Raw genomic sequence first — 57671 nt, forward strand, 5'->3', positions numbered from 1 at the left:
TGGAATGAAATATCTGAAGAGTCAACTTCGTGGTATGAACCATCGAAGAGTGTAACTCTGACATCGACGACAGGGTAAGCCGCCAATACACCTTTCTTCATAGCTTCTCTAATACCTTTTTCAACGGATGGAATAAAGTTTCTTGGTATAACTCCACCAACGATCTTATCAACAAATTCAAAACCGGTTCCTCTTTCAGCTGGTTCGAGCAATATTTTTACGTGTCCGTATTGACCATGTCCACCAGATTGTTTTTTGTGTTTGTGTTCGGATTCCGCTCTACCTAAAATTGTTTCTCTGTATGCTATCTTTGGTTTACCAACTTCGACATCGACACCAAATATGTTCTTCAATCTTTCAACCATTACGTCAAGGTGCATTCCACCGATACCTGAAATAACAGTTTCGGATGTTTCTGGGTCAAATTCCCATGCAAACGTTGGGTCTGAATCGGCAAGTCTGCTAAGACCGTTACTGATTTTATCTATATCTGACTTTGATTTTGGATTGACACTCTTTGAAATCATTGGTTCTGGATATTCTGGAGAAATTATCGTAAGTTTTCTATCTTTGTGTGTTATTGTGTCTTTAACTCCGCTATCCTTTAATTTTGGAAGAACAACGATATCACCACATGAGACTTCTTCTATTTCATATGTTTCCTTACCTTTTGCAAAGTATAAGTGGCCTGCTTTTTCTTGAGTCCCTCTTGTAACGTTGTTGAATGCATCTCCAGGTTTCATATTTCCAGATATTATTTTAATAAAACTCAACTTACCAACAAATGGGTCAACAACCGCTTTAAATGTGTATCCTACAAGCGGATCTGTTTCCGATGGAATTATTTCTACTTCATCGCCACTTTCCAATTTCGCTTTGTAAGGTTTGACTTCAAGAGGTGATGCACCTAGTGCGTTAATCGCTTTAAGTAAGAAATCAACTCCTATGTTTTTCTCAGCTGAACCTGCGAAGATAGGTACAATTTGTCTTTCAATAAAACCTTTTCTCAAAGCATTCCAAAGCTCTTCCGCAGATATTGGTTCTTCTGCAAAATATTTTTCCATCAACGCATCGTCAAGAGAGACAATGTCTTCCATTATTGACATTTTAACTTCTTCTACTTTGTCTTTCAAATCTGCAGGGATATCTGTTTCTTTGGCCTTTCCATTTTCATATATATAGGCTTTTCCTGATAGTAAGTCAACGATACCTTTAAAACTTGCTTCTTGACCTATTGGGTAAACAACTGGAACTATTTTAGCTTCAAATCTTTCTTTCAATGAAGCAATGGAATTATCAAAGCTTGCTCTTTCTTTATCCATTTGGTTGACAAAAACCATAATGGGCTTTTCCATTTCATTTGCTAGAGCCCATGTTCTTTCTGTTTGAATTTCAACGCCAGCTGTTGCGTTTACAACACTTAGAACGTTTTCTGAAACAAATACCGCGCTTATAACTTCACCTATAAAATCACTGAAACCCGGTGTATCAATCAATGTAATTTGTTTGCCTTCGTATTTAAATGTTCCAACATGCGAGTTAATACTTGCTCCTCTTTGGACTTCAATAGGATCTGAATCGATATCTTTTTTTGTTACGTTAAAACCTCCGAGGTTTAACGCGCTAACCATTAAAGCAGATTTACCGGAACCGTTATGCCCTACAAGCACTACTGTGCGTTTATCCTTCGCAACCATTTCCCCACCTCCAACAGTTTATATAGTTAGAATTAAAAATAAAATGTTAATAACTATCTTATGTATTTTACCAGATTATTTATCTTTTTTCAAACATCCGTTTAATTTTTCAGAATGAAGGATAAAGATTAAGTTCAGTATTTTATAATGTAATGTATGTTTATTGTCCCAACATCGTTCAATTTCCTTATATTTTGTAGAATTAAATCGAATTTTCTTGTGATTTCATTGGAAAATAAGTAAAAATTGCCGGGTAAAATTACAGGTTCAATGGTAAGATGGATGTCAGTAACTATACCTTCATTTAGAAATTGAGTGAAAACACTTTGACCACCAATAACGCAAATATCATTATATCCCATCTTATTTAATGTTTCAACCGCCTCACGAGAACTACAAGATAGTATTAAATCAGGTTTATAATCTAAATTTTCAAAATATTCAATTGTTTTTTTAGTCAACACAACATTAAATCTATTAGGGAGTTTTTTTCCAATGCTTTCAAATGTCTTTCGCCCCATAACTACAACGCCAGAACTTGTGGTAATTTCTTTAAATAAAGCCTTATCTTCTCTACTCCCCCAACTAATGTCATCGCTTTCCATTGTAGCTATAACACCGTGGATATCTGTGACAGCTAAAAGCCTTACGCGCATAGCTTCACCTACTTTTTGAAAATATATTCCAATTAATTTTACCATAAAGAATGAAAAAGCGCCGAGGAACATTTCCTCGACGCTGTTATTATTAATATTTTTTAAGTATTTAGTATTAATATTCTGGCATTTCAGGTGCTGCTGGTTTCTTTTCTTCTGGTTTTTCAACTACGAGCACTTCTGTTGTAAGGAGCATACCCGCAATTGATGCTGCGTTTTGTAGAGCGCTTCTTGTAACCTTTGCTGGGTCGATAATTCCACGTTCGTACATGTTACAGTATTCACCTTTAAGGGCATCAAAACCGTATGCTACATCATCTTTTGAAAGTACGTTGTGGATAATTATTGCACCATCGTAACCTGCGTTGAGAGCGATTTGTCTAATTGGTGCTTCGAGAGCATTGTAGACTATTTGAGCACCGAGTTTTTCGTCACCGGTAAGTTCATTGAGAACTGGTTCAAGAACTTTTCTTGCTCTAAGTAATGTAATTCCACCGCCAGGGACGATACCTTCTTCAACAGCTGCTCTTGTTGCGCTGAGTGCGTCTTCAATTCTGTGTTTCTTTTCTTTAAGTTCTGTTTCTGTTGCTGCACCAACCTTAATTACTGCGACACCACCAGCTAATTTTGCCATTCTTTCTTGGAGTGTTTCTTTTTCGTATTCGCTTGTTGTTTGCTCGATTTGTGCTTTGATTTGTGCAACTCTCTTCTTGATTTCTTCTGGCTTGCCTTTTCCGCCGACAATTATTGTTTCGTCTTTCTTAACTCTTACAACGTCTGCTCTACCAAGGTCTTGGAGTGTGAGGTCTTCGAGGTTAATTCCAACTTCTTCGCTTGCTACAATACCACCTGTGAGAATTGCTATATCTTGTAACATTGCTTTTCTTCTGTCACCGAAGCCAGGAGCTTTAACTGCTACGGTGTTAAGTGTTCCCTTGAGTTTGTTGAGAACTAACGTTGTGAGAACTTCACCTTCAACATCTTCTGCGATAATTACAAGTGGTCTTCCTGTTTGAGCTACTTTTTCAAGAATAGGGATGAGCGGTTTAACGTTTGAAAGTTTTCTATCTGTGATGAGTATGAATGGTTCATTGTAAACGACTTCCATCTTTTCTGGGTCTGTTACAAAGTATGGTGAGATGTAACCTCTGTCGAATTGCATACCTTCTGTAAATTCAACGTAAGTATCAATTGTTTTGCTATCTTCGACTGTGATAACTCCATCTTCGCCAACTTTTTCCATTGCTTCTGCGATTAATTTACCAATTTCTTCACTATTTGCACTGATTGATGCGACGTGTGCGATATCCTCTGTGCTTGAAAGTTTCTTTGAAATTTTCTTAATCTCTTCAACAACCTTTGATGTTGCTTTGTCGATACCTTTTTTAATCAATATCGGATTTGCGCCAGCTGCTACCATCTTGAGTCCTTCTTTAATCATCGCTTGAGCAAGAACTGTAGCCGTTGTTGTACCGTCACCAGCAACATCATTAGTCTTGCTTGCAACTTCTTTAACAAGTTGTGCACCAAGATTTGCAAATTTGTCTTCTAATTCAATTTCTTTTGCTATAGAGACACCATCATTTGTAATTGTTGGGCTGCCCCATGATTTTTCAATAACAACATTTCTACCTTTTGGACCCAATGTAATCTTAACTGCATTAGCGACTGCATCTACACCTGCTTCTAATGACCTTCTTGCTTCTTCACTGTATCTTAATAACTTTGCCATATCTCACACCTCCTTGAATTTTTACTCTTCTATTTTTGCTAAAATATCGCTTACATCAATGATGATGTAATCTTCATCATCTATCTTTATTTCCGTGCCAGAGTACTTGTTGTAAATTACCTTATCTCCAACTTTGAGTTGGCAATCCTCAGGAAGTTTACCAACTTCAACAATCTCTGCTTTCATGGGTTTTTCTTTTGCGGCATCTGGAAGGACAATTCCACCTGCTGTCTTTTTTTCTTCAATGATGGGCTTAATAAGTAACCTTTCACCGAGTGGTTTCACTTTCATACTCTTACCCCCTCCTGTCTAAGATTTGGTTTGATTATCACTCTAATATTCCGTTTGTTAATTTTAGTATAACAAAAAAGGGCAGTTTGTGAATTGCCGTTTTGACTGAATATAGCTTAATGTTAAAATCTAAACAGAAATATTTGCACATTTCTTCTTTTTTCTTATTCTTTCTTTGGATAAAATTTTCAGATGTTCATCGTGCAGATAAATTCATGACATTTTGAGAAACTCAACAACATATTTGTACCTTAGTTTCTTAATACTCGATATATGAGTCACATCATCATTCAAATACGTCTTTGATATTTTCATGAAACTCCTCAAAATCTTCAACTTGCTTCTCAACAAAGTCCTTCCACCTTTCAAAATCGCTTACAGCCAACTCTATACGTTTTTTCCAATCAACTAAGTGACTAACAAGCTGTTTCATGTTCGATAACGATTGGACATCAACCTCATTTTGAAGTTTACTGACGGTCAAAAACATCTCTACAACTTTATTGTTTCCAGTTTTTACAAGTTCCATCAACTGAGAAAACTGTTTCTCCCAGGTTTCAAATACACTTACAACTTTTTCAGCTGTTTCTTCAAAATCGTACTCTTCATTATCATCTTCATCGTACTCACCGATTTGGTCTATTGAATTCTGTGCCATATCTATAAATTGATCAACCATGTCGTAGAACTCCTCGAGCCAGTCGTCCATGTTGTCGGCTAAATCAGATACGTAATCAAGCCAGTCTTCTACCTTCTCAGAAACTTCTGAAACCATATCTGAAAGTTCGTCTAAGACCTCATTCAAAGAAGAGAGATAGTTGTTTTTTTGATTAACAACGAAGAGCTTTTTCTCAAGCTCGGTATGTTTGTTAATAATTTCTGAAATACGCTCATTAATAGCTTCAAAATCCATATACGTCCCCCCTTGTAGCTGTTAAATATAGGCTCAAATGAAAGTGTTCAACTGTCTTAAGCAGTACCTGTAAATTTCTTCGCTTTATTATATCACAAATCTAAGAGGTCACATTTAATCTTGCTTCTAATCGACAAATTAATAAACAAAAAGCCCTGAGAAGAATTCAGGGCTTTTTCACGATCTATTGAAATTTGGTGGAGCCGATGGGACTTGAACCCACGACCTCTACCGTGCCATGGTAGCGCTCTCCCACCTGAGCTACGGCCCCACTGGATATACCAATTGTTTGACGCTAATCATTTTACCATATTTATACAAAAAATCAAGATATTTTGTCAATTTTAAGCATGATTAATGAAGCAAATATATTTTTACATAGGATTTTAGATAATATATGTAGAAATAAGATTTGGTGAATTTTATGGATAACTGGAGGTGTCAAGCATGAAGAGAATTCATGCAAGTGGCTTTTTTGGAATATTTATTACCGTTATTTTAATAGTTTCATTAGCCTCTTGTGTTGCAAAAAAACTTGATGATTCTAATAGTCAAAAAATATCTATTTCAATTCCTTCTGTTGCTGTTATTGGAACACCGATAAATATCAATGTGGAGCCAAGAGAACCGGGTATATCGAATATAAAGGTAATTATTAGTAACAACAGTTATAACGAATTGATGTTGTTAAGCGCTTACCCTTATAGCAAAACCTGGTCACCTAAAATGCCAGGTGTGTATACGGTAAAAGCCGAAGGGTATTCTATAACTGAAGGTAAATGGTATACTGCATCCTCGACTTTGACAGTATATGATTTGGTCCCACCTTACTTAAAAGATATAAAGCTTATTCCAGAGGTGCCATATGTTGGTGACGAGGTACTTTTACAACTGAAATTAGATGGTGAAAATCCTTTTGTAGATATCAATGTTAATGGAATTTTGAGTTCGAGCACGTCGTGGTTTAGTTCTTCGACAAAGACTTCTGATAAATACGTTTATCTAAGATTGCCAAGGATAACAGAACCCGGAAAGACTGAATTGTTTTTACGTTCGGTTGCTTACAAAAGTGAAGATGCGACAAAACTAATTTTTGATGTAAGGCCAAGAGATTTAACACCGCCTAATATAAGTGTTTATGCGGATACTTTTTATTCTGAAAACTCCAATGTCTCAGTTAGGATAGAGCTTACAGACGATATAAACTTGAAAAAGTACATGCTTACGTTTGATGATAAAGTTATATCTGAGGAGAATATATCCGGTAAGAAATTTGTGAAAGAAGTCATGATAGGTAAAAGCGAGATTGGAACGCATGCGATAAATGTAGTAGCGTATGATGCAGAAGGTAATATGAATACATATGCAAAAAGGATATACATTGGTGGCACGGCGCTTAGCTTTAACGTTCAAGTTAGCCCATCTGAACCAACCGCAAACGCTTCCGCAGTTATTGCTATGGTGCCGAATGAGAAAAATGTTATCTATACGAGAATCGTTTTTCTTGTTGATGGTCATGAGATTGCTGATTTTAGCAGTAATGGGGATACATCGGCTCAGAGTTTTGCAATATGGTCAGTTGAAGAAGGTACACACTTTATAACGATATACGCAGAATCCAAAGATGGAAGGGCTGGAATCGCCGAGACATGGGTAAGTGTAAAAGATTACAATGGGCCAAGGTTTGTTTCTTTAAAGGCAAACGGAATAGAACTTAAAAAAACTGAGGATAACTATGTTTTCCCTGGTTTAGTAACTTTCTCGCTTACAGTAGAAGATCCAGGCGGAATTAGTTTAACTGCTTTGCCACGCTTGTTAGTTAAAGAAGATGAATTTGCTACTTACTATAGAGATTTACAAATGGAAGTAGAGGAAGTTTCACCCAATGGTAGAGTAGTAACTTTCTCTGTGACAACACCTATGTCTTTAGGGCAATATTACATATCTGTCATGAACGTTCAAGATAAAAGTGGTAATTTGATGAGAGATATAGGTAGATTCTTATTGTATGTACAATGAGAATTGAAAAGATAAAATTTATTCCAATAAAAAATACTCAATTGGTTCCGATAATATGTATGAATATATTATAAATAGTATCTGTTTTTAACATGGAGGTGGGTTTATGAATAAAAGAAAACAGTTCTCTTTCTTGTTTTTTGTCCTTATTTCAGCATTTTTCGTACAAACTTTTGCTGCACTTAACACTTCAGGTTTATGGTCAACTACGAAGTACAGTTGGGTTCTTCCTGGAAAATACGGTCCGGGGGTTATAGCAAAGAACGGCGGCAACTTATTGGTACTTTCCAAGGATGGAGCGGTTTACGAACTTCAAATGTCTGGTGCTATGGTTGCTTTAGGTCAAGTTAGTGGTATAAACAACGTTGTTGCACCACCAACGTATGTAGAAAATGGTTCTAATAAGTATCTTATATGGGTAACAGCTCAGGAAACAGCACAAAATAAACTGAATGTTTTAAAAATAAATGGTTCATTTGGAACGCCAGAATCTTTTAATATTGATGGTTCTGCTTACGGGCTTGTCGCTTACGCTAATGGAGCAAATTTAGTTATAATTACCGCAACGATGAAAGGAACGGTTTACAAAGTAACGTTTGATGGTACTAACTTTACTCCTAGTTCCGTTACTGTTGGTGGACCTGTAAAAGTTCCGCCACTTATGAGTCCTTCCAAAGATAAAGTTTATATTTTAACGCAAAATGGAAAATTTTACAGTATTAATGTCGCAGCATTCAGTACTCCTAATCTTATTCTTTCTATCGGTGATGAATTTTCAACACCTATGGCTATGGACGAAAGCGGTTTCATATATGCTCTAAGTACGGCAGGATATCTTTATAAGATTGATCCTTCTGGGTCGGAAAATCACGTACGTTTCTTATCAGCTTCGAACAGTTCAGGCCCTCTTATAGATGGTGAAGGATATATCTACATATTTGGTGATAATGGTAAAGTTGCTGCGCTAAACAAAAATTTGCTTAAACTTGGTGAATACTCCATCGGTCAGCAGATAACAACGACGCCAGCTATAGTGAAAGGGCGTGATGGGATAACTTACCTGATAATTCCCTCTTCTTCGACAGGTGGTACTGGAAAAATAACTATACTTAGTTTTAATCCTACAAGGGGTGTATTTTCCAAAGAATGGGAGGTAACTACAACAAGTACATTCCCAATAAGCGCTGCTGTTAACGTTGCACCACTTGGAGCTCTTCACAATGATAATTACTATTTTGCAACGGCAACGAACGATGGAACAATTTACGCATGGCAGTTTGATGCAATAGGGCCATACGGTGTTTGGGCAATGTACGGTCAGAATATAAACCACACAGGTTTTGTTGACTCAGCTTCTGGGTCATTTAAAAAGAGAATATTCATAACCGCCAAAGAAGGATTTTATGGAAAAGAATTGAGTGGAGCGTTATTCAATAATACAGGTACTTATGGACTACTTTACGATGCAAAATTAATAAATCCAGATAATACAATTGCTGTAACTCTTTCTAATTTAAGAACGAATGAAACAAACTTAGCTAAAATTCCAGAAGGAATACCAGGATCTCAAAAACTCGAAGTAAAGTTCGCTACGCCAACCGGTGGATTATTATTATTTACTCCATCGTTTAGTGTTCAAGGAGGTTCTAAACCAACCGTTGACTCGACTTTTACTTTCAGATTTTGGAAAACGGGACAAAATGAATATGAAGGTTCTGAGGGAGATAATCCAGCCATATTAACTTACATGTTCAACGATAGGTATTTAACTGTTTTTACGGATGCTACTTACACCTTCTATATTTATAATAAATATCCATTGCAAACAAATAGTGAGGCTACAGATTCTATTGATGTTAAATTTGATTATAACACTTATCGTTCAAATCCAAATAGTGCAGTACACACTGTTGACGCTAACACAAATTATCAAGGTCAACAGTGGTATGCGTACAAATGGGTTGTCTATCAGTGGAACCCAGATGACCCAAGAGGTTTTGAGAAGAATACTTATTACGACAAAGATAGTATCCGGTTACCTATAAAAGGTCCTGCTTACATTGAGATTTATTACGCGCAACTCAGTGCAACAGTTACTTTGTTATTGCCTGAGTTCGCAATCGGGAAAACTCGCGCTTATCTGTTCTTGGATGCTGCAACTAACTCTATAGCATACAACATTGATTTAAAACCGTTATCTGGTATAACAATAGATAGTGTATTATCTGAGGAATTTGCGAACAATGTATCCAAAGTGAATTCACTAAGTTTTGTTAGGCCAACAGAATTGAAATACACTTTGAATAGTATGGAAAATCCGCTTCCTGGAACAACAAGGGTAGCAACTATCGTTGTCAACTTAAACTTCCCGGAGAAAACAACATTTGAATCAAATGGTGATAGCTTATTTTTGCAGAAATTTGACTTATATGGTTACGCACAAATTCAAGGTCAGTTGGTTGATCCAGAAAACTTAAGGGCAAAACGTGTATTTAAAACTAACAAATACCTTTATGTTGTTGGCGATTTCAACGGTGATTTTGTAGTGGATATAAATGACTGGAACTTATTTGTGAATGTGCTAGGTACTACGGTGTCTGGAAACGATTTGATTTATAACATAGGACCGAGAGAAGATTTCAACCCGCCATATCCAAATTATACGAATTACAGGGCAGGTTACTTGACAGATACGACAAATGATATAACGGAATCTGATTTGTACTATTTCACAACAATGTTTGGTTTTGCTGTTCCTGAAAGTGAAAGGGTTAAATAATTGGTGGAAAGGTGGTGAAAAATATGAAGAGAAATATGAATAAGATAATGTTTATAGCTTTACTGTCTTTGCTGTTTGTCTTTTCAAGTTGTGGCATTATTAAAAATAATAACTCAAATAGTAACTCAAGTACTGTGAAGACAACAATCAATATCTACGATCCATATGGCAACAAGTTATTTATAGATGGAACAATAAATGGTTACAAGATTCAAGCTGATAAAGATGGTGTTTTCGTCGCAGCTAAGATAGAAAACGTTTCAAGTTACAAATTCAACGAAGAATTGACTTTGTTTAAAGTAAAAAGTGTTGACGTTGTGTCAGGTAAAGAAGTTAATATTGTTCTTGAAAGAAATGATAAAAATGGAATTAATATTTTAAGGACGGCTGATGGAAAGTTAATGTTCTATGCTATAGGATATGGTGATAAACCGTACTTCCAAGTTTGGCTCAAAGATAGATTAGCTGGATTTACTCAAATAAACTTGAATAAAGGCCAAACACTCTTAGCAGGTAACTGGCTAATTGGTGTTGGAAAAGGAATGGGGAAAGTTGGATTGGATATGAATCCTAACGAAATTGTTGTGAAACTAAATATACCAGCAACAAATGCTCCAAGGATAGCTAAGATTGAGGAAATTAAGTGATAATGTGAATTAGAAACAACAAAATAGCCTCTGCGTTAAGCAGAGGCTATTTTGTTAATTGCATAAATTTTGCGCGCATTTTCTACTTAAAATAAAGATAATTAAAACGATTGTTAGTGGTATCAACCAAGCTATGAAGATACTTTTATCGAGTACTATTCCCATCGTTGTGCTTACTATATTTCCACCTAAAGATGTGAATGCGTACGTTGCACCGTTGAATATGGGAATGTATTTTTGGTTTATAGATTTTATCCCATTACTTTGAACGTATGGAAAGATTGGACCAAGAAATAGGCCAGAAAGTACAAATAATACGGGGTGTTTAGTTAGAATAAATAATATTATTATAATCGCAAGAGTAAATGTGTTGATTCTTACTAAATTCCCAACGAATTTTGCGATTAAGTTGACTGTAAACCTTCCAATCGTAAATAAAGACCAAAATAATGTGTAAGCCATGAAAGAGTTTATAAATTCTTGTTTCATCGACGTGCCAGCCCAAGTGATTGTGCCTATTTCTGCGGAAGAATATAGAATAAGCAAAGTAAGGAAAAATGCAAATGATTTGTCGTTGAACGCAAATTTTATATCGGTAAGCTTGAATGTATCGGTCTTTATATCCGGGAACGTTCTAAAAAATGCGTATATTGAAAATAATATGAACATTGCAGAATAAACAAAGTAGACATTTTTAAAGTTACCTGTGCTTTTTTCAACTAAAATTATTACGAACGGTGCAATTACTCCACCAAGTCCATACGCGCCATGAAAAAAACCGAAATTTGCTTTTTTACTTGTCGAAAGTAAAGTTGTTCCTCCTGTGAAGCCAAAACCCGTTGAAAGTCCAAATACAAACATTCCAAGGAGTGTTATATAGTAATTACTTCCGAATGCAACTGTGATTGTTCCGATAATTGTAAGAATGCTCCCAATTATCAATGAACATTTGAGACCTAATTTATTTATGTATAGCCCTACTAAAATATTTGATAACACCGTTCCTGTTAGTGAAAAAAATGGTAATAGTGAAGATGCAAAAGTTGATATCTCAAATAATTCTTTAAAAGATTTCAAAAGTGGAGCCATCGAGTTCAAAACTAATGAGTATGAGAAGATAATAAACATAGGTAAGAGATTTTCCATTTATGCACCTCCTAATTTGTTTATTTCTATAATTTTTTTACTTTTTTCCTAGATTTATGAGTTTGTAACTTGGCAATCCATTTTCAAATGGTGGATAGAACTCACCAGATATGAGTGGCAGCGCGTATTCAAAGAATTTATCGGTTACAGTATAGCCTTCGTAGAAATCTTTTGGTAACATCTTTGTTTGATCGGCAACTAAATTCAGTGGGACACTGCTATATTTAATTTGATAGGGATTATTTGACACTCGTTCCATAGTTACCATAACACCATAATTGTCTTCAAGTGCGTATCTTACAGCCATACGTCCACACATCTCTGCTTCTTCTATATCTGTCTTACTCGCTATATGTCTGCCACTCCTTTGTAGGTAATCTGGAATGGCTACGTGTGTTTTAAGACCCAGTTCTGACCTTACCATACCGGCTATTGTAAACCCAACGCCTCCAAGTTGTCTATTTCCAAAGCTATCTGTGAAGCCCATATCGGAGACAAAAAATCCATCAGGGTATTTTAAACCTTCGGCTACGGCAATTGCACAGTATCCCTTTTCCGAGATAATTTTGTTCACAGTGCTTAGAAATTCATCTTTATTGAACGGTTTTTCGGGAAGGAGTATCACATCTGCACCTATTCCGTTAATCCATCCAAGACCAGCAGCAGCAGCAAGCCAACCTGCATGCCTTCCCATTATTTCCATTACAAAAACTTGCGTTGAGTCGACGTACATGCTTCTTAAATCGAGGGCGGCTTCCATCATCGATATCGCTATATATTTTGCGGCGGAGCCATAGCCAGGGCAATGGTCTGTATGGGGTAAATCATTATCGATAGTTTTGGGGACACCAACTACCTTGAGTTCATATCCTCTTTTTTGAGCTTCCATTTGAACACGCCAAGCTGTATCCATTGAATCGTTACCACCGTTATAGAAGAAATATCTTATTTCATTTTTTCTAAAAATCTCAAACAACTTTTCTATATCAGAATCATTTTTCATCTTTTTCCTGCAAGAACCAAAGGCACCCGCGGGAGTGTATCTGAGAAATTCAATATCAAGATCACTAGCGTCCAAAAAGTTTTCTTTCAATATGCCAGTAACACCGTTGATTCCAACTAGTATCTCTAATCCGTTCTTTCTAGCTTCATCAATTACACCGTATGCACTTGCGTTGATTACGCTTGTAACTCCCCCAGACTGTGCGTATAAAGCTTTCATAAATACAATCCCCTCCTCTTTTGCTTCAATTATTTTCAATATCAATAACTTATAAAATATTTTACCATATTTTTCATTTTTCATCTCTAAAAGTTTTAGGTACTTGAAATTTCATAGTATTTATGATAAAATAACCACGCATAGGAAAATAAAAAATGCCGAGGTGGCGGAACTGGCAGACGCGGTTGACTCAAAATCAACAGGAGCTAGGCTCCGTGCGGGTTCAAGTCCCGCCCTCGGCACCAGTTAAAGAAGAAACGCGGTGGAATTTTCCACCGCGTTTTTTGTTTTACTTTCTAATAGTTTTTCAACTTATCCAAGCAATCTTAGTACATTAGAACTGTTAACGTTTGATTGTGACAGCACACCTATCGTGGCTCGTGATTGTAACTGAGTTCTTATCCATTCCATAGTCGTACGAGCCATATCTGTTCCTGTTAAAATACTTACAGAGGAGGTGAGATTTATCATTGTTTCACTAAGATTTCTTGCAGCGCTTTCTAATCTGTTATTTACGGAACCTATGTAGTTACGTGTTGTAGAAACGTTAGATATAGCTTGATCAATAGCTTTTAATGCATTTTGAGCATTTTCTGTGCTGTTAAGATTTACACTTTCAAGCCCGAGAGACTTAATGTCCATGCTTGGGAGGGTGACCTTCATATTCTGACCTTCATTTGGTCCAAGTTGCACTTGCATATTTCTAATTTCACCACCAAGTACTCTTTGGTTATTATATTTTGTTTGTTCAACAACTTTGTTTATACCTTGTGATAGTTGCGTGAATTCTTTCTGCAAAGCACTTCTTTCCGAATCAGAAAGTGTGCCATTAGATGCCTGAATCGCTAATTCACGCATTCTTTGTAAATTTGAACTAATACTTTGTAAACCGCCTTCTGCGGTGTTCATCATGCCTATTGTATTGTACGTACTTACCATAGCTTCGCGATAGCCATTAACTTGCGAACGTATCCTCTCAGCTATGACGTTGGAAGATATATTTTGATTTAAAGGTATAGTTGATTGTGCTAAGCTTTGTTGTTGTGTGTTTTGTTGGGTTTGTAAATTTTGAAGATATCGAATTGCCCACATTCCAACGTTGTTATTAATACGCATAGGTCACACCTCCCAAAAACATGGACAGAAAGAACTAAAGAACTATTGAAAATTTTTTTAATCGGCGCATTATTTGTATTATTTTCTTGACTATTGATTTAGACAACATTAAGTCCAAAATCGTTCAATAATTTAAAAAAGAAAGTGGCCCTTTTTAAAGGGCCACTTTCAGAGATTGGAAAAGATCATTTGATTTTCAAAATTAATATGTCACTACCACCTAAGTTAGTTGTTATATCATTATTTTTCGAGAACGTTGTTCCTAAAACAACTATCGATTTATCTTCTTCCACATATACGCTGTAAGAATAGTCTGCCAATGTTCCACCGTATGTTTTACTCCATCTGAGATTTCCATCGTTGTCGATATCAAGCACTAATATATCTACTCCACCTTTGTAATCATCGAACTTAGAGAGTGTATGACCAACTATTGCAAATCCACCATCTGGGAACTCTGCTACATTGTAAGCTATATCTTCTTCACTTCCACCGTATGTTTTTTGCCAAATTATGTTACCAAGCATATCAACCTTTACAACCCATACATCCCAATATCCAGCGTTCTTTTGTACATCTCCATCGACAGATGTTGTGTAACCAACGATTAACAAGTTCCCATCTTTTGTCTTGAGTATTTTTGCTACTTCATCTTGGTCACTACCACCATAAGCTTTGTTGAGAGTTATTTCTTTTAAGTCTTTCGTTACTTTGAACAACCAGATATCGGAACTACCATGGTTGTATGGTATATTTCCTTCGAGAGAGTATGTAACATTAGCAACAATATAGCCATCTTCGACTTCGATAATGTCTACGCCTTTATCTCTATCAAGACCACCGAATGTTTTACTTGCAAGCATTTCACCATCTTTATTGATTTTTAAAATCCATGTATCCCAAGTTCCGATATTTCCACCAGTGTCACCATTTACTGAATTTGTTGTTCCCACAACTAAGAAGTTACCATCGGATGTAGCTAAACCTTTTTGTGCTATATCATTACCAGTGCCACCGAAAAGTTTTGCCCATATTACGTTGCCTTGTTTATCAAGTTTTACAACGAGATAATCCCAACCACCTTTGTTCTTTTGATTATCTATTTCAGAGGAAAGTGTGTAACCAACTACAATGTATCCTTCATCGTATTCAAATACATCTGTTCCTTCATCCCAACCAGTTCCACCTAAGACTTTCTTCCATTCAACCTCTAAATCTTTATTTAGTTTTACTACTAATATATCAGATTCACCTTTGAAACCTTCAACATCAGGTGATTGAGTGTTTCCAACAAGTATGTAACCACCATCAGATGTTTTTATCAGCTTCTTACCTGCATCTGACTTTGTTCCACCGATAGATAACTGCTTTTCAACTTTTGGTAAAATTGTCATAAATTTGAATTCACTTTCAGTTTCTCCAAAGACATTTCTTGCAACAACTTTCCATTTGTACCACGTTCCGAAGTGTAATTCTGGTAGTTTATATTCATTTTCATTCAAAGTTGCAATCTTTTCAAAAGTTGTTGTACCAAAGAATAGGTCAAACTCTTCCGCTCTTTCGCTCTGCCACTTCAGTGTAACATCTATAGGTACAATGCTTCCATCTTCTGGATAAATTGCGATTGGTTTTTCTGGAATTTGCCCAGTTGTAAATTTCCATATAGGCCCTTCTGTATTTCCAAATCTGTTTTTCGCGACAACTTTCCAATAGTATGTTGTGCCAAATAGTAAGTCGTATAATTCAACAGCGCTCTCTTTAATGTCTGCTTGATAGAGCTCAAGTTTGTCTTCAGCAAATCCTATGTAAAGGTCATAACTGTCCGCTTTTGAACTTTCCCATCTGAGGACAAGATTATTGAATTGATCAAGGGCACCATCGGTTGGTTCCGGGTTAAATGGTACAGCGGGCACATTACCAACTGTAAACTTCCATACAGGACTTTCGGTTTCACCGAATCTATTCTTTCCAACGACTTTCCAATAGTATGTTTTACCAAGTTCAAGGTCTTTAAGTTCTAAGGTATTTGGTGTTGCATCTTGAGCGATGAGGTCTAATTCTTCCGATGAAGTACCGAGGTACACATCGTATTTATCTGCGCATTCGAATTCCCATTCAAGAATTGGCGATTTCCAAACGTCTTCTTCACCATCGAGAGGTTGAACAACACCTATAAATATAGGTGCTTTTCCTGTTTTGAACATCTCGACATCGCTTACATTTTCGCCGAAGTCATTTTTAGCAACAACTTTCCAGAAGAACGTTGTATCCATTGGCAAATCGTATGGTATTGTGTATTCTGCATCTGTTGTCGTGGCAACAAGTTCTAAACTATCGTACTCTTGGCCAAGGTATAATTCATATTCGTTGGCATCTTCGCTTTCCCATCTGAATGTTGGTTGTATCCAAACTTTTTCGCCAGTTGGTTCTTTAAGCATGGGTTTTGTCGGTACATCACCTGTTGTGAATATCCATACTGGTCCCTCTGTTTCACCATATGCATTCTTTGCAATAACTTTCCAATAATATGTTGTACCTAACTTTAGATTTTGTAAATCGTATTTTGGTTCTGATACGTTAGCTACAAATTCTAACTGATCTGGCCTTTCACTTATAAAAATATCAAAACTTGCGGCTTTTTCAGATTCCCACATTAAGGTTGGTTGTATCCAAACTTTGGCAGCACCATCGTATGGCACAGGAGTCGCTGGGGCAGTTGGGGCGTCACCTATTCTGAAACTGAAGACAGGGCTTTCCACTTCGCCAAATGCATTTTTAGCAACAATTTTCCATTGATAAGTTGTACTTGGCTTAAGTCCTTCTATTGTGTATTCCTTGTCAAAGTAATTCTTTTCTTTAATTTCCAAATTGCCTTCTTCACCGAAATAGATATCGTAAGCTTTTGCGCGGAGCGAATCCCACTTGAGGGTTACAGTTGGTAAAACATCTTTTTCACCATCAGATGGCTCGATTGACCCAATATCTCCAGGAATAAATTCTGAATTTTGAAAATCGAGTAAAGCGTTTACAAGCACGCCTCCTGTTCCAATTATTACTTTAAGTGGTATGCTAGCCAGAGATATTTTATCTCTAACCACTTCAACACCATCTTCTCTTCCATACGCTACTATTCTTTCATTCTTGTTGTCAACAAGTCCAAGAACTTTAACTATTACATTGTATTTTCCAGCTTTTAATTTTGTAATTAAACCTGTAGCTTGACCGGTTTCACGATCGTAGTTAAGTTCAAATGGTCCTTCAACAATTTCCTGATTAAAAATCTCGACTGTTGCTCGCGTGATCCAAATGCCCATTTCCTTTAACTCTTTATCTAACTGAGACATAGAAAGTGAATATTCTTCATATTCATCCGGAGGTAGTATTGGTTCAACTATAGGTGCGTACTTTTGTAAGATTTGGTTAATTGCGTCTGATAGATTAGCATCAGGTTTCTCTAAAAGAGCTTTTAACTCGTAATATAACTTTGCTAATGGTGTTGTTTGAATTGTTTGACTAAAAGATAAAGCCGCGAAGTTTATTAGCATCAAAACTACCAAAAAAAATACGGAAAATCTCTTCATAAATGTTCCCCCCCTCCTAATAGATAGATGTATTATACTTAATACACATTAAATCTTATCATTAGACTTAATTATCAAACTCAAAATCTAATTAATACATATTAATACTTAACCAAACTTACAAATAACCAATTTTATTATACCACATTAAATGTTAAATAATGCAACATATTTTTAAAGAAGATAGAAAATTTTCCAAAATTCAGTTCTGGTGAACTTTTCGATTTTCACGGCATTTTTTTTGAATTTTATAAAAAAAGTTCTGGAATTTGGTATTTTTATGAAGATGGAATGTAAATATTTTCATAAATATAATTATGTCAGCCCTATGGGCAATACATTGGCAAAAGGAGGGGATTTTATGAAAAAGGTTTTCATGACATTGTTATTGGTAGCAGTTTTCTCGACTTTGGTACTTTCTGACGTAGTTTACAAAAGAGATGAGACGTTGTACGCTGGAGGAGGTATGTGGGCACCACCATCAAACTGGAACCCTATTACTCCTTGGAATGCTGTTACTGGTACTGTTGGGCTAATCTATGAAACTCTTTACGGTTACGACCCACTGAAAGACGAAATGATTCCATGGCTTGCTGAAAGCGGAAAGTGGACATCAAAGAACACTTACGAGATTAAACTAAGAAAAGGAGTTACATGGCACGATGGTAAACCATTTACATCAAAAGATGTAAAATTTACATTTGAGATTGCAAAACAAATACCAGAGATTTCCTACAGCCCAGTTTGGACATGGCTTGCGAAGGTTGATACTCCAGATGATTACACTGTTGTTTTCACATTCTCATCTCCAAGATACCACGAATGGGCATACCAACTTTACCAGCTTCCAATTATCCCAGAACACATTTGGTCAAAGCGCTCAAAAGATGAAATATTAAGTGGAGCAAATGAAAAAGCGATAGGAACAGGGCCTTATATGTTTGAAACTTACAGTGACGACAGAATGGTTTACCTCAGAAATGATAATTGGTGGGGTAACAAAGTTTTTGGGCAACCAAAGCCAAAGAGAGTTGTTTATTTGAGAGTTCTTAGTAACAACGTTGCACTTGGAATGATAATGAAAGGTGAACTTGATATATCGAACTTCTTCCTTCCTGGTGTGCCGACACTTAAGAAAACTTACAGTGATATTCATACATGGTTTGACAAAGAACCTTACATGTTGTCAGACAACACAGCTTACTTGTTCATTAATACAACAAAGAAACCTCTGAATGATCCAAACTTCAGAAGAGCAATAGCATTTGCAATTGATCCAACAGTTATAGCGAAAACAGTATTTGAAGGTCAGGTCCTTCCATCTAATTCTATTGGTTTCTTACCAATTAAGGGTTGGATGAAATATTACCCAGAAAATGCCGTAAAACAATACGGATTTAGATACGACACAAAGACGGCAAAAGATCTTCTTGATAAGGCAGGGTACAAAGATGTTAACAAAGACGGATATAGAGAGGCACCAGATGGTAGCAAATTCAAAGTTGAAATAATTGTTCCATATGGTTGGACAGATTGGATGGAATCAATCAAAATAATTGCTTCTCAGCTTAGGATGGTTGGAATTAATGCAGAAGCAAAATTCCCAGATTACAGCAAATACTGGGAAGATTTGACAACAGGAAAGTTTGATATGGCAATCAACAACTTCAACAGTCAGATGACGGTTTCACCATGGACAATGTTTAATTGGTTATTCAATTCTAACATAAGTGACAATATGTACAATGGAAACTTCGGTAAATATAAAAATCAAAAACTCTTCGATTTGATTACACAACTTAACTCAACACCAATGGAAGATATAGCTGCAAACAAGAAAGTATTGGAGCAAATCGCTGAAATTTTCTTAAAAGAAATGCCTGCTATTCCTCTTTGGTACAACGGTATGTGGTTCCAAGCAAGTACGCAAGTATGGAAGAACTGGCCAAGTGAGAAAAAACCATATGCATATCCAGTTACATGGGGTGGAAGATGGCAGACTGGTGGAGTGTTAATGCTTATAGGAATTACCAATAAATAATATTACGGCATAATTTACAATCAATCTAAGAGGTGTAAGAGATGAAAAAGTATTTAAGAACAAAAATATTAGTCTACATTCTTACTTTTATTTTCGCAGTTACTATAGATTGGTTGATTCCCAGGCTCATGCCTGGGAATCCCATTCTTGTTTTAGTTTCGAGGTTCTCAGGTTTGCCAGAATCTGCAAGAGTAATGTACAGTTATTTAACTAAAGCGTTTGGTTTAGATTTGCCGATGTGGAAACAATACATAAATTTCTGGGTGGCTCTATTTAAAGGAGACCTTGGAATAAGTATATACCTTTATCCGAAACCAGTTTTGGATATCCTCAAAAGTGCGCTTCCTTATTCTTTAAGTATCCTAATTCCAGCTATTTTGCTGAGTTGGTTTGTAGGTAACAATCTTGGTGCTATTGCTGCCAGACGAAAAAAATTAGACTCGATTATGCTCCCTATAATGTACTTTTTAACTGGTGCACCTTATTTATGGTTTGGTATTTTACTCGCTTACTTTTTAGGCTTCTTATTAGGATGGTTTCCAATATCTGGTGCTTATAGTTTTTCCTTGAGACCACATCTTTCTTGGCTTTTCATAGGAGATTATTTAAGACATTGGTTTCTTCCATTTTTCTCACTTTTTATAGTACAACTTGGTGGTTGGGCAATAGGAATGAGAAACATGGTTATTTATGAACTTGAGAATAATTATGTACGATACTTAGAAACTTTAGGTGTTAAGAGAAATTTGATAAGGAAGTATGCTTTTAGGAACGCAATACTTCCGCAAGTTACAGGTTTGGCATTGCAACTTGGAACCGTTATAGCTGGTCAAGTTACCACAGAAGTTGTTTTTTCATATCCTGGAATAGGGTACGTGCTAACGCAGGGAATACTCAATCAAGATTATTTTCTTATACAAGGTTGTTTCCTTTTCATAATAATAGGAGTTTTAGTTGCCAATTTTACCGTTGACTTGGTATACATGATTCTTGATCCGAGAGTTAGATATTCTTACGGTGGTGAGATTTGATGAGAGAAATATTGTTTTTCGCATTTAGAAATAATAAACTCAGAATAGGTCTTTCAATTGTTTTGCTTTTCTTGCTCCTTGGACTTTTTGGGCCTTACATATCAAAATATAAAGATCCTCTTGATTACGTTGGGATGGGTTCACAACCTCCCAGTAAAGAACATTGGCTCGGTACAACAACTTTTGGCCAAGATGTGTTTACACAGTTAGTTTATGGCCTTAGGTCTTCTTTTTTTGTTGGGCTTGTTGGTGGTGGGTTAGCGACGTTGATAGGGATAATTATAGGTTTTTTTGCAGGTTATGAAGGTGGAATAATAGATGAACTTTTGATGATGCTAACAAATATATTACTTGTTGTCCCAACCCTTGCTCTATTGATAATAGTCGCGTCATATCTTCCATACAGAGGTATTTTAATACAGAGCATAATCATAGGCTTTACAGCATGGCCTTGGACTGCTCGGGCGGTTAGAGCTCAAACACTTTCATTAAGAACTCGTGAATTTGTAAACCTTGCCAGGATCACTGGGAGGTCTCATTTAAAGATAATTTTATTTGAGATAATGCCTAATATGCTCTCGTACATCTTTATGGTATTTATTTTACAGTTCGGCGGTGCGATACTTGCAGCTGTTGGTCTGGACTTTATTGGTTTAGGACCAACAAGGGGTATTTCACTTGGCTTAATGATGCAAAATGCTGTTTTGTGGAATGCGATTCAACTTGGAATGTGGTGGTGGGCAATTCCTCCTGGATTAGTTATAACACTTGTTGTAGGTGCACTTTACTTTATGAACACAGGGCTTGATGAGGTATTTAATCCTAAGCTGAGAGAAATGTAATAAATAAAGAGATTTACCGAATCTTAAGGAGTTGATAAATAAGATGTTAGAGGTTAAAAATTTAAAGATATACTATAAAACTCTTAAGGGTTATGTGAAAGCTCTCGATGATGTGACTTTCGATGTTAAAGATGGGGAACTATTAGGAGTTGCAGGTGAATCGGGATGTGGAAAATCAACGCTTGTCAATAGCTTAACACTGTTGAAACCACCTATGAATTATTTTGGTGGAAATGTGTACTTAGACTCCGAGCTTCTACCAATAAATGATTTTGAAAAGATGAATGATTTTAGATTTAAAAAAATCTCTATAATCCCGCAGTACGCTATGGACGCCCTTAACCCAACAAGGAAGATAGGTGTTTACATCAGGGAAATTCTTGAGAGCAGAAATGTTAATTACGAAAGTATTGAAGATACTCTGATGGAACGGTTGAGGTATGTTAAACTTCCAGAAAGAATCTTAAAAATGTATCCAATCGAACTTTCTGGAGGAATGAAACAGAGACTTGTTATGGTAATTAGCACCCTACTTAATCCTTCTTTGCTTATCGCTGATGAAATCACATCCGCATTGGACGTATCTACTCAAAAGTCTGTTTGTTTAATGATTAAAGGTTTCAAAGATCAGCAAATTGTTAAATCCCTTATATTCGTTACTCACGATTTGTCAGTGCTTTATCAAATAGCTGATAGGATTATGGTCATGTACGCAGGAAAAGTTGCTGAAATTGGAACGACACAACAACTCATAGAAAATCCGGTACATCCGTATACAAAAATGCTCTTATTGTCTCTTCCCGAGGTTGGAGTAAGATATACTGAAACCAAACTAAAGGGTATACCAGGTCAACCACCTCAATTGTTGAATCCGCCAGAGGGTTGTAGGTTCAAAGACAGATGTCCACTTCGCACAAAAGAGTGTGATGAAGAACCACCTATGGTGGAAATTGAAGAAGGGCATGTAGCTTATTGTTGGAAGGTGAAATCTAATGCTTGAAGTAATCAATTTGACAAAAGCTTACAATATAGGAGCATTTGGCAAAGAAAAGCTTTACGCAGTTGATAATGTGTCTTTTAAAATTGAAGATAACGAAATAGTTTCGTTAATAGGTGAAAGTGGCAGTGGGAAGACTACCATTGGAAAGCTTATATTACGCCTTACAAAACCGACTTCCGGGAAAATTATTTACAATGGTACCGATATTTCAACATTTAAAAATATTAAGGAATACTATAGGTATGTTCAAGGAATTTTTCAAGATCCATTTAGCTCGTACAATCCAATTTTTAAAATTGATAGAATATTTGAAATGGTAAGGGAAGAATTTTATCCATCTGAAAATCATGATAAATGGATGGGAAAAGTTGAAAGCACTATAAAAGATATTGGATTGAACCCAAAAGAGATAATTGGAAAGTTCCCACATCAACTGAGTGGTGGACAACTCCAAAGGTTACTTATCGCTCGTGCATTACTTATGAACGCAAAATTTTTGGTTGCTGATGAGATTATAAGTATGTTAGATGCTTCAACACGGATAGATATCTTAAACCTTTTGATAAGTCTAAAGGAGAAGGGATTGTCTGTTTTATTTATTACCCACGACCTTTCGTTGGGTTACTATACAAGCGACAAGACAATAATATTATACCGTGGATCGATAATGGAGTATGGAGACACAGTAAAAGTTTTCAATAATCCATTGCATCCTTACACCAAAATGCTACTTGAGTCCGTTCCAACAACACATAAGAAATGGACAAGGGAAGAATTAATAGCTGAAAGCAGAAGAACTCCGCCAGGATATTGTAAATACTATGATAGATGTCCTTTGGGCGACAGCAATTGTAAAAATGTAGAACTACGTCAAGTTGAAGATAATCATTTTGTTGCATGTGCCAAGGTTTAAAAAGTTTAAGTAGTAAATTAAACAATTTTTTCAAAAAACTGTGAAAGAGGTGGTTGATGATGTTTCCGAAAGATTTTTTATTTGGTGTTTCGATGTCTGGGTTTCAGTTTGAGATGGGAAATCCTCAAGATGCAGAAGAGGTTGATCTAAATACAGATTGGTATGTATGGGTTAGGGATATTGGAAATATTGTAAATGGAGTCGTAAGTGGGGACTTGCCTGAAAATGGTTCATGGTACTGGAAGCAGTACGGCAAAGTCCACCAATTAGCTGCCGATTTTGGGATGGATGTAATACGAATTGGAACCGAATGGTCTAGGATTTTCCCAGTTAGTACGCAAAGTGTTGAGTACGGCTCACCGGATATGCTCGAAAAATTGGATAAATTAGCAAACCAAAAAGCGGTAAGTCATTACAGGAAAATAATGGAGGATATAAAAGCAAAGGGGTTAAAATTGTTCGTTAACCTTTACCACTTTACTTTACCTATTTGGTTGCACGACCCTATAGCTGTTCACAAAGGTGAGAAGACAGATAAAATTGGTTGGATTTCTGATGCTACACCTATTGAGTTTGCGAAGTATGCAGAGTACATGGCGTGGAAATTTGCCGATATAGTTGATATGTGGGCTTCTATGAACGAACCACACGTTGTAAGTCAGCTTGGATATTTTGCAATAAATGCGGGATTTCCACCAAGTTATTTTAATCCTTCATGGTATATCAAAAGTTTAGAAAACGAAGCGAAAGCACATAACTTATCTTATGATGCTATAAAAAAGTATACAAATAATCCTGTTGGAGTTATATACTCTTTTACATGGTACGATACTGTTAATAAAGATGACAAGGAATCTTTTGAAAATGCTATGGATCTCACAAATTGGCGATTTATAGATATGGTAAAAGATAAAACTGATTACATAGGTGTAAATTATTACACAAGAGCGGTTATCGATAGACTTCCCACCACTATTGACTTTGGCGAATTTAAAATGAATTGGTATACTTTGAGAGGTTACGGTTATTCTTGCGAAGAAGGAGGATTCTCACTCTCCGGAAGGCCGGCAAGCGAATTTGGATGGGAAATATACCCTGAAGGGCTGTACAATATTTTGATACATGTTTATAATAGATACAAAAAAGATATTTATGTTACGGAGAACGGTATAGCTGATTCGAAGGATAAATACAGAAGTCTTTTTATCATATCGCATCTTTATGCTATAGAAAAAGCATTAAACGAAGGAATACCAATAAAAGGTTATTTGCACTGGTCGATTATAGACAATTTCGAATGGGCGAAGGGCTACAGTAAAAGATTTGGACTTGCTTACACAGATTTGTCAACCAAAAAATATATACCTAGACCTTCTATGTACATTTTTAGAGAGATAATAAAGGATAAATCAATCGACAAATTCAAAGGTTACGATCCATATAACTTGATGAAATTCTGAGGAGAGAATATAAAAGAGGTGGAATGTCCATATGGTAACAATCAAAGACGTAGCAAGAGAAGCAGGAGTTTCTATAGCAACGGTTTCGAGGGTCATAAATGGCTTCAGTAACGTAAATGAAGAGACAAGAAAGAAAGTCTTGCGGGCGATAAAATCACTTGGTTACAAGCCGATGCCTTCACTTAGGAAGGCATCGGAACTTCTTTATACTATAGGGGTTTTATTACCAAATTTAAAGGGCGATCATTACAACGAAATACTTATGGCTATAGAAGATTACGCAAAGAGAAATGATTTCGAAGTGATGGTCTCGGTTCCTAATATGCTTCCAGAAGAGGAAAAGCATGTTTTGGATCAGTACTTTAAAAGAAAGATCGATGGGATAATTTTGTGTGAATTATTTGGAGGTGTTGAGTATCTTAAACCTTTCATAAACAGTGGAGTGCCAATTGTGGCCCTCGATTACTATATAGAAGAGGTTGTTTGCGATTCCGTAAATATAGATAATTTAACAGGTGCGATGAATGCTATGAAATATCTGTACAAAATGGGGCACAGAAAGATACTTTACGTAAAGGGACCACAGTATTCACCAGCCTCGAGAAATAGAGAAAAAGGTATTAAAAAGTTCTTAGACAGACATAAAGATGTTGAGGTATTTTTTAGCGAACATGAAGGGTTTAATCCTGAAGATGGATATCAATCCGTAAGTGAATTTTTGAAAAAAAGAGGGAAGTTATTTACAGCTGTTTTTTCTGTAAATGATTGGTCAGCGATAGGAGCGATTAGAGCGTTAAAGGAAAATGGGTTAGAGATACCAGAAGATGTTTCAATTATTGGTTACGATGATGCACCGTATTCTGAATATCTTTACCCACCGTTGACAACTATCCGACAACCGCGTTGGGAAATGGGACAAATGGCAGCTCAGTTACTAATCGACAGGATTCTTGGAAAGGGACCAAAGATTGCAAGAAATGTACTTTTACCTACTCAATTGATTGAAAGACAGTCTGTCAAGAAAATTGGATAAAGAAGGTGGAATTATGAAGAAAAAAATATTGAATGTTTTGCTTGGTTTTGCTTTAATTTTTCTTATGAATGGTAATTGCAAAGCTGACCAAAGTGTGAGTAATGTTGATAAAAGTAGTGCTTTTGAATATAATAAAATGATTGGACATGGGATAAACATGGGGAATGCTTTAGAAGCCCCTGTAGAAGGTTCTTGGGGAGTTTATATTGAGGATGAATATTTTAAAATAATAAAAGAAAGAGGCTTTGATTCTGTAAGGATTCCTATCAGATGGTCTGCACACATTTCTGAGAAGTATCCTTACGAAATTGATAAATTCTTTTTAGACAGAGTGAAACACGTTGTCGATGTCGCGTTGAAGAATGATTTGGTTGTAATAATCAATTGTCATCATTTCGAGGAATTATATCAAGCCCCTGATAAATATGGTCCTGTATTAGTTGAAATTTGGAAACAAGTTGCCCAAGCTTTTAAAGATTATCCAGACAAATTGTTCTTTGAAATATTTAACGAACCAGCTCAAAATTTGACTCCGACTAAGTGGAATGAGCTTTATCCAAAAGTTTTAGGTGAAATTCGAAAAACGAATCCATCAAGAATTGTAATTATAGACGTTCCAAATTGGTCGAACTACAGCTACGTAAGAGAGTTAAAGCTTGTTGATGATAAAAATATAATTGTTTCATTCCATTATTACGAACCTTTTAATTTTACTCACCAAGGTGCTGAATGGGTTAGTCCAACGCTTCCAATTGGCGTTAAATGGGAAGGAAAAGATTGGGAAGTGGAACAGATTAGAAATCATTTCAAATATGTTAGTGAGTGGGCAAAGAAAAACAATGTTCCGATATTTTTAGGTGAGTTTGGCGCATATTCAAAAGCAGATATGGAATCACGGGTGAAATGGACCAAAACTGTTAGGAGAATCGCTGAAGAATTCGGATTTTCGCTTGCATATTGGGAATTTTGTGCGGGGTTCGGGTTGTACGATAGATGGACAAAAACATGGATAGAACCTCTTACTACCTCTGCACTTGGAAAATAAATTTCCAATACTAGAAAATGAGAGTAAAATAAAAGTGGCGGTTAAAAACCGCCACTTTTTTGTTTGTTTGATTGTTTATTTCTCGTTATTTTATCCTAATGCCCTTGGGTCAAAAGCGTCTCTTAAACCGTCACCAACGAAGTTAAATGCAAGAACCACTATGAATATGAATGCACCTGGAATAAGTAGCCACGGGGCTTTTTCTAGTATGTATACATCTTGAGCAGCTGTAAGCATATTACCCCATGAAGCAGAAGGTTCTCTTATACCAAGTCCGAGGTATGAAAGACCTGCCTCACCAAGGATATATCCAGGTATAGAGAGTGTGGAACTTACGATTATATACGTTGCAAGGTTTGGAATTATATGTCTCCACATGATGCGCATATCTGGGAAGCCAAGCGCGATAGCTGCTTCTACATATTCCCTTTGTCTTTCTGCCAGTATTTGACCCCTGATAATCCTTGCTCTTCCAGGCCAACCCAAGAATGCAAGTATGAATATCAACAACATGTATATTTGCGAGCTTGGTAAATCAATTGGTAACAACGCGCGTAACATAAGAAGCAGATAAAAACCAGGAATAGCCATTAAAATTTCACAAAATCTCATGATTATTTCATCTACAAGTCCGCCGTAGAAACCTGCGAGCGCCCCGAAGAAGAGTGACAATACAAGTGTAACAAACAAACCGATGAAACCTATTGTTAGCGATACGCGTGATGCAAATATAATTCTACTCCAGACATCTCTACCGTACCTATCCGAACCAAAGATGTTGAGAGAAACATACTCGTTGTTATCGTAGTTATCGACACCGAAAAGATGATAGTGAAGTGGGATTATCCAGAATAGATAACCTACACGTTCTGGGTCAGTTCTGTCTGGACCCCAAGATTTAACAAAGAATTTAACTGGATAGTATTTGTAATCGTAAGAAACAATTTTAGCCTCATCAAGTGAAATTTCATGTTCATTGAATTCTTCATCGTAGTATTTTATACCTATAACTTCTTGCTCTATTCTTATTGCTGTGAGTCTTTCCATAGCTTCTTGTTCGTCTACAGCATAAAATCCTATCTTCCAACCTTCATTTTGTGCAACAACTGATCTTGCAGTTCTTGAGGTTGTTTCTCTAATGTTTTTACCTTTTTCAATAAGCGAATTATCAACACCAAATACGAGTTTTTCAATATCTTCTGTTTCGTCTGAATACTGTTTCCATTCACCATCTATTTTCGCGTATTTTATAGTTCTTACAACAAGCTTTATTGAATTCGCGAGTACAAATTGTTCGTCCAATTTCCTACCCTTTGGTAAGTATTTTGGGACAATTGTACCGTCATCTTTAACCTCAACGACGTTTTTGTCTATTATAGCTAATTCTCTTCCATCACTGTATTTTACCTTAATTCTACTTGGGAAGAGCATAGATTTAAAATTCTGTGTAAAATCTAAACTATCGATGTAACTAATTTCTGGCAGAACGTAAGGCGCCATCTTCGTTTTTAAATCTGCAACTTCGTATTTTGAAAGCACTGTTGTTGGCTTTTTCAAAGAGTGGTTCAAATTTTGTTGGAAAGGATTGTACGGTGCGAGAAAATCTGCAAAAATCATTGCAATGTATATTACTATAAGTACCCACATTCCAAACATAGCCAACTTATTCTTCTTAAAAGCACGCCACATTAACTGCCCACGTGATAGGTAAACATCTTCAAAATCTACAGCTCCTGAGTCTTCGTTAGAAATATTTTGACTTTGTGCCGAATTTAGTTCATTTTTAAGTTTTTTGGCTCTTTGTCAAGTAGTGGGGTGGGTATTCTGAATGCCCACCTTTTTAGCTTTTTCAAGCATACATTAAATGTTATTAATGTATATTATAGGCAATCAAATCTAAAAAAACTAATACCACTTTTGCCCACTCATATAGTGGGTTTTTAAATATTCAACTTTTTCAACTTATCTACCACAACTGTACAAAATCCTCTTCCTGAATCTTTCAAAATTCCTGTATCCAAATCCATTCCTCTTTAATACTTTTATCTTGTTGTTAAAACCCTCTGTCGTACTATTCGTATATGGAACATCAAATGCATTTACTATCTCAGAAAACCAGCTCCTAAAAACCTTTACACATCTCATAAATTCAGAAAGTCCACTTTGCTCTGCTCTCTCTATCCACTTTTTTAATACGAGTCTTGCTTCTTCAGAATTACTGCTCTTTAACACTCTCTTAAATTCTTCTTTGAGTTGATGGGCTTTCCTCAAATCTTGACTATACCAAAACATTACTTCTAATTCTTCTCTTTGCTCAGGCTCAAGTTCTTCATAATTCTTCAATAACAACTTCCTACTCCTCTTAAAATATCTCCTCAAATTACTTCCTAATTCCTTTTGTACCCTTTTCCTCACATTTTCTAAAGCCCAATAAACGTATCGGGTAAAATGAAATTTGTCTATCACTATTTTAGCGTTTTTAAAATATGTTTTTGCTACCTCTACAAATGGTCTCCACATATCACAGATAAAATATTTTACTTTATCTCTACCTTTCAGCCTCTTAAAATACTCAATTAAAATATTTTGCTTTCTATCTTTCAAAATCTCGATTATTTGCCCTTTTACAGGATCTACAAATATACATTGATATTTTGCTCCACCTGCATTGCCTTTAAACTCGTCTACACATATTGCTTCAGAAGAAAACTCATCTACAGTTTGACCTGGATTTACTTTATCAAACAATCTCATAACTGTTGTCACTGAAACATTTGTGTATTTTGCTACCTCCTTCATACTTGTTAAACTTCCAAGTTGACTTATAATATATGCTGCAAGTCTATTTGTCATCCTTTGAGATTTGCCTAAAAAACTTATGTGTTCAAAAAACTTCTTCCCACATGCTTTGCAGACATATCTTCTCTTTCTTATAATCAAATATGTTTTCTTGCCCATTATAGGTACGTCTTTTACCTTCTGTGTGTGATAATCATGTACCTTACTTGTAATATTACCACATTTAGGACATTTGTGGGGCTTTTGTACCTGACTTATGTGAAGTTCTATTTCACTTTCATTCTCATTCATTTGGTGAAGAATAATATCTTTCGATTTTAAAAGTTCAGTGATATAATTAGATTTGAGCACTTATTCTGGATGCCTCCTTTCTTTTTGAGTGTTTTTTTTGTCATAAAACAGTTTTTATTATAGCAGGCATTCAGAATAAGTGCTATATTTTTTCCTTTTTACCCACCCCAATATTTATTATAGAGCCAGTTTTTTCTTTTCACTCATTTCAACGGGACCTCCTTATTCGTATCTAATTCTTGGATCAACTGCTGCGAGGAGTATATCACCAACGAGGTTACCGATTATAAGTAAAACTGTACTAATTACTGTACTTGCCATAACAACGTAATAATCTTTTTGTAGAAGGGCTTGATAGGTTAACCTTCCAAGTCCAGGCCATGAGAAGATTGTTTCTGTAATAACTGCACCACTGAGTAATCCTGCCAAACTACCACCAAACATTGTAACAAGGGGGTTAATAGCATTTCGTAATGCATGTTTATATATAACAACCCTTTCGGGCATTCCTTTCGCTCTTGCAAATTCTACGTAATCTTCATTAAGAACATCAAGAAGAGTACCTCTTTGGTATCTCATTAAACCGGCAAAACCACCAAACGTAAGTGTAAAAGCGGGTAATTGCAACCTCCAAAAGATATCTTTAAATGCATTCCAGACATCGAGTCGAGATGTTTCGGGACTGTACATTCCACCTATTGGGAACCAGCCTGTTCTTGCGGCCATGTAAAGTAAAACAAGCGCAAGGAAAAATCCGGGAAGCGCTAATCCACTAAATGCTATAACTGTTAGTATTTTATCTGTAAGGGTATATTTTTTTAACGCTGAAACTACACCTAATACAACACCGATTATCCATGAAATAACAAATGAATAAAGTGATAGTACAAAAGTTCCAAGTAGCCTTTCTGATATAAGACTTGCTACAGGACGTCTATAGTAGAAAGAGTAGCCAAAATCTAGTTTAAGTAATTTTCCAAACCAGTAAAAATATTGTACTACGGCTGGTTTATCAAGTCCAAGTTCTTTTTCCATCGCTTGCAATGTCTCCTTTGAGACAGAAGGGTCAAGCCTGTACTGATCTAAAAAATCACCAGGGGATAGTTGCATGAGGGTAAAAACAATTACTGTTATTATCCATAACTCTGGTAGAAGTATTATAAGCCTGCGTGCTATGTACTTAATCAACCCTATTCACCTCCGAAGATTATTAAAAATGCTCAATTAAAAAAGTCAATTAAAAAAGTCAATTAAAAAAGTCAATTAAAAAAGCATGATTACTATTAATAAACGCGGGGCGGGATGCCCCGCGGTTGTAATGTTTTAATAATGTGTAAAAACTAAATATTATTCTTCTTTATAGAGCCAGTCAAGGTTCCAAGTTGTTCCTCCCAAGAGTGTTATTTTAACGTTCTTAATTGTATTTCTCCATGCAAAGAGTCTTAAGCTGTTAACTGTGTAAATAAGTGGTATATTTTCAGATGCGAGTTTTTGGAATTTTGCCCAGTAGTCTTTCACAACATTTTCGTCAAGGATTCTAACGTTTTCTTTGAATATCTTATCAATTTCTTTTTCAAAATCTGGTACCCAGTAAATTTTTGGATCAACCCAGTTTGCATTTTCTGGCGAGAGGTTCCAGAAGTGTAACGAACCGTCAAGTGCCCATACGTTTCTTCCACCTTGTGGTTCATCTCCACCTGTTAGACCAATGATTATAGCATCCCAGTCGCCAACGTTGAGCATTCTGTTGACAAGTGTGTTGAAATCACCAGGTACAAATGTGATATCCATACCAAGTTGTTTTAGAGCAGCTGCTATAATGTTACCTATACCTTCACGGATTGTGTTACCGGCGTTTGTTTCGATTGTGAATTTGACTGGTCTACCTTTGCTGTCTATGAGTTTTCCATTCTTGTCCCAGCTAAATCCACCGAGTTTAAGTTCTGCTCTTGCTTTATTTAAATCGTATGGATATTTTACTGTGACTTTCTCGTTGTAGAATGGTGAAGCCATTGAAACTGGTGACCATTGTTCAATTGCAAGACCGTTGAAGAGTGTATCAATCATCTTTTTCTTATCCATTGCGTAAGCGACTGCTTTTCTGAAGTGTACATTTCTGAACCAGTCTCTCTTTGCCTCGTCTTTGTTGTTCCAGTTGAATGTTATGAATTGTGTACCATATGCTGGACCATATGAGAGAACGGTTATGTTGAATTTCTTTTCGTTTTCTTTAAAGTAGTTAAATTCTGTACCTCTTGGTGAGTAAATATCAACTTCTCCTTTTTCAAATGCCAATTTTTGTGCATCTTGTGAAGATATAATTTTGTAAACTACTTCTTTCAAATATGGCAATTGTGTTCCGTTTTTATCTTTCTTCCAGTAATTCGGATTTGCTACAAATCTTACGTATTGGTCTGGTACATACTCTACTGGAATGAATGGTCCTAAACCAACAATTTCTTTCTTATTGATTGAATCGACTGTCCAGAATTCTGCGAATTTTTTGTTTTTAACCCAGCTTTCGGCCTTGTGTTTTGGGAATATGTACATTCCGCCAAGGTATCTGAGAGCAAGCCTAAATGGTTCTGGATAGTACATTCTAACTGTGTAATCGTTTATCTTTGTTGCTTTTGGTAAGTAATTATTTGTACTCTTTATGACATCTTTGAATGAACTTGGGATATCTGGGTTTGTGTAAATATCGTTGAGTGTGAAGACAACGTCATCTGCTGTGAATGGTGTACCATCACTCCACTTTACACCTTTTCTAAGGTACCATATAATTTCCATACCGCCATCTTTTGTTAGACGTGGACCATCCCATTTTTCCGCGAGTGCTGGATAGAACTTACCGTCTCTCGCATCTCTTTCGATAAGTGTTCCACCCCAGCTCATGAACATGGCAATGACATCAGAAGAACTTGTTTCTTTGGACACTGTGTCGTTAACTGTTCTTGGACCACTAAGTGTTGGAAGAATGAGTGTCCCACCTTTTTTACCCGTTGCATCTGCACCGATGTAGCTTGCAGCAAAAGCGAAGAATACAAATAAAGAAACAAGAAGCGTTACGAGAACCTTCTTCATACCTACACCTCCCTTTTATCTACCAGGTAGCACGAAACCTGGTGATTTGAAGAAACTGATTTCATTTGTGGATATTCTTTTTCACATATATCCATTTTAAATGGGCACCTTGGATGGAAGAAACAGCCACTTGGTCTTGCTATTGGGCTTGGTACATTACCTGTTAATATTATACGTTTTCTCTTCTTTTCTATTGCAGGGTCTGGAATTGGTGATGCTGATAATAACGCTTTTGTATATGGATGAATAGGATTGTCAAATACTTCATTTACATCTCCCATTTCCACAATTTTTCCAAGGTACATAACAGCAACGTTGTTACTAATAAATCTAACGAGTGCAAGGTTATGTGAGATAAATACATATGTTAATCCAAGCTCTTGTTGGAACTTCAAGAGCAAATTTACTATTTGTGCTTGAACAGACACATCAAGTGCAGAAGTTGGTTCATCAAGGTATATTATCTCTGGGTCAACGCTAAGAGCACGTGCGATAGCAATTCTTTGTTTTTGCCCACCACTAAATTGGTGTGGATATCTATCCATATGAAATGCTTTTAAACCAACCATCTTCAAAAGTTCAACCGCTTTTTCGTTTGCTTCTTGTTGATTTTGAACAATTTTGTGGAAGAGCATCGGTTCCGTAAGAATTTGTCCAACTGTCATTCTTGGATTAAGAGAACCAATAGGGTTTTGGAAAACTATTTGCATTTTTCTTCTAAATGGTAGAAGCTCTTCTCTTGACATTTTTGAAATATCCGTACCAAGGACTTCTATTTTTCCATCTGTTGGATCAATCAATCTTAGCATTACTCTTGCAGTTGTTGTCTTTCCACAACCAGATTCTCCAACCAATGCGAATGTTTCCCCACGCTTTACTTCAAATGAAACATCGTCAACTGCTTTAACATCAGCAACATGTTTCTTCATTAGAAATCCTTTGTATATGGGAAAGTATTTTTTTAGGTTTTCTACTTTAATTATTACTTCGTTATTTTTTTTATCAGGCATTTACATCCCCTCCGGCTTCTACTGGGTTAAAGCATCTTACAAAATGTCCTGGTTCTAATTCTTCAAATTTTGGTAGTTCTTTAGTACATTTATCTAATCTTCTTGGGCACCTTGGTGCAAATGGACATACGTCGGGAACATCTATCATTCTTGGCGGTTGTCCGGGTATCGCTTCAATTTTATCTTGTTTTATATCAACACGTGGTATTGATTTAAGAAGCATATTTGTGTAAGGATGCATCGGTTTGTGGAAGATATCTTCAGCTGGACCAAGTTCCATCTGTCTTCCACCGTACATGACCATAACCCTGTCAGCCATAGCAGATATAACCCCAAGGTCGTGAGTTATGAATAGCGTTCCTGTTTTTAATTCTTTTTGTAAATCTTTCATAAGTTCAAGGACTTGTGCTTGTATTGTAACGTCCAAAGCCGTTGTTGGCTCATCAGCTATAAGTATTTTTGGATTACATGAAAGTGCTATAGCAATTACCACACGTTGTTTCATTCCACCGCTGAACTCAAATGGGTATGAATTCATTCGTTTTTCAGGTTCGGGTATTTGAACTTTTTCAAGCATCTCGACAGCAAGCTTCCAAGCAGTTGGTCTATCGACATCTTGATGTTGCATAATCGTTTCTATAAGCTGGTCACCTATTGTATATAACGGGTTAAGTGATGTCAACGGGTCTTGGAATATCATTGAAATTTCTTTACCTCTTATTTGTGTCAATTCATCTTCGCTCATTTTAACTATGTCTTCTTCTTTACCACGGCCTCTATATATAACTTGACCTTGGACAATTTTACCAGGATGATGGATAAGTCTCATAATACTTCTAACTGTTATACTCTTTCCTGATCCGGTTTCGCCAACTATCCCAAGAACCTCATTTTCGGAAAGTTCAAAGGAAACATCGTTAACAGCTTTTAATACCCCTTCTTCTAAATAAAACCAGGTACTAAGGTTTCTAACGCTGAGTATCGATTCCAAAACTACCAAGCCTCCTTATATAATTATATGATATTAGAAAGGAAGTTAAAAAATATTTAGTTCAAGTTTTTTTATCTATATTTTTAGTATATTTTAATACTAGCTTCTTAAGCGACACATTTTACCTCTTTTTATTATATCATATTAATTTTAACTAAATCAACTTTACTTTTTTCAAATATAACATAAAATTTGAGATTTCTAAATTTCTAATTTTGCTGTTTTCCGTTTTCCTTAAGTATGCCAGCCTAATTACAAAAAAATTCAATATAATTTAGAGTAATTCTTTGTTTAGATATTTTAAGAGCGTCATTACTTTCAGCGAGTATTCTTCCCTTAACGGTGATATATTACCGTAGTTGCTGAGTAATTCTTCCTCAAAAATTGGAATTTTAATAGTCCCAGAGGAATGGATTATCTCAATAAAATTAACTTTTGCCACAGCATCACCCATTAATGAAGGAAAAAATATTCTATCTTGAGAGAGGTTTGCGGAAACAATGTTTGATAAATGGACTAAATAATAACCTGATATACGGTAATCTTTTGAGTTTATACTAACTTCGGCTTCTATAATGTAAAGAATATCATTTTTAATTGTAAATGAAACCAAGTAGATTGGTATAAAAATTTTTGGAATACCTTTCACTGATTTTACATAAAATTCCTGGTTCATCCAAGGTCTAAAGGATACAAAGTCAGCTATCAATTTACCATCTTTAGATTTAATATTGTCGAGGAAATTTTTCTTAACTTCTTCAAGGTTCATTTCAAATTTCTTTTTGTTTGGAAACTTTATGAAGTACATTAAGATGAAAGGGATAGAATAAACAATTAAAACGAATGCAATCGAATTTTTTGCAAAATGCACTAGATAATTGTATTCTCTTAAGTATTTGATTTGCTCAACAAAGCTTAAATTTACCAGGAAAAGGAAAATCCCAACAAGGAGTGTTATGACAGAACCTATTGGAAATTTTTGAAAGAAGTATTTATCAGAATGCATGCAAGTTCCCCCCATAATATAGATGTGTTAAGGATAAATTTAAATTTTTAGCTAACTTTAGTTAAACTAGTTAGTCTAAATCAATTCTATTTATGAATTCTTCGTATTTTCTGTCGATTTCTTCTTTTTGTTTTTTTATCATCGTTAATTTTTCTTTTGCTTTTGTAAGTAGTAATATTGCTTTTGAATAGAGCTCTATCTGTTTTTCTATCTCCAATTCTGATGATAGAAAAGTCGTTTTTATGAATTCAACTAATTCCATTAGTTCTTTAAAGGTTAACTTTTGAATGTCTTCTTCAGTCATATTTAGTAATTTTTCGACGCTTTTAATTTCCATTATCTATACCTCCATATATCTTTATATATTTTTATCGTGTTTAAACTTTAATCTTTTCCGGAAATAGTTGCCTGTGCTTTTCCGTCGATAAAGTTTATTATAACATTTTCTCCTGTAGATAGTTCTTTTTTGCTTTGAATAATCTTTCTACCTTTTAAGACCACCGCTCCACCGAAAGATAACGCAGAAAGTGGCCCACCAATTTTTACGAATTCTTCTTTTTTCTCTTCAACTAAATTAGATAAATTTGAATACTCTTTTTCTAAGGTATCTGAAAGTTTAGTGTATCGTTCTACTTGTTGATTGATATTGTTAATTTTTAGCTCTAATGTATCTTTTAAGTATTTATAGTCTAGCATTAATTTTTTTGAAAATTCAGATATATCGTATTTCATCTTTTCTGAAAGATTTTTAATAAAGTCCATAGATATCATTTTTTCGTATTCTTTAAGTGAGAATCTTTTGTACAAAACTTCGGCACTATCAATTAATTCCTCTTCTACAGATTGAATTTTGCCTCTGAATATTTCTTTTACTGTTTTATAATTTGTATCACTCAATTTGGCATTTAGTAGTTCTATTGCATTTTCCATGTATCGTGATAAGTCTGATACATTTCTTTCAACTTTATCTTGATAGCCTTTTATTTGATTTGATATTTCTTTGGCTACAGCTGTTGGTGTTGGAAATCTTCTCCAAGCAACGAAATCAGGGATAGTTTCATCTTTTTCGTGACCAATTCCTGTCAATACTGGAATGAAATTATTCATTTGTGCTATCCTTCTGGCTAAGTTGTAGTCGTCAAAGTACATTAAATCGCTGGGCCCACCCCCACCTCTTATTATAACTATAACATCATATTTTACCATAAATTCTCTGCAGAATGTTTCTATTCTGTTTAAAGCTGATATAACTTCCTCTGCGGTTGTTGCGCCTTGCATTGATGATTCGTAAAGATGAATCACCGGCCTTAATTCATCAGGAACGAGTATATTAGAAAGAAAATCGAAATATCCCTGAGCGGTTTTCGATGTTATTACTGCTATGTATTTTATTGGTTCTAGTTCATCTAAATTGTGTAAAACCTCCATTAATAGTCTTTCTTTTTTTAATAGTTCTTTTATTTTTTGACGACGTTGTAATATGTCTGATTCCCCTTGTGGAGCTATGGAATCCGCCCAAAAACTAAATTGCGCTCTATCTGGATAGAATGAAAGTTTTCCTTGGAATTCCCATTTTTTGTGTTCTAATTCGTATTCAGACTTTAATCCAAGAGAATTTAGCACAATTTTTGTTAGGTTTTTCCAAAGTATAATAGTTAGTTCTGTTTTCTTTCCATCGACAGTTTCCTGAGAAACGGTAATATACAAAGAGCCGTTGTAAGGTTTAACCTTAACAACATCAGCAACGAATTTAAAGCGCAATTTTAGTAAGTCAGTTTCTCTAAGTCTTAGTTCTATGTATTCAACGAATTCGCGTAATGTTTGAAACTCTAACAAATAAGAATCACCGTATCGGAATGGTATACTCTCCATCGTTCCCAACCTCTATACTCACATTTTTTGTTGAACCATCAATGTATGTGATACTAAAGTTCCAAGTTCTATTCCTTACGTTATAGTCAGCTTGCTTTGTCTTAATTATTATATTATTTTCTTTTATGAGAATTTGTTTCAAGTTGTATTCTCTTTTTTTGTACCCTAAGCTTATTCCGTCATCTTCGTAAAAATATGACATTATTCTGGATTTACCATCGCTGAAAACGTTCCAAGATATTGTGTCAACTTTCAACATATCTACGTAACTTTGTGGTTCCATAGTAGGTATCGCTGTGTTTATAAGCTGAAACGCAGGGATATATTCTATTGGGGTATTAACAATCCTCCATCCGTTTTTATAAATATTTCCGTCAAATAAGTTAATTGCGGTTTTTGGAAGCCAAACGAGCCTTTTCTCAATGTTAGGTCTATCGACTGGCGCGACTAATATACTATCTCCAAACATAAACTCATCTTCTATTTTTAACGCTTCTTTTTTTGAAAAGTCATAAAATAGAGGTCTTACTAGCGGAATGTTTTTCTTGATACCGAGCATGTACTGAGTATAAATGTATGGTATCAATCTGTACCTGAATTTTATAACATCTCTCAGTATGTTCTTTACTTCTTCACCAAATTGCCATGGCTCTTGTCTTTTAGTTCCTATAGCTGAGTGATTTCTAAACATTGGAGAAAACACGCCAAGTTGCATAAATCTTATAAGTAGTTCTGCGTTTACATCACCACCGAAACCACCAACATCAAATCCAGAATAAAATACTCCCGCAAGACTTAGCGAATTTATTCTTATTATCTCTTGTCTGATATGTTCCCACCAACTGTGGTTATCCCCTGTCCAAACTCCACCGTACCTTTGAATACCAGAATAAGCCGACCTAGAAATTAAAAACGGTCTTTTGTTAAGGTCTTTTTGTATCATCTCGCTTGTTGCTTTTGTCATATTCAACCCATATGTGTTTTTAACCTTCCAATGCGGTGTGCCATCTAAATGAACTATATCATCACCATGCCCCTGTCTGCCTATTTCACCTATAGAACCAAGTGTGCCAGCTAATTTAATTCCATCTTCTAATTTAGCATTTTTTAATTTTTTCCTAGCTTCTTTTATGTCATCTTCAGTTGCAAATATTGCAATTTCGTTCATATCATTCCAAAAACCATCTATACCATCTTCGAGATATTTTTTTGCATTTCTTGCCCACCAAATCCTGACTTTCTTATCTCTGAAGTCTGGGAACCTAACTCTTCCGGGCCATACGGCACCCTCGAAATCTCCACCGTAAATATCTTTTAAAAAATACCTTCCATTACCGTTTTCAAATATTTTATAAAATCTTTCTACTTTGACGCCCGGATCAAGTATAGAGATTACTTTAAATCCTTCTTGATGTAGTTTTTCTAACATTTCTCTATAATTTGGAAAGTTATTCTTATTCCAAGTGAAGACTTTGTAATCTTGCATGTAGTCTATATCAAGGTAAATGACATCACATGGTATATCTTCTTTTCTAAATTTGTTTGCTATATCTAAAACTTCATCTTGAGTCATGTAGCTCCACCTTGATTGTTGATAACCAAATGCCCAGATAGGAAATGCTATGTTTTGTCCAGTAAGTCTGAGATATTGTTTTAATATTTCTCGTACGTTTTTCCCAGTTATTATATACTGATTAAATCCTTTACCACGTATTTTAAAAGAAATAGTTTTGTCATTTTTCGAATCTATATCAATTTCCATCCATCCTGGGTAATCTGTGAAACAACCATAAACTTTATTAAAATCTTTTGATATGTATACAAAGAACGGAAAACTCTTGTAAAGGGGATCTGCTGATGGATGGTGTGTGAAATTATCTGTATTCCAAAAAACATACCGCCTTCCTTTTCTATCAAGCGGACCAACTTTATCACCAAACCCGAAAAAATATCCTTCGTTTTCTATACGTCTTTTTAATGTTATATATTCGCCATCTACCTTATACTCTATATCTTTGAATAATTCGGAAAAATCGTTGGGTGAAGTTTCTTGAAATACATACCTGACAACTGCCTCACTATTGATGTCCGGTTCTCCATAAGTGATTTTGTATATCATAAATTTACCTCCGATATTAGCAGTTAATAATCATGTTATCTATCAATCTTGCCTTACCTACAAAAACAGCCAACGCAATTATTACTTTCCCTTCTATTTTTTCAATTGGTTTCAATGTCTCTTCATCAACGATTTCTACGTAATCTATTTTCAAAAGTGGATGATTAAGTATCTCTAGCATAGAGTTTTTAATCTTTGATACATCTCTCTCTCCGCTTTCTATCAATTCTTTCGCTTTTAAAAGGGATTTATGCAGTCTTGTTGCTTCCTTTCTTTCTTCTTCGTTTAAATAGACGTTTCTTGAAGACATGGCAAGTCCATCTGATTCACGAACAATTGGCATTTCAATCATTTCAACGTCCATATTAAGATTTTGGACCATCCTTCTGAGTATTCTAAATTGCTGTGCATCTTTTTGACCGAAATAAGCACGTGTGGGTTTCACTATGTTAAATAATTTTGTGACGACTGTGCATACACCTCTAAAATGTCCAGGCCTTTTGGCGCCGCATAGATATTTTGAAAGTTCAACTTCATCAACATATACGGAATAATTTTTCGGGTACATTTCTTCAACGCTTGGATAGAAAACATAATCTACATTTAAAGGTTCAAGTAATCTTAAATCCCTTTCCAAATCTCGTGGATATCTGTTAAAATCTTCGTTAGGACCAAATTGAGTAGGGTTAACAAATATACTTACAACGACTATATCGTTATCTTCCCTGGCTTTTTTTACGAGACTCAAATGTCCTTCGTGTAAATAACCCATTGTTGGCACAAAACCGATAGTTTTTCCCTTATTAATAGCTTCTTTGGATAATCTTTTCATTTCATTTATCGTTTGAACAAGCCTCATGTTATTCACCTCCTAGCTATATTGCTCTTGCGTAAGTACCGTCTTCGACTCTGTAAACAAGCCCTTTTAATTCCATAATTGTGAGTAAAAGCAAAATTTCCGAAAGTGGTTTTGAAATCTTTTCTGATAATTGTTCAGGATTTAAGTTTGTTTCCAAAGCTTCGAGTAGTAATTTTTCGTCATAATTCAACTCTATGATTTTTCGATGTTCTTTAAATCCATAATATTCCAAAATTTCAGATGGATGTGTTACAAGAAAAGCACCATTTTTGATTAAATAATTTGTACCTGTACTTGTTGATTTGAATATATCACCCGGAACTGCAAATATATCTTTACCCTGTTCTACACCAAATTTTGCGGTTATCAATGCGCCACTATCCGTTCCCGCTTCCGTTACCAAAACACCCTTTGAAACACCGGAAATAATTCTATTTCTTGCTACAAATGTATATTTTTGAGGTTTTTCCCATGGTAAATATTCACTTATAACGCAACCATTTTTTATAATTTCTTGGTAAAGTCTTTCGTTTGATTTTGGGTATATGTAATCTACACCGCATCCTAAGACAGCTATTGTTGGTCTTAAGTTTCTCAAAGCTGTTGCGTGTGCGATACTATCAACCCCATAAGCCATGCCACTCACAATCACAAAGTGTTTTGATAAATCTGTTGAGAACATTTCCGTAACTTGTTTACCGTAATTGGTCATCTTGCGTGTCCCAACTACGGCAAACAAATCGTATGATAAAAATTCAACATTTCCCTTTGCGAATATAAAAACCGGAGGATCTGGAATATGCCTAAGCTCCTCCGGATATTCTTCATCCCAGTAAGTAATTAAGGAAATATCACCCTTTGATAATCTCATTTCAAGTTTGTGAACTAAATCATTGAACTCTTTAATTTGCTCTGGGGTAATTAAAAAGTCACTCTTGTTATAAGAAATTAATTCGTCGATATCTTCAAGCTTTTTCTTACAAATTTTATGAATAGCTACTATTTCTGCTTTTTCCATTAAAAAATATCCCTCGCATGTGTGTAATACTAATCGAAATAAACGATATAATATAAAATATTTTTACTTTTTGTTTGCCAGTATTTCTTTGATTTTTTCTTCTACGCCATTTTTCTTACCAGGCAAACATTTGTCAGGCTTATCTCCTTTTGCGATAGCCTTTGCGTAACCTTCACAGCCAGGATATCCACATGCGCCACAATTTATACCTGGTAATGCTTCTAAGATTAGTTTAACAGTAGGATCCTCCTCTACTTTGAACTTTTCACTAACATAAGATAAGAAAAGACCAAATGCAAAGCCTATACCACCAAGTAAAATAGCTGAATAAACGACCACCACACCGTTCACCTCCAGACAATATGGGGATTTTGTTAACCAAAGGTATTGATAAATTTCAAAAATCATATTATCTTCTTAAATAGGGGACACCCCCCAATATACTCTCAATAAGGGGGTATCCCGACATGACTAATATCCAACTCAAATGCCCTCATTGTGGCTCTTCTAACTTCATCAAAAACGGTCATGATAAGTTCAAAAACCAAATCTTCTTTTGCAAAGACTGCAAGCGTTACTTTAAACTTTCTTTCACCAAAAAACACAAACTCTTCTCTTTCCCTTACCCTCGTTGTGTTCATTGTAACCATGTCATGGAAATTTACAAAATCCGCCGTTATTTCGTTCGTTTCAGATGCAGAAAGTGCAACTTCAAAACTTCTGTTCCACTTTCTCTTCCTCAGCCTGTGCCTTTCAACTTTCATCCTTTCAAATTCTTCCGTTTCCCTATCTATATCGTTCTCAAAGCTTTCATCTTGTACTTCAAATACAACCTTTCTCTTCGTGCTATTAAAGCTTGCTTGAATATCAATGTCTCTCATGTTGCTATTTACAAATGGATTATCAAGTTATCTTCTGTTATTTCGCTTTTTGAGTTTGAGAATGTATTTAAAGTTCACGGTGATGAAACAGTTATTGTATTTCGAGACAAAAAGTACTATGTGTGGCTATTAGTTGAGCATGGTACGAATTTAATAGTAGCTTGGCATGTATCAAGATATCGTGATATGTCACAAGTTAAGATATTGTTAGATAAATACTTTAGTCAAAGAAAACAAAACACACAAATAGAGTTAATAACCGATGGACTAAAAGCGTACGAGATAGCAGTAAAACTAAATTTTGATAATGTTGAGCACAGAGAAGTAAGACTAGGTAAAAACAACGAATGTGAATCGAAATTTTCGTTATTTAAGATGTTTGTTAGAGCGAAAAGGAGCTTCAAGAAATTTAGCAACATACGGTACTATGTAAATGGTTTTTGTGTAGTAAGGAACCTATGCAAGTTATATGAGAACGAAAATGAGATGATTACAGCTTTAGCTTCCATCATCACTACTAGTTAACAGCATCAATATGGGAAATGTATAAATTAAATCGTCAATTTTATACGAATTACAATACAATTATAACTTAAATTTTTTTACAATGCAAATTGAGTTTTTTATCTAGTAATTTTGCTAAAACTGATTGCCGATTTTCTGATTTTGATGAATTCGTTTCATATAGTTAACACTAAACATCTTGAAATTTTACACTTTACAAGGTATAAATATATTGCAGCGACCCCCCTATCCCCCCTTGGAAGAGTTGGAAAACTTTTTCAAGATACCCCCGGAAAAAACCGGGGGATTTTTTGTTTTTAAATTCTTTTATTGGTATGATATAATAACAACGGAAAAATTTAATATTTCGGGGGATAAGATGGCAGGGATAGGATTTGAATTAAACAAACTGTTAAAACGAAATTCTTTTTTCTCGGAAGCTGTCGCATTCTTTTATTCTGCAAATATATCTGCAGGACCATGGATAATATCTTCGTTGACACTTTTTCTAATACAAGTTTATATACCTCAACAGAATATTCCATTCCTAGTCTCAGGAATTATTTATACTTTCATTTTTTCAACAATACTTTTTGGAAGCGTTGCAACTTCCGTTACACGTTATTTATCTGATTTGATTTATAAGAAGGAATTTAATAATATATATAAACTTTACACTTCGTTGGTTGGTTATGCGTTTATATCTTCTGGGATATTTCTTACCTTGTTCTTCCTTATCAACAAAATTTCTGAGTGGCAAAAAATTATTCTTTTTTCATATTCTTTGATTGTTCTTTCGATAATTTGGGTTCAAGTCATTTTTATATCCGCTATTAGAAAATTTTCTCCCGTTATTCTAAGTTTTTTATTCGGTGGTACTGCTGGTTTCTTTTTAACTTTGTACCTTTATAAAACCAAAAATGAATATTATGCTTACGCAGGTTACAATTTTGGTTTAATGATTATACTTACAATTCTTCAACTTTACATTCGAAGATATCTTTATTTAGGAGAAGAGGTGGAAAAAGAACAAAAAAATATTAATCCTCCGCTTTTTATACTCTCGATTAAGGCATACAAAAAACAGGCACTATCAGGTTTTTTTACTTATATGGCTGCTTGGGTTGATGATTTTATCGCTTGGATTTATTTCAGATACAGTATTTCAAAAGGTTTTGTATTTGCGCCCCAGTATGATATTCCAATGTTTATCTCATACCTTTTTATAATTCCAACCTTGTCACTTTTCGTTCTAAACTTGGAAACGGAATTTTATTTTTACTATAGAGCTTTTTACAAATCTATCGAAGAAAATCGCACTTTGAACTTTATAAGGATAAGTAAAAATAATTTAGACGAAAGTCTTTATTCTTCAACTAAACTTGTATTAGCGGTTCAATTTTCATTTATGTTAACTGGTCTTATTCTTTCTGATAGTTTAGCTGATTTGTTGAGGCTTGATAGCTACGGCTCAACGGCTTTAAAATTTGGTATTGTTGGTGCTGCTGCAAATGGAATTTATCTTTACATTTCTTTGATAGCGCATTACTTTGACTTGCCTGGTATACCACTTAAATCTTCTATAATGGCCTTTTTGATTAATTTATTTTTATCACCACTCACTGTCAAGCGTTTGCCTGGAATCGGTTTTGTCATTGGTTTTATTTTTGCCACGATATACAGTTTTATTAGATTTAATCGCATTTATTCTAATTTGCTCATGTTTGAGTTTTCAAGAAACAGGCTGAAACTTCCGAAGGTAGGGGTTATAATTCATGAAAACAAATAAGTTTGGGACAAAATCAAGGTTTGGAGAAAAAATGAAAAAAAATAGTATTCTCTGGCTCGTTTTCCATATGGTTTATAGAATATTTTTTGGTGATGTTTTTCGTATATATACTTTTCTTAATGCATTGGTTAAATGTAAATATATTTGTTTCTCTGCTCATAGGCTTGGTTTTTATATGGTCTGCTCGTCATGGTCTTCTTGCGTTTATAGTCTCTATGCTTTCTTTTGAGATGATATTTTTATATATTTTGAAAAAAACTGGAAATCTTATTTTTCCTGCAAATGCAACATCTGTTTACGTTATAGTTCTTGGGCTTTTCATTGGTATTATAGGAGAGATTTTAAATAAAAGGCTTAGAACAACGGAAAACGAGAGAAAAAAGCTTGAAATGGAGAGGAAAAATCTCGTTGAACATATTGAAACGTTAAAGTCTGTTATTAGCCAGCTTGAGCTTAGAATATATTTTGAAGGTCAAGGGATGATAGACCTTCTTGAGAGATTGCAAGAACTTGAAATATTAGATCTTGATGAGATGCTTACAAGAGCAGTAAGTATAATTGCGGAGTTTTTTGAAATTGAAAATTTGAAACTTTACAGTGTGGATAAATATTTTCTAAGGTATGTTGCTGGTATAGGCAAGAAGAATCTGCCAAATTCTTTTGAAGCGAAAAATTCAAAAGTAATATCAAGGGCTTTGGAAAAAGGATATGCTTCTTTACCAGAGGTTTTGCTTGAAATGGAAATAGAAAATTTTGAACCGTGGTTTGCTGTTTCAGTTGGAAGAGGAGATGACACATTTGGAGTTTTTGTGGTTGAAGATATAACTCCTGACAAGTTTTCCCAAACGCTGATACTTTATATGCAGTCTATTGCGTCCTGGCTTAATGCAAATATTAAAATAGTCAAAGAAGAGACGAAACTGCTCGAAGAACGATTTAAGAATACCGACGGTACATGGAGTGAGGAGTATTACATTAAAAAGAAATCAGTACTCGACAAGAGAAGAGAAAAGTTCGGAATTCCATACGAAGAGCTATGTCTAATATACGATAAAACAATTCATGGCTCAGTTATAAAAGAATTTAGAGCATCTGATATAGCTACTGCTAAGGGAATCGGTGATAGAGTTCAACTTAAGGTGTTGTTGTCTGTTTGTGATGAAATTGGTAAAAAGAAGATTATTGAGAGGTTGGTTAGTAAATATGAAATCCAAATGTGTTAATAAAGAGGAGAAGTATAGAAAGAGGGAAGGTATAAATTATATTATCTTGCTGAATATTACTAATGTATTCCTTATATTGATAAACCTAATAACCATTTACCTCTACGGGTTTCGTTTCCAGAATTTTTTAGTTTATTTAATTTCAGCAGCGATTTACTATCTCTATAGGAAAAATCTTCCGGAAATTATCGTATTTACGCTTTCATATCCTCTTGCTTGGCTTTATATGATACCTTTAAAAAATGAAGAAATTGAAGATTTTTTCAACATTCCGCTTATGCCTGAAATTGTTATGAAAATTGATAAAGAAGCGCTATCTACTTTACCAATAAAAACTGTTCTGACTATTGGAGCGATTTCAGAAAGAAAAGCTGTGACTTATGATATATTTGCCCAAGTAACAAGAGGTATAAATATAGAACAAAACATGAAATATCTACAGCAACTATTGAAGGATCCTCATATGGATGTCTCATTATACGCTGGCCAAGCTCTCGAAGATATAGAAAATTATTTTGAGTACCATATTTCAAAGACAAAAAATGAAAATACAATTCATTCGTGTTTGTTCATATATAACTACCTTCGAACTGGGATATTGCGCGGGTCTTTAAAAGAAAAATATAAGCTTTTGCTTATGGAAAAGCTTGGTAAGGTAAGTGATAGAGTACATCTTTACTATGAAATGATGTATTATTTGACAGGCGATATAAATTATCTTTTGGAAAGTTTCAAAAAGACTAAGAATATGGAACATTTAAGATTATTTGTCTTTGAGAAACTTAAAAGACAAGATTACAAAGAAGCAAGAGCTATATTATTCCAACATACAAAAGCATTGGTACGTGATATTTCTAATCTAATAAGCAATTCAAGGAAGTGAAATGTGTGGATTTACAGGAAATAAGTGATTTCTATAAAAAAAGATTTATCCTTGAGACTTTACCACCACGTGGGGTTGTTTTAGAAAAATACGTTGATTTTTGTATTAAAGCAGTTGAATCTGGTGCGGAGATTATAGCTGTAACGGATCTTCCAATGGGTAGTGCGCGTGTATCACCTATAGCTCCTGCACATATTTTAGTCGAAAAAGGTATAGATGTAATAATGCATTTTTCCAGAACGACAAGAAATGCGATAAGAATTGAGGGAGATTTGATAGCATCTCACATGCTTGGTATAAAAAATTTATTGATTTTATCAGGTGATGATCCACGCGTCGGTACTTATCCTTTTTCATCATGCATTGAAGATTTCAGTATATACGATGTATTTAAATTAGTAAAACTTTTAAATGAAAAAGGGGAAGATCTTGCTGGATTAAAGATATTTGGTAAATTTTCATTTAACTCCGGAGGCGTATTTAGCCCTTTTGAAAAAGACTATAAGCAAACGATTCAAAGAATGAATACAAAAATAGAAACCGGTTGTTTATTTTTCGTTTCGCAACCGGTGTTTAATGAATCAACAATTCTTAATTTCTTAAAAAAGGCTGAAGGGGATTTGAATGAAACAAAGATATACGTCTCTCTAATGGTTTTTGAGAGTGTTCAACAACTCGAGTACTTTTCCAAAGTTCCAGGGGTTTTCGTTCCGAAAGAGTATTTTCATCAGAAAGATGATAGAGCACTAAAAAATTATTCATACAAAAATTGTTTGGGCATTATAGAAAAACTTTCGCCTTATGTACAAGGATTCTATTTAACGTCTACTACAAAAGATTTAGAAATAATTAAAGGGTTAGCTGAAGTTATTCAAGGAGCTGATTAATTAATATGATTTACATAGTAGCATTATCAAATTCAAGTCAAATCGAACCTGTCTTTTGTGAGTACAATGGGCACATTGAAATAGGTGAAAGAGTTTTACTTCAGCATAAAGGTAAAAAGGTTTTAGGTTATGTAATTGGTAATCAAGAATGGGCCCCTTGCGATGAATTTTTACCTAACCAGAAATCAAGTTCAGAATATTCAAAAATCGTTGAGCGAATGGATTATATATCCTTCCTTGAAAAATCAAGGGTAAAAGCTTTATACGGTTTAGCGAATTTTTACTTTTCTGGATTAGGTAAGTATTTTGATATATCTTTTCCAAATAAATTTGATGATTATTTTTCACTTTTTGTTGAAAGTGTAAGTCCTTTTGTAAATATCGAGAAAATGCCATACGAAGAATTCAAAAAAATCAAAAATTATAAAGAGTATATCAATAACGGTTTGGTCAAAGTTTACAGAGATTTTGAAACGAAAAAGCCAAGACCAAGAAAAAGAGGAGAATGTGTTTACTTAAAAATTTCTTCAATTGAATTGTCAAAATTAAAACTAACGGTATCGCAGAGTACGGTTGTTAATTATTTACTTTTCAAAGGCCCTACCGAAGTTGAGCAAATAATAGAAGATTTAGATGTAAAAAAAGATGTTGTTGTACAATTAAAAAATAAAGGAATAATTGAGATTTTAGAGCAATGTAGTGATTTTGAAACACTTAATATAAAACCACAGAGAGTTATTTTAAGTGACGAACAAAAGAGTATAGTTGACAAAATACTTTCATACGATTTTAGAAAAGAAAAGAAACACCTTGTTTTTGGACCAACTGGAAGTGGCAAGACAGAGGTTTATCTCGAGGTCATTGAAAAATACTTACCATTTGGCAATGTACTATATTTAGTTCCAGAGGTATCTTTAACTGAACAAACGATAGCAAGGCTTAGAAAAAGATTTCCAGATTTATCTATAGCGGTTTACCATAGCTATTTAACAGAATCAAAGCGCGTTGAAATTTGGGCGAAAGCGGTTAAAGGTGAGATAAATATATTAGTTGGTCCAAGAAGTGCTGCGTTTGTGCCTTTAAAAAACCTTAATCTTGCAATTGTTGATGAAGAACATGATGAAGGCTATTACAATAATTCTGAGCCTTTTTACGAAATTCACACATTTCTTAATGCTTTACCAATTACTGTTGTGTATGGTTCAGCTACCCCTTCTTTGGAAAGTTATAAGAAAGCCAAAGATGGGGAATATGTATTTCACAAGCTTACTAAACGTTACAACGTTGAATTACCAGAAGTTGAAATTGTGGACATGAATAAAACAAAGAAAGTTACTTTCTCTATATCTGAAATCTTGTACAATAATCTAAGTAAAGTGCTTGAAGCTGATAAATCAGCCATAATATTCACGAGGCGAAAAGGTTTTTCAAGGGTGCAATGTGCTGTATGCGGTTATATAGTAAAATGCGAACATTGTGATGTTGCAATGACTTATCATTTGGATTCGAATAATTTGAAATGTCACATCTGTGGAAGTGAGAAAGAATTATCCTTAAATTGTCCTAACTGTGGTTCAAATATGTTCATAGATAGAGGAACTGGTAGTGAGAAAGTTGAAAAAGAACTCCAGCAACTCTTTCCATCGAGAAATATTGGAAGGATTGATGCAGAAATAGCTGATACCCCAGAAAAACTGAAAAAACTCTTAGACTATTTAAGAGAAGGGAAAATCGATATAGTTGCTGGGACAAAGATGATTACGAAGGGGTTAGATATATACAGAATAGCGCTCATTGGTGTTGTGGATGTTGATGCTTTAATTTCTTATCCTGATATAAACGCTCCACTGAGAACATTTCAACTTTTAGTTCAGGTAATTGGTAGAGCAGGGCGAAATGAAAAGGGAAAGGCGATAATTCAAACTTATAAGCCAACCGATCCAGTAATAACATTTGCGAGTAATCAAGATGTTGAAGGGTTCTATGAGAGAGAACTTGAGATAAGAAAACAACTGAATTATCCACCTTTTGCGTCTGTAGTTGTATTAACTTACGCCAATCTGAATCAGGAAATAGCGCGAGAAACAATTGACACTGTTGCAGATGAAATAGAAAACATTGAAAAAAAAGAGAAAAAGGTCCAAGAAGTTTATAAATATTACTTAGAACTTCTTGGACCTTCTGAACATCCTATATTTAAAGCAAATAATAAGTACCGATATCAAATATTTTTCAAGACAAACAACGTACCAGAATTAGTAAGGCTTTTGAAAAAGATAATCTCAAATTACTCTGGGGAATGGATTATAAAGGTGAATCCAAACGAAATATGATTTAAAATTATTTCTTTGATTTTTTCATTATCGTTCCAACGGATAATGCCGTGAGGAGAATTATTATTCCCCAACTCCAAGCCATAAAAACGAGCGCTGTGCTTGACATATTATCACCCCTATTTATCTTTTTGCGTTTCTAATTTTTTACTGATACTTCTGTATGTAAGGATAAAGCTCGATATGAAAATTACTATAAGAACAATTCTCGCTGCGATGACCCAAGGAATTAGTACAGAGTTATCTTTAACAAAATCCGGTATCAATTTGAAGTAACCATTCTTTGCGTAATCTATCGTTGAGAAAACAAGTAAAATGATTATAAATGCTGGGGTTATGAAGCTCATTATTAACTTATAGAACCACATTGGTATTTTCCAGTAGCTTCCTTTGTTTATCTCTTCAAGGCCTTTTGCTTTAAACAACCATACAGCCGCAATGACTTCAATTAATCCGAGCAAGACGAGGAAATAAGTACCAACCCAATTATCAAGCTCTGTTAAGTACATTAAATCAGCTGTTTTCGTGAGAATAGGTTCTAATGCAACAGGTAAACCACCGATGATGTACATGAGAAAAACAAACAACGAGCCTTTCTTTCTTTCAACGCCAAATTCTTCTTCTAAAAATGCAGTTAGATAATTAAACATTGCTATTGAACTTGTTATTCCAGCAAAGAAAAGTAGCAGGAACCAGAATGTTCCAAAAATCTGTCCACCAGCCATGTTTCTAAATACGTTTGGAAGCGCTATGAAAGATAATCCAACTCCACTCTTTAAACCCTCGGCGCCAAGGAAAGTAAAAGCAATGGGGATAACTATTGTACCAGCTAGTATGACCTCTGCGAATTCATTTAATGAAGCTGTTGCAACTGCTGATGTTACGATGTCATCCTCGTCTCTCATGTAAGAAGCATAGTTTTGGATTATTCCCATACCTAGGGATAGCGTAAAGAATATCTGCCCTGCTGCTGCTAATGTTGCCGACCAATTCAACTCGTTCCATCTTGGAGACCATAAGAAATCAAGCCCCTTAATTGGATTCCATTCAGGGTTCACTGGTGATCCTAATGTAAGCGCTCTCACAAGAAGAATAATTGCGAATATATAAATAGCTGGCATAGCGATTATTGCTAATCTTTCCAAGCCTTTGTTAACACCATTACTTGTTATGTAATATAAAATTGCGAGTGTTATTATCCAGAATATTAATACTCTAAAAGGACTTTGAATGTATCCGACAAAATAACCAGCTGTATCGATTGATTTATCCATGTATTTTCCAACGGCTGTTTCAAAAGAATAACCAAGCGTCCAACCAATAACATGATTGTAATAGGAGTTTAGGAGTATAACTACCGAAAGTGCGATTGCGCCAGCCAACGCGCCAAGTACTTTCGCAAACTTATGGCCAACGCTCTCTTTTGCTTGTAAGTAAATCATTGGACCTAATGTACCATGTCCATACTTTCCACCGTATCTACCTTGAGCCCATTCAATTATTAGCAGAGGGATACCCATAAAAAGGAAAGCGATGAAATATGGTATCATAAAGGCTCCCCCACCGTTTTTGGCTGCTTGATACGGGAATCTCCAGAAATTCCCAAGACCTATAGCGTTACCTGCCATAGCTAATATCAAACCTATCTTACTTCCCCAGTGTTCTCTCTTCTTCACAACGGCCACCTCCTCGAAAGTTTGGGATTTTGTTAACCAAAGGTATTGATAAATTTCAAAAATCATATTATCTTCTTAAATAGGGGACACCCCCCAATATACTCTCAATAAGGAGGTATCCCGACATGACTAATATCCAACTCAAATGCCCCCATTGCGGCTCTTCTAACTTCATCAAAAATGGTCATGATAAATTCAAAAACCAAATCTTCTTTTGCAAAGACTGCAAGCGTTACTTTAAACTTTCTTTCACCAAAAAACACAAACTTTTCTCTTTCCCTTACCCTCGTTGTGTTCATTGTAACCATGTCATGGAAATTTACAAAATCCGCCGTTATTTCGTTCGTTTCAGATGCAGAAAGTGCAACTTCAAAACTTCTGTTCCACTTTCTCTTCCTCAGCCTGTGCCTTTCAACTTTCATCCTTTCAAATTCTTCCGTTTCCCTATCTATATCATTCTCAAAGCTTTCATCTTGTACTTCAAATACAACCTTTCTCTTCGTGCTATTAAAGCTTGCTTGAATATCAATGTCTCTCATGTCGCTATTTACAAATGGATTATCAAGTTATCTTCTGTTATTTCGCTTTTTGAGTTTGAGAATGTATTTAAAGTTCACGGTGATGAAACAGTTATTGTATTTCGAGACAAAAAGTACTATGTGTGGCTATTAGTTGAGCATGGTACGAATTTAATAGTAGCTTGGCATGTATCAAGATATCGTGATATGTCACAAGTTAAGATATTGTTAGATAAATACTTTAGTCAAAGAAAACAAAACACACAAATAGAGTTAATAACCGATGGACTAAAAGCGTACGAGATAGCAGTAAAACTAAATTTTGATAATGTTGAGCACAGAGAAGTAAGACTAGGTAAAAACAACGAATGTGAATCGAAATTTTCGTTATTTAAGATGTTTGTTAGAGCGAAAAGGAGCTTCAAGAAATTTAGCAACATACGGTACTATGTAAATGGTTTTTGTGTAGTAAGGAACCTATGCAAGTTATATGAGAACGAAAATGAGATGATTACAGCTTTAGCTTCCATCATCACTACTAGTTAACAACTTCAAGTTTGGGAATATTAGAGAAATACAGGATAATATGATATAAAAATGAGATAAAAAAAGGCGTGTAATATAAATATATACACGCCAAAAATTTTACCATATAATTCATTGTTATTTAAGGTTAATTTTTTACACAAATGCACTATTAGTATATTTTGGCGTAACTTTTACCAAATTGTGAAAACAGATCCAAGATTATTTAATTTACAGAAAATAGTTTTTACAAATTTCCATAATTAATTTTTATTCAGCTTGAGAGACTTCATTTTTTCATGGAATATTTAATAAAGTTTTCCTCAAAAATGCTTCGTATTATATCACGCCTATATTCCACAAATTTTTTTACCCATTCCGATTCATTTTGCCATGCTTCGTAAGTTGGTTTACCCCATCTTTGAGAATGCCTTTTCATTTCGTCATTTAATTTTCCGATAATATCGTCAGCTATACTTTCAGCCAATTCTGGTATAAAGATGTTATTCAAGATATAGTAAAATCTTTCAGTGAACTTGGCTCTAAATTCTTCGTTTTCTAAAAGTTTCTTTAAGATTAAGGTTGCTTCTTCTGTCGTTGTCCAAGGTATTTCAGGGTCACCAAATATAGCTGTTTTTAAGGTGTCATGTGTCGGATCCCACATCGCCAAATCCATATCGTACATCATCCATCGCCATTTACCATCGCCATATTTATTATTTTCTGGTTTTAGGACACGCCATATGCGTTCGTTGTTGCCTAGCCAGTCCGTGTTAGCCGATAATATTTCTGCGATTTTGAAATCAATGAAATTGTCGATATCGATCATTTCACAGACTTTATCATAGTTTTCTTTGATGGATAAATCATTATTTCTAACAAAATCCATCAAATCAAGGAAACTTTTTTGATCACCTTCTTTTCCATCTTGTATGGTTAAGTCATAGTTGATTATAACTGTATTTTTTTCATTTACACCGTATTTGACCTGTAAATAACGCTGGTCGTAATATTCCATTAAGTATGAAATACCCCAATATTCACCGTTTATGTAATGAACAACTGAATAGTTGTCTTGTGTGTCAAAGTTTAGATTTTTGAAAAGTCTTTGCGTAAAAACATCTCTCATATAAGCTGTTTCCCAATCGTTTCCAGCGTTTCTCAACAATAATTTTTTATATCCTATTCTTCCGAAGAACGGATATCTAAACTCTTTCTCTTTGTTTCGCGCATACAATCTTAATGATTTTATAGGCAAGCTTCTTGTGAATTCCCCATGGATTCTTATACCTATCTCTGTTCTATACTTCAATTTCCCTTCCTCAAAGTATTCCATTATCGCAGGTCTTTCCGATGTATCACCACGTTGTTGATAATTTCCGGTCCAAAAAGGATTTGATGGATCAAATAACTTACCGGGTACATATATACCTTTTTCATCATCGAAGAGATTTTCAGGATCTGTTATTATTGAGAAGACTGGTAATTTGTGATTTACTCCTATGAAATACGTTCTTACCGTTGAGTCTGTTATATTGCCATTGCTTACCTCTATTACTCTTAAAACCGTTGCCTTTTCAAATGTGCCAGAAGGTTTTTCCCAAATAGGGGATGTTGGTATGTACATATACTCATTTTCATAATTTTTTTGGATAACTAATGGTTGAGAATATTTAAAAGTATTTTTTGAATCTATCCTAGGAGTTGAACCATCTATTGTGTAATAAATCTCTCCGCCAACTGTTGATTTGATTTCAACAGTTATGGTTATATCGTAAAAACCAGATTCGTGGGATATTAATAGTTGTGAAAATAGTGATACTGATAAAAAACACAATATGGTTATTGCTAATAACAATAAAATTTTTTTCATTTAATCACCTCGCTTTTTTAGTTTATTTATATGCTTTTATCCAAAACACATACTCTAATCCATTCTCAGTTATGTAAACCTTTTCTTTTTTCAATAAATCATCCATTAAGGTTGAGTCTATATCAAATTTGGGTTTAATAGATATTTCATACCCATCTCCGGATAATCTAAATGAAATATCGTATTTTTTGTATAGTTCTTCGCTAATGAGATTTTTATTATATACATTTTCGCTATTTAATGTTGAGATTTTGTATCCAGAGCTTATATATTTTCTTGCTGCTTTTTCAACTTGTATCATTTCATCGTATATTAAATCTGCCGAGAGTGAAATACTTTCAGTTGCGCTACTTTCTAAAGAAATATTTGTTGAAGTATCATCAGGTTTAATTTGAATTTCAATTTGTTCAATGTTAGTTTGGGAAGATGTTGTAGATGATTCATGAGAAACACTTTGTTCATTAGTGTTTGTTTTTTCTGAATAGTATTGAGCCACTGGTTGTTCTGAGGTATTTCCTTGGCTAATTGATTTATTTGTTTCGTCAGCAATTACCGTATTGGTTGAATCGGCTTTATTCGGTGCGTAGTCAAAAACAATAGGTCTATTAGATAAGTTAGATATTATAATTAAAACAGTTAGAATAAGAAAAATTATTACTACTTTGACAAAAATTTCCATAGTTGTAAACCACCATCCTAATTATCGAGTATCATTTACTTTCTTTATTTATCCTGTCTGGCAAAAGTGTAAAATTTAATCTTCCCCAGCTTATTAGAAGAAATAAAATAGATATAGTTATTGATAAAAGAATAAATTTTGATTCGTTTTTCAACATGTTTGTTGGTTTTCCAAAAAATTGTACACTTCTTATTATATAACTACCTCTGAATGTAGGTAATAGCTCTACAAATTTTCTGAAAAAACTTGGAATTTCGGATAAATTGACAAATGGACCATTTATAAGCAAAAAGAACACGGAAATGGTTGAGCTGAGAAGATTTGAAGTCAAAGTATTTTGTGAAAATGAAGAGATAAATATACCAAATGAAGAATAAAATATGGCGTTCAAAGCTATAAATAAAACGACTAATATTGTGGACATATTAAATCCTTTTAGTAAAAAGTACATATATACTAATAATCCCGACATGAAGCTCAAAATTAAAGTAGTGAAAAATTTTATAATTAGATAGTTTAGTATGCTGAAATTTGAAAGTGTAAACTGTTTAAGAATTCCAATTTCTTTGTCTCGAGTTATTAGTCCAGCCCCAATAAGTAAACCAATAAACATTGTTATTATAAATATCATGCTTGTAGCGAATACTTGAGAAAAATCAATAGATTTTTCTGTGACAAGTTCCGGTGCTGGTACATTTGAAGCTGTGTACATTTCTCTTAAAACTTTTGGATTGAAGAATGGGCCACCACCGAGGTCTTCAAACATCCTTTTAAAAACTAAATAAGCGGCTGCTGAGAGCTCTGTGTTTACTGGGCTTGGGATATATTTTAGCATCGTCTTTTTTCCGGCAAATAATGAATTAGTAAAATCTTTTGGTATAACAACAACCGCATTGAGATTTCCAATTTGCAATTCTTTTTCATAGTTTTCATCAACATACTTTATAGTTCCACCTTTAAACAAAGAAACTATAACTCCAACGGTGAATTTTGAAAGTGGAGATTTATCCAAAGTGTAAATTCCTATTCTTAGATCTGATTCGCTGAGTGAACGGAAAAAAGATGAACTAATTAGAGCAAATATTAATGGTACAATAAAAAGCACAATATAAGTAAAAGGTCTTGAGAACAATCTTTTGAACTCGAATTTTAAAAATTCCAAAGTTTGTCAACTCCCATATCATTGATGTTTAGGATTTTTTAAAATCTTACTCTTAACAAAATAGTGTGACTCATTCTTGAGAAAGTTCTTTCAAATTCTATGTTTTCCATAATTTTGAAATCTGGTAAATATGGTCCATAAATAGTTGTTCCGATATCATAACTCGCTATATAACTTATAAATGGAAAATTGTTAGAGTTTACAGGTATGTCTACGCGAAATTTAATACTTCCAATCAAATTTATTGTAGATACAACATTGTAATGCCTAAGCTCAACTTTATTAAAATCATTGTAATCGTGAGAATTTCCTGTTAATAAACTAAGACTTTCAAAGTTAATTCCAAACGCTCCTCCAAAGCTGAAAATAGTTTCTGAGATTGAATTCCCTATTCTAACCCCTAGTAATTTTACCCAGATATCGTAATTTACTCCAAGTGTATCGTAAATAATTTTATCAGGTATAAAAGATAGAATACTTTTATACATTGTGAATCCGCTTGTTAGAACGGATGGGTTCCTTGGA

Annotated in this window: 45 protein-coding genes and 2 tRNA genes (2 of these 47 running past the window's edge); 19 read left to right on the forward strand and 28 right to left on the reverse strand. The window is 34.8% G+C overall.

Translation table 11 applies throughout. The annotated features are described in order from the left end of the window. The 6 genes from fusA to FNOD_RS08050 all read right to left on the reverse strand — a co-directional run. Nucleotides 1-1697: the 5' portion of an elongation factor G gene (gene fusA / locus FNOD_RS08025; RefSeq protein ID WP_011994689.1), read on the reverse strand. 361 nt of this gene lie to the left of the window's left edge; only the first 1697 of its 2058 coding nucleotides appear in the window; it begins with the start codon at nucleotides 1695-1697; its stop codon lies off the left edge, out of view. 134 nt (nucleotides 1698-1831) lie between these two features. After that, nucleotides 1832-2353 carry a dihydrofolate reductase family protein gene (locus FNOD_RS08030; RefSeq protein WP_041257230.1) on the reverse strand — a complete coding sequence of 174 codons (522 nt, stop codon included), beginning with the start codon at nucleotides 2351-2353 and terminating at the stop codon, nucleotides 1832-1834. Between the two features lie 115 nt (nucleotides 2354-2468). Further along, nucleotides 2469-4085 (reverse strand): chaperonin GroEL, encoded by a 1617-nt coding sequence (groL, locus tag FNOD_RS08035; RefSeq protein ID WP_011994691.1) that lies wholly within the window; start codon nucleotides 4083-4085, stop codon nucleotides 2469-2471. A gap of 21 nt (nucleotides 4086-4106) precedes the next feature. Further along, nucleotides 4107-4376, reverse strand: coding sequence for a co-chaperone GroES (groES, locus tag FNOD_RS08040; RefSeq protein ID WP_011994692.1), 270 nt, complete (start codon nucleotides 4374-4376; stop codon nucleotides 4107-4109). 286 nt (nucleotides 4377-4662) lie between these two features. Beyond that, a complete protein-coding gene (locus tag FNOD_RS08045; RefSeq protein ID WP_011994693.1) occupies nucleotides 4663-5289 on the reverse strand; it encodes a hypothetical protein in 627 nt (208 codons plus the stop codon). A gap of 195 nt (nucleotides 5290-5484) precedes the next feature. Then, nucleotides 5485-5560: transfer RNA gene (locus FNOD_RS08050), tRNA-Ala, on the reverse strand. A gap of 176 nt (nucleotides 5561-5736) precedes the next feature. Here FNOD_RS08050 and FNOD_RS08055 point away from each other — a divergent pair. The 3 genes from FNOD_RS08055 to FNOD_RS08065 all read left to right on the forward strand — a co-directional run bounded on the left by FNOD_RS08055 (nucleotide 5737) and on the right by FNOD_RS08065 (nucleotide 10734). Then, on the forward strand, nucleotides 5737-7308 hold the full coding sequence (locus FNOD_RS08055; protein ID WP_011994694.1) for a hypothetical protein: 1572 nt from the start codon (nucleotides 5737-5739) through the stop codon (nucleotides 7306-7308). A gap of 106 nt (nucleotides 7309-7414) precedes the next feature. After that, entirely contained in the window at nucleotides 7415-10087 is a 2673-nt protein-coding gene (locus tag FNOD_RS08060) for a PQQ-binding-like beta-propeller repeat protein (protein ID WP_011994695.1), read from the forward strand. A gap of 23 nt (nucleotides 10088-10110) precedes the next feature. After that, on the forward strand, nucleotides 10111-10734 hold the full coding sequence (locus FNOD_RS08065) for a hypothetical protein (RefSeq protein ID WP_011994696.1): 624 nt from the start codon (nucleotides 10111-10113) through the stop codon (nucleotides 10732-10734). A gap of 54 nt (nucleotides 10735-10788) precedes the next feature. Here the strand turns inward: FNOD_RS08065 and FNOD_RS08070 are convergent, their stop codons facing one another. After that, entirely contained in the window at nucleotides 10789-11880 is a 1092-nt protein-coding gene (locus tag FNOD_RS08070) for an MFS transporter (protein ID WP_011994697.1), read from the reverse strand. Between the two features lie 37 nt (nucleotides 11881-11917). Then, a complete protein-coding gene (locus FNOD_RS08075; protein ID WP_041256978.1) occupies nucleotides 11918-13102 on the reverse strand; it encodes a 6-phosphofructokinase in 1185 nt (394 codons plus the stop codon). A gap of 157 nt (nucleotides 13103-13259) precedes the next feature. Between FNOD_RS08075 and FNOD_RS08080 the strand changes: the two genes are divergently transcribed. Beyond that, a tRNA-Leu gene (locus tag FNOD_RS08080) sits at nucleotides 13260-13347 on the forward strand. A gap of 67 nt (nucleotides 13348-13414) precedes the next feature. Here the strand turns inward: FNOD_RS08080 and FNOD_RS08085 are convergent. Then, on the reverse strand, nucleotides 13415-14218 hold the full coding sequence (locus FNOD_RS08085) for a flagellin N-terminal helical domain-containing protein (RefSeq protein WP_011994699.1): 804 nt from the start codon (nucleotides 14216-14218) through the stop codon (nucleotides 13415-13417). Nucleotides 14219-14403: 185 nt separating this feature from the next. Then, on the reverse strand, nucleotides 14404-17799 hold the full coding sequence (locus tag FNOD_RS08090) for a hypothetical protein (RefSeq protein ID WP_011994700.1): 3396 nt from the start codon (nucleotides 17797-17799) through the stop codon (nucleotides 14404-14406). Between the two features lie 361 nt (nucleotides 17800-18160). On the opposite strand from FNOD_RS08090, the gene FNOD_RS08095 reads away from it, so the two are divergent. Genes FNOD_RS08095 through FNOD_RS08130 form a run of 8 tightly spaced genes read left to right on the forward strand, consistent with a single transcriptional unit; the run spans nucleotide 18161 to nucleotide 27164 of the window. Beyond that, entirely contained in the window at nucleotides 18161-19840 is a 1680-nt protein-coding gene (locus tag FNOD_RS08095; protein ID WP_011994701.1) for an ABC transporter substrate-binding protein, read from the forward strand. A gap of 41 nt (nucleotides 19841-19881) precedes the next feature. Then, on the forward strand, nucleotides 19882-20871 hold the full coding sequence (locus FNOD_RS08100) for an ABC transporter permease (RefSeq protein WP_011994702.1): 990 nt from the start codon (nucleotides 19882-19884) through the stop codon (nucleotides 20869-20871). After that, nucleotides 20871-21713, forward strand: coding sequence for an ABC transporter permease (locus tag FNOD_RS08105; RefSeq protein WP_011994703.1), 843 nt, complete (start codon nucleotides 20871-20873; stop codon nucleotides 21711-21713). The genes FNOD_RS08100 and FNOD_RS08105 overlap by 1 nt, the downstream gene beginning before the upstream one ends. 43 nt (nucleotides 21714-21756) lie before the next feature. Continuing rightward, entirely contained in the window at nucleotides 21757-22713 is a 957-nt protein-coding gene (locus FNOD_RS08110) for an ABC transporter ATP-binding protein (protein WP_011994704.1), read from the forward strand. Beyond that, nucleotides 22706-23626 carry an ABC transporter ATP-binding protein gene (locus FNOD_RS08115; protein WP_011994705.1) on the forward strand — a complete coding sequence of 307 codons (921 nt, stop codon included), beginning with the start codon at nucleotides 22706-22708 and terminating at the stop codon, nucleotides 23624-23626. The genes FNOD_RS08110 and FNOD_RS08115 overlap by 8 nt, the downstream gene beginning before the upstream one ends. 59 nt (nucleotides 23627-23685) lie before the next feature. Further along, complete coding sequence (gene bgaS, locus FNOD_RS08120; RefSeq protein ID WP_041256979.1) at nucleotides 23686-25086, forward strand: beta-galactosidase BgaS; 1401 nt, start codon at nucleotides 23686-23688, stop codon at nucleotides 25084-25086. A gap of 31 nt (nucleotides 25087-25117) precedes the next feature. Then, the gene (locus FNOD_RS08125) at nucleotides 25118-26119 is read left to right on the forward strand and encodes a LacI family DNA-binding transcriptional regulator (RefSeq protein WP_011994707.1); all 1002 of its coding nucleotides are present in this window, start codon (nucleotides 25118-25120) and stop codon (nucleotides 26117-26119) included. Nucleotides 26120-26132: 13 nt separating this feature from the next. Beyond that, complete coding sequence (locus tag FNOD_RS08130; RefSeq protein ID WP_011994708.1) at nucleotides 26133-27164, forward strand: glycoside hydrolase family 5 protein; 1032 nt, start codon at nucleotides 26133-26135, stop codon at nucleotides 27162-27164. Nucleotides 27165-27254: 90 nt separating this feature from the next. Here the strand turns inward: FNOD_RS08130 and FNOD_RS08135 are convergent, their stop codons facing one another. The 13 genes from FNOD_RS08135 to FNOD_RS08195 form a co-directional block, all read right to left on the reverse strand. Further along, nucleotides 27255-28853 (reverse strand): ABC transporter permease, encoded by a 1599-nt coding sequence (locus tag FNOD_RS08135; RefSeq protein WP_011994709.1) that lies wholly within the window; start codon nucleotides 28851-28853, stop codon nucleotides 27255-27257. 273 nt (nucleotides 28854-29126) lie between these two features. Then, nucleotides 29127-30314 (reverse strand): ISL3 family transposase, encoded by a 1188-nt coding sequence (locus tag FNOD_RS08140; protein ID WP_011993536.1) that lies wholly within the window; start codon nucleotides 30312-30314, stop codon nucleotides 29127-29129. 162 nt (nucleotides 30315-30476) lie between these two features. Continuing rightward, complete coding sequence (locus FNOD_RS08145; RefSeq protein WP_011994710.1) at nucleotides 30477-31442, reverse strand: ABC transporter permease; 966 nt, start codon at nucleotides 31440-31442, stop codon at nucleotides 30477-30479. Nucleotides 31443-31601: 159 nt separating this feature from the next. Next, nucleotides 31602-33338: an ABC transporter substrate-binding protein gene (locus FNOD_RS08150; protein ID WP_011994711.1), complete on the reverse strand. Its 1737-nt coding sequence runs from the start codon at nucleotides 33336-33338 to the stop codon at nucleotides 31602-31604. Between the two features lie 2 nt (nucleotides 33339-33340). Continuing rightward, on the reverse strand, nucleotides 33341-34348 hold the full coding sequence (locus tag FNOD_RS08155) for an ABC transporter ATP-binding protein (protein WP_011994712.1): 1008 nt from the start codon (nucleotides 34346-34348) through the stop codon (nucleotides 33341-33343). Next, nucleotides 34341-35339 (reverse strand): ABC transporter ATP-binding protein, encoded by a 999-nt coding sequence (locus tag FNOD_RS08160; RefSeq protein ID WP_011994713.1) that lies wholly within the window; start codon nucleotides 35337-35339, stop codon nucleotides 34341-34343. The genes FNOD_RS08155 and FNOD_RS08160 overlap by 8 nt, the downstream gene beginning before the upstream one ends. Nucleotides 35340-35613: 274 nt before the next feature. Further along, nucleotides 35614-36345: a hypothetical protein gene (locus FNOD_RS08165; protein WP_011994714.1), complete on the reverse strand. Its 732-nt coding sequence runs from the start codon at nucleotides 36343-36345 to the stop codon at nucleotides 35614-35616. Between the two features lie 70 nt (nucleotides 36346-36415). Next, complete coding sequence (locus FNOD_RS08170; RefSeq protein ID WP_011994715.1) at nucleotides 36416-36682, reverse strand: hypothetical protein; 267 nt, start codon at nucleotides 36680-36682, stop codon at nucleotides 36416-36418. Nucleotides 36683-36729: 47 nt separating this feature from the next. Further along, nucleotides 36730-38217 carry an exodeoxyribonuclease VII large subunit gene (gene xseA, locus FNOD_RS08175; RefSeq protein ID WP_011994716.1) on the reverse strand — a complete coding sequence of 496 codons (1488 nt, stop codon included), beginning with the start codon at nucleotides 38215-38217 and terminating at the stop codon, nucleotides 36730-36732. Continuing rightward, nucleotides 38189-40336: a glycoside hydrolase family 31 protein gene (locus FNOD_RS08180; RefSeq protein ID WP_011994717.1), complete on the reverse strand. Its 2148-nt coding sequence runs from the start codon at nucleotides 40334-40336 to the stop codon at nucleotides 38189-38191. The genes xseA and FNOD_RS08180 overlap by 29 nt, the downstream gene beginning before the upstream one ends. A gap of 16 nt (nucleotides 40337-40352) precedes the next feature. After that, nucleotides 40353-41195: a pantoate--beta-alanine ligase gene (panC, locus tag FNOD_RS08185; protein ID WP_011994718.1), complete on the reverse strand. Its 843-nt coding sequence runs from the start codon at nucleotides 41193-41195 to the stop codon at nucleotides 40353-40355. A gap of 16 nt (nucleotides 41196-41211) precedes the next feature. Beyond that, complete coding sequence (dprA, locus tag FNOD_RS08190; RefSeq protein WP_011994719.1) at nucleotides 41212-42213, reverse strand: DNA-processing protein DprA; 1002 nt, start codon at nucleotides 42211-42213, stop codon at nucleotides 41212-41214. A gap of 63 nt (nucleotides 42214-42276) precedes the next feature. Next, nucleotides 42277-42555: an RnfABCDGE type electron transport complex subunit B gene (locus FNOD_RS08195; RefSeq protein ID WP_011994720.1), complete on the reverse strand. Its 279-nt coding sequence runs from the start codon at nucleotides 42553-42555 to the stop codon at nucleotides 42277-42279. Nucleotides 42556-42680: 125 nt separating this feature from the next. Here FNOD_RS08195 and FNOD_RS09730 point away from each other — a divergent pair, with 125 nt between their 5' ends. The 6 genes from FNOD_RS09730 to priA all read left to right on the forward strand — a co-directional run bounded on the left by FNOD_RS09730 (nucleotide 42681) and on the right by priA (nucleotide 50713). Then, a complete protein-coding gene (locus FNOD_RS09730; RefSeq protein WP_011993692.1) occupies nucleotides 42681-43619 on the forward strand; it encodes a DDE-type integrase/transposase/recombinase in 939 nt (312 codons plus the stop codon). Between the two features lie 358 nt (nucleotides 43620-43977). Continuing rightward, a complete protein-coding gene (gene pelG / locus FNOD_RS08205) occupies nucleotides 43978-45387 on the forward strand; it encodes an exopolysaccharide Pel transporter PelG (protein ID WP_011994721.1) in 1410 nt (469 codons plus the stop codon). A 92-nt stretch (nucleotides 45388-45479) separates the two neighbouring features. After that, on the forward strand, nucleotides 45480-46610 hold the full coding sequence (locus FNOD_RS08210) for a GAF domain-containing protein (protein ID WP_011994722.1): 1131 nt from the start codon (nucleotides 45480-45482) through the stop codon (nucleotides 46608-46610). 226 nt (nucleotides 46611-46836) lie between these two features. Then, the gene (locus tag FNOD_RS08215; RefSeq protein ID WP_148202070.1) at nucleotides 46837-47493 is read left to right on the forward strand and encodes a hypothetical protein; all 657 of its coding nucleotides are present in this window, start codon (nucleotides 46837-46839) and stop codon (nucleotides 47491-47493) included. 5 nt (nucleotides 47494-47498) lie between these two features. Beyond that, entirely contained in the window at nucleotides 47499-48380 is an 882-nt protein-coding gene (locus FNOD_RS08220; protein ID WP_011994724.1) for a methylenetetrahydrofolate reductase, read from the forward strand. 5 nt (nucleotides 48381-48385) lie between these two features. Continuing rightward, nucleotides 48386-50713 (forward strand): replication restart helicase PriA, encoded by a 2328-nt coding sequence (priA, locus tag FNOD_RS08225; protein WP_011994725.1) that lies wholly within the window; start codon nucleotides 48386-48388, stop codon nucleotides 50711-50713. A gap of 119 nt (nucleotides 50714-50832) precedes the next feature. Here priA and FNOD_RS08230 read toward each other — a convergent pair whose 3' ends face one another. Next, the gene (locus FNOD_RS08230) at nucleotides 50833-52389 is read right to left on the reverse strand and encodes a sodium:neurotransmitter symporter family protein (RefSeq protein ID WP_011994726.1); all 1557 of its coding nucleotides are present in this window, start codon (nucleotides 52387-52389) and stop codon (nucleotides 50833-50835) included. A 125-nt stretch (nucleotides 52390-52514) separates the two neighbouring features. Between FNOD_RS08230 and FNOD_RS09735 the strand changes: the two genes are divergently transcribed. After that, entirely contained in the window at nucleotides 52515-53453 is a 939-nt protein-coding gene (locus FNOD_RS09735; protein ID WP_011993737.1) for a DDE-type integrase/transposase/recombinase, read from the forward strand. A 268-nt stretch (nucleotides 53454-53721) separates the two neighbouring features. Here the strand turns inward: FNOD_RS09735 and FNOD_RS08240 are convergent, their stop codons facing one another. The 4 genes in view from FNOD_RS08240 to FNOD_RS08255 are tightly spaced (at most 38 nt apart) and all read right to left on the reverse strand, a layout consistent with a single transcriptional unit that may run on beyond the window. After that, nucleotides 53722-55305, reverse strand: coding sequence for a CotH kinase family protein (locus FNOD_RS08240; RefSeq protein ID WP_011994727.1), 1584 nt, complete (start codon nucleotides 55303-55305; stop codon nucleotides 53722-53724). A 22-nt stretch (nucleotides 55306-55327) separates the two neighbouring features. Beyond that, nucleotides 55328-55984, reverse strand: coding sequence for a hypothetical protein (locus tag FNOD_RS08245; protein WP_011994728.1), 657 nt, complete (start codon nucleotides 55982-55984; stop codon nucleotides 55328-55330). Between the two features lie 31 nt (nucleotides 55985-56015). Then, a complete protein-coding gene (locus FNOD_RS08250) occupies nucleotides 56016-57146 on the reverse strand; it encodes an ABC transporter permease (RefSeq protein ID WP_011994729.1) in 1131 nt (376 codons plus the stop codon). 38 nt (nucleotides 57147-57184) lie between these two features. After that, a protein-coding gene (locus FNOD_RS08255; RefSeq protein ID WP_011994730.1) for a hypothetical protein crosses the window boundary here: on the reverse strand, nucleotides 57185-57671 show its 3' portion. Its footprint extends 209 nt past the window's final position; the window shows 487 of its 696 coding nt (coding positions 210-696); its start codon lies off the right edge, out of view; it ends in the stop codon at nucleotides 57185-57187.

Origin of the sequence: Fervidobacterium nodosum Rt17-B1 (assembly GCF_000017545.1) — a bacterium.
Lineage (GTDB): Bacteria > Thermotogota > Thermotogae > Thermotogales > Fervidobacteriaceae > Fervidobacterium > Fervidobacterium nodosum.

Excerpts from the sequence above, each read along its gene's own strand:
- FNOD_RS08030 (WP_041257230.1), bottom strand. The coding sequence starts at position 2,353 with ATGCGCGTAAGGCTTTTAGCTGTCACAGATATCCACGGTGTTATAGCT.
- groL (WP_011994691.1), bottom strand. The coding sequence starts at position 4,085 with ATGGCAAAGTTATTAAGATACAGTGAAGAAGCAAGAAGGTCATTAGAA.
- groES (WP_011994692.1), bottom strand. The coding sequence starts at position 4,376 with ATGAAAGTGAAACCACTCGGTGAAAGGTTACTTATTAAGCCCATCATT.
- FNOD_RS08045 (WP_011994693.1), bottom strand. The coding sequence starts at position 5,289 with ATGGATTTTGAAGCTATTAATGAGCGTATTTCAGAAATTATTAACAAA.
- FNOD_RS08055 (WP_011994694.1), top strand. The coding sequence starts at position 5,737 with ATGAAGAGAATTCATGCAAGTGGCTTTTTTGGAATATTTATTACCGTT.
- FNOD_RS08060 (WP_011994695.1), top strand. The coding sequence starts at position 7,415 with ATGAATAAAAGAAAACAGTTCTCTTTCTTGTTTTTTGTCCTTATTTCA.
- FNOD_RS08065 (WP_011994696.1), top strand. The coding sequence starts at position 10,111 with ATGAAGAGAAATATGAATAAGATAATGTTTATAGCTTTACTGTCTTTG.
- FNOD_RS08070 (WP_011994697.1), bottom strand. The coding sequence starts at position 11,880 with ATGGAAAATCTCTTACCTATGTTTATTATCTTCTCATACTCATTAGTT.
- FNOD_RS08075 (WP_041256978.1), bottom strand. The coding sequence starts at position 13,102 with ATGAAAGCTTTATACGCACAGTCTGGGGGAGTTACAAGCGTAATCAAC.
- FNOD_RS08085 (WP_011994699.1), bottom strand. The coding sequence starts at position 14,218 with ATGCGTATTAATAACAACGTTGGAATGTGGGCAATTCGATATCTTCAA.
- FNOD_RS08090 (WP_011994700.1), bottom strand. The coding sequence starts at position 17,799 with ATGAAGAGATTTTCCGTATTTTTTTTGGTAGTTTTGATGCTAATAAAC.
- FNOD_RS08095 (WP_011994701.1), top strand. The coding sequence starts at position 18,161 with ATGAAAAAGGTTTTCATGACATTGTTATTGGTAGCAGTTTTCTCGACT.
- FNOD_RS08100 (WP_011994702.1), top strand. The coding sequence starts at position 19,882 with ATGAAAAAGTATTTAAGAACAAAAATATTAGTCTACATTCTTACTTTT.
- FNOD_RS08105 (WP_011994703.1), top strand. The coding sequence starts at position 20,871 with ATGAGAGAAATATTGTTTTTCGCATTTAGAAATAATAAACTCAGAATA.
- FNOD_RS08110 (WP_011994704.1), top strand. The coding sequence starts at position 21,757 with ATGTTAGAGGTTAAAAATTTAAAGATATACTATAAAACTCTTAAGGGT.
- FNOD_RS08115 (WP_011994705.1), top strand. The coding sequence starts at position 22,706 with ATGCTTGAAGTAATCAATTTGACAAAAGCTTACAATATAGGAGCATTT.
- bgaS (WP_041256979.1), top strand. The coding sequence starts at position 23,686 with ATGTTTCCGAAAGATTTTTTATTTGGTGTTTCGATGTCTGGGTTTCAG.
- FNOD_RS08125 (WP_011994707.1), top strand. The coding sequence starts at position 25,118 with ATGGTAACAATCAAAGACGTAGCAAGAGAAGCAGGAGTTTCTATAGCA.
- FNOD_RS08130 (WP_011994708.1), top strand. The coding sequence starts at position 26,133 with ATGAAGAAAAAAATATTGAATGTTTTGCTTGGTTTTGCTTTAATTTTT.
- FNOD_RS08135 (WP_011994709.1), bottom strand. The coding sequence starts at position 28,853 with ATGTGGCGTGCTTTTAAGAAGAATAAGTTGGCTATGTTTGGAATGTGG.
- FNOD_RS08150 (WP_011994711.1), bottom strand. The coding sequence starts at position 33,338 with ATGAAGAAGGTTCTCGTAACGCTTCTTGTTTCTTTATTTGTATTCTTC.
- FNOD_RS08155 (WP_011994712.1), bottom strand. The coding sequence starts at position 34,348 with ATGCCTGATAAAAAAAATAACGAAGTAATAATTAAAGTAGAAAACCTA.
- FNOD_RS08165 (WP_011994714.1), bottom strand. The coding sequence starts at position 36,345 with ATGCATTCTGATAAATACTTCTTTCAAAAATTTCCAATAGGTTCTGTC.
- FNOD_RS08170 (WP_011994715.1), bottom strand. The coding sequence starts at position 36,682 with ATGGAAATTAAAAGCGTCGAAAAATTACTAAATATGACTGAAGAAGAC.
- xseA (WP_011994716.1), bottom strand. The coding sequence starts at position 38,217 with ATGGAGAGTATACCATTCCGATACGGTGATTCTTATTTGTTAGAGTTT.
- FNOD_RS08180 (WP_011994717.1), bottom strand. The coding sequence starts at position 40,336 with ATGATATACAAAATCACTTATGGAGAACCGGACATCAATAGTGAGGCA.
- panC (WP_011994718.1), bottom strand. The coding sequence starts at position 41,195 with ATGAGGCTTGTTCAAACGATAAATGAAATGAAAAGATTATCCAAAGAA.
- dprA (WP_011994719.1), bottom strand. The coding sequence starts at position 42,213 with ATGGAAAAAGCAGAAATAGTAGCTATTCATAAAATTTGTAAGAAAAAG.
- FNOD_RS09730 (WP_011993692.1), top strand. The coding sequence starts at position 42,681 with ATGACTAATATCCAACTCAAATGCCCTCATTGTGGCTCTTCTAACTTC.
- pelG (WP_011994721.1), top strand. The coding sequence starts at position 43,978 with ATGGCAGGGATAGGATTTGAATTAAACAAACTGTTAAAACGAAATTCT.
- FNOD_RS08210 (WP_011994722.1), top strand. The coding sequence starts at position 45,480 with ATGTTTTTCGTATATATACTTTTCTTAATGCATTGGTTAAATGTAAAT.
- FNOD_RS08215 (WP_148202070.1), top strand. The coding sequence starts at position 46,837 with ATGATACCTTTAAAAAATGAAGAAATTGAAGATTTTTTCAACATTCCG.
- priA (WP_011994725.1), top strand. The coding sequence starts at position 48,386 with ATGATTTACATAGTAGCATTATCAAATTCAAGTCAAATCGAACCTGTC.
- FNOD_RS09735 (WP_011993737.1), top strand. The coding sequence starts at position 52,515 with ATGACTAATATCCAACTCAAATGCCCCCATTGCGGCTCTTCTAACTTC.
- FNOD_RS08240 (WP_011994727.1), bottom strand. The coding sequence starts at position 55,305 with ATGAAAAAAATTTTATTGTTATTAGCAATAACCATATTGTGTTTTTTA.
- FNOD_RS08245 (WP_011994728.1), bottom strand. The coding sequence starts at position 55,984 with ATGGAAATTTTTGTCAAAGTAGTAATAATTTTTCTTATTCTAACTGTT.